The organism is Streptomyces sp. NPDC055632, assembly GCF_053618675.1.
The window spans coordinates 52,673-108,108 of the sequence record NZ_JBSHHY010000012.1; the positions used below are offsets into that span (position 1 = coordinate 52,673).

General features: G+C 73.9%; 53 protein-coding genes and 1 riboswitch (2 of these 54 running past the window's edge). Of the genes, 31 read left to right on the top strand and 22 right to left on the bottom strand.

Annotated elements, in window-relative coordinates; translation table 11 throughout:
• Together ACWGSR_RS17640 and ACWGSR_RS17645 are read right to left on the bottom strand one after the other, a co-directional pair.
• Positions 1 to 425, bottom strand: partial view of a DUF6397 family protein gene (locus tag ACWGSR_RS17640; protein ID WP_453567318.1) — the 5' portion only. Its footprint begins 973 nt before the window's first position; the window shows 425 of its 1,398 coding nt (coding positions 1-425); its start codon is at positions 423 to 425; its stop codon lies off the left edge, out of view.
• 244 nt (positions 426 to 669) lie between these two features.
• Positions 670 to 1,083, bottom strand: a complete 414-nt coding sequence (locus tag ACWGSR_RS17645; RefSeq protein WP_366378759.1) for a roadblock/LC7 domain-containing protein — start codon at positions 1,081 to 1,083, stop codon at positions 670 to 672.
• A 152-nt stretch (positions 1,084 to 1,235) separates the two neighbouring features.
• On the opposite strand from ACWGSR_RS17645, the gene ACWGSR_RS17650 reads away from it, so the two are divergent.
• Complete coding sequence (locus ACWGSR_RS17650) at positions 1,236 to 1,661, top strand: PPOX class F420-dependent oxidoreductase (protein ID WP_376236444.1); 426 nt, start codon at positions 1,236 to 1,238, stop codon at positions 1,659 to 1,661.
• A 92-nt stretch (positions 1,662 to 1,753) separates the two neighbouring features.
• Here the strand turns inward: ACWGSR_RS17650 and ACWGSR_RS17655 are convergent, their stop codons facing one another.
• The 5 genes from ACWGSR_RS17655 to ACWGSR_RS17675 all read right to left on the bottom strand — a co-directional run bounded on the left by ACWGSR_RS17655 (position 1,754) and on the right by ACWGSR_RS17675 (position 7,106).
• A complete protein-coding gene (locus ACWGSR_RS17655; protein ID WP_376236446.1) occupies positions 1,754 to 2,371 on the bottom strand; it encodes a GTP-binding protein in 618 nt (205 codons plus the stop codon).
• Complete coding sequence (locus tag ACWGSR_RS17660; protein ID WP_376236449.1) at positions 2,352 to 2,768, bottom strand: DUF742 domain-containing protein; 417 nt, start codon at positions 2,766 to 2,768, stop codon at positions 2,352 to 2,354. Before ACWGSR_RS17660 ends, ACWGSR_RS17655 begins: the two co-directional genes overlap by 20 nt.
• Before the next feature lie 13 nt (positions 2,769 to 2,781).
• Positions 2,782 to 3,216, bottom strand: coding sequence for a roadblock/LC7 domain-containing protein (locus tag ACWGSR_RS17665; RefSeq protein ID WP_376236451.1), 435 nt, complete (start codon positions 3,214 to 3,216; stop codon positions 2,782 to 2,784).
• Positions 3,213 to 6,191 carry a nitrate- and nitrite sensing domain-containing protein gene (locus ACWGSR_RS17670; RefSeq protein WP_453567321.1) on the bottom strand — a complete coding sequence of 993 codons (2,979 nt, stop codon included), beginning with the start codon at positions 6,189 to 6,191 and terminating at the stop codon, positions 3,213 to 3,215. The genes ACWGSR_RS17665 and ACWGSR_RS17670 overlap by 4 nt, the downstream gene beginning before the upstream one ends.
• A gap of 78 nt (positions 6,192 to 6,269) precedes the next feature.
• On the bottom strand, positions 6,270 to 7,106 hold the full coding sequence (locus ACWGSR_RS17675) for an MHYT domain-containing protein (protein ID WP_453567325.1): 837 nt from the start codon (positions 7,104 to 7,106) through the stop codon (positions 6,270 to 6,272).
• Between the two features lie 196 nt (positions 7,107 to 7,302).
• Between ACWGSR_RS17675 and ACWGSR_RS17680 the strand changes: the two genes are divergently transcribed.
• The 3 genes from ACWGSR_RS17680 (at position 7,303) to ACWGSR_RS17690 (ending at position 9,329) form a co-directional block, all read left to right on the top strand.
• Positions 7,303 to 7,908 carry a class I SAM-dependent methyltransferase gene (locus ACWGSR_RS17680; RefSeq protein WP_453567327.1) on the top strand — a complete coding sequence of 202 codons (606 nt, stop codon included), beginning with the start codon at positions 7,303 to 7,305 and terminating at the stop codon, positions 7,906 to 7,908.
• A 146-nt stretch (positions 7,909 to 8,054) separates the two neighbouring features.
• Positions 8,055 to 8,372: a hypothetical protein gene (locus ACWGSR_RS17685; protein WP_376236462.1), complete on the top strand. Its 318-nt coding sequence runs from the start codon at positions 8,055 to 8,057 to the stop codon at positions 8,370 to 8,372.
• A gap of 96 nt (positions 8,373 to 8,468) precedes the next feature.
• A complete protein-coding gene (locus ACWGSR_RS17690; RefSeq protein ID WP_453567329.1) occupies positions 8,469 to 9,329 on the top strand; it encodes a hypothetical protein in 861 nt (286 codons plus the stop codon).
• 28 nt (positions 9,330 to 9,357) lie between these two features.
• Here ACWGSR_RS17690 and ACWGSR_RS17695 read toward each other — a convergent pair whose 3' ends face one another.
• Entirely contained in the window at positions 9,358 to 9,954 is a 597-nt protein-coding gene (locus ACWGSR_RS17695; protein ID WP_453567331.1) for an HD domain-containing protein, read from the bottom strand.
• 168 nt (positions 9,955 to 10,122) lie between these two features.
• Here ACWGSR_RS17695 and ACWGSR_RS17700 point away from each other — a divergent pair, with 168 nt between their 5' ends.
• A complete protein-coding gene (locus tag ACWGSR_RS17700; RefSeq protein WP_453567333.1) occupies positions 10,123 to 11,499 on the top strand; it encodes a tannase/feruloyl esterase family alpha/beta hydrolase in 1,377 nt (458 codons plus the stop codon).
• 61 nt (positions 11,500 to 11,560) lie between these two features.
• Here ACWGSR_RS17700 and ACWGSR_RS17705 read toward each other — a convergent pair whose 3' ends face one another.
• A complete protein-coding gene (locus tag ACWGSR_RS17705; RefSeq protein ID WP_453567335.1) occupies positions 11,561 to 12,637 on the bottom strand; it encodes an acyl-CoA desaturase in 1,077 nt (358 codons plus the stop codon).
• A 367-nt stretch (positions 12,638 to 13,004) separates the two neighbouring features.
• Between ACWGSR_RS17705 and ACWGSR_RS17710 the strand changes: the two genes are divergently transcribed.
• Positions 13,005 to 16,007, top strand: a complete 3,003-nt coding sequence (locus ACWGSR_RS17710) for an SNF2-related protein (RefSeq protein ID WP_453567467.1) — start codon at positions 13,005 to 13,007, stop codon at positions 16,005 to 16,007.
• Positions 16,004 to 17,326, top strand: a complete 1,323-nt coding sequence (locus tag ACWGSR_RS17715) for an SWIM zinc finger family protein (RefSeq protein ID WP_453567337.1) — start codon at positions 16,004 to 16,006, stop codon at positions 17,324 to 17,326. Before ACWGSR_RS17710 ends, ACWGSR_RS17715 begins: the two co-directional genes overlap by 4 nt.
• A 64-nt stretch (positions 17,327 to 17,390) precedes the next feature.
• Here ACWGSR_RS17715 and ACWGSR_RS17720 read toward each other — a convergent pair whose 3' ends face one another.
• On the bottom strand, positions 17,391 to 18,257 hold the full coding sequence (locus tag ACWGSR_RS17720; protein ID WP_376236479.1) for a hypothetical protein: 867 nt from the start codon (positions 18,255 to 18,257) through the stop codon (positions 17,391 to 17,393).
• A gap of 7 nt (positions 18,258 to 18,264) precedes the next feature.
• Positions 18,265 to 19,119, bottom strand: coding sequence for a bifunctional 5,10-methylenetetrahydrofolate dehydrogenase/5,10-methenyltetrahydrofolate cyclohydrolase (locus ACWGSR_RS17725; RefSeq protein WP_383322367.1), 855 nt, complete (start codon positions 19,117 to 19,119; stop codon positions 18,265 to 18,267).
• Between the two features lie 28 nt (positions 19,120 to 19,147).
• Positions 19,148 to 19,253: riboswitch (ZMP/ZTP riboswitch) on the bottom strand.
• A 255-nt stretch (positions 19,254 to 19,508) separates the two neighbouring features.
• Here ACWGSR_RS17725 and ACWGSR_RS17730 point away from each other — a divergent pair.
• Positions 19,509 to 20,462 (top strand): terpene synthase family protein, encoded by a 954-nt coding sequence (locus tag ACWGSR_RS17730; RefSeq protein ID WP_376236484.1) that lies wholly within the window; start codon positions 19,509 to 19,511, stop codon positions 20,460 to 20,462.
• A gap of 51 nt (positions 20,463 to 20,513) precedes the next feature.
• On the opposite strand, the gene ACWGSR_RS17735 is transcribed toward ACWGSR_RS17730, so the two are convergent.
• The gene (locus ACWGSR_RS17735; RefSeq protein ID WP_383322361.1) at positions 20,514 to 21,344 is read right to left on the bottom strand and encodes a DUF1206 domain-containing protein; all 831 of its coding nucleotides are present in this window, start codon (positions 21,342 to 21,344) and stop codon (positions 20,514 to 20,516) included.
• 185 nt (positions 21,345 to 21,529) lie between these two features.
• On the opposite strand from ACWGSR_RS17735, the gene ACWGSR_RS17740 reads away from it, so the two are divergent.
• Both ACWGSR_RS17740 and ACWGSR_RS17745 read left to right on the top strand, forming a co-directional pair.
• A complete protein-coding gene (locus tag ACWGSR_RS17740) occupies positions 21,530 to 22,339 on the top strand; it encodes an alpha/beta fold hydrolase (protein WP_376236488.1) in 810 nt (269 codons plus the stop codon).
• Between the two features lie 40 nt (positions 22,340 to 22,379).
• Positions 22,380 to 23,372 (top strand): glutathione S-transferase family protein, encoded by a 993-nt coding sequence (locus ACWGSR_RS17745; RefSeq protein ID WP_376236490.1) that lies wholly within the window; start codon positions 22,380 to 22,382, stop codon positions 23,370 to 23,372.
• A gap of 388 nt (positions 23,373 to 23,760) precedes the next feature.
• On the opposite strand, the gene ACWGSR_RS17750 is transcribed toward ACWGSR_RS17745, so the two are convergent.
• Entirely contained in the window at positions 23,761 to 24,993 is a 1,233-nt protein-coding gene (locus ACWGSR_RS17750; RefSeq protein WP_453567341.1) for a PP2C family protein-serine/threonine phosphatase, read from the bottom strand.
• Between the two features lie 249 nt (positions 24,994 to 25,242).
• On the opposite strand from ACWGSR_RS17750, the gene ACWGSR_RS17755 reads away from it, so the two are divergent.
• The 7 genes from ACWGSR_RS17755 (at position 25,243) to ACWGSR_RS17785 (ending at position 31,024) form a co-directional block, all read left to right on the top strand.
• The gene (locus ACWGSR_RS17755) at positions 25,243 to 25,776 is read left to right on the top strand and encodes a DUF6328 family protein (protein ID WP_376236495.1); all 534 of its coding nucleotides are present in this window, start codon (positions 25,243 to 25,245) and stop codon (positions 25,774 to 25,776) included.
• 121 nt (positions 25,777 to 25,897) lie between these two features.
• Complete coding sequence (locus tag ACWGSR_RS17760; protein WP_376236497.1) at positions 25,898 to 26,698, top strand: PepSY domain-containing protein; 801 nt, start codon at positions 25,898 to 25,900, stop codon at positions 26,696 to 26,698.
• Positions 26,699 to 26,981: 283 nt separating this feature from the next.
• Positions 26,982 to 27,518: an EF-hand domain-containing protein gene (locus tag ACWGSR_RS17765; protein ID WP_453567344.1), complete on the top strand. Its 537-nt coding sequence runs from the start codon at positions 26,982 to 26,984 to the stop codon at positions 27,516 to 27,518.
• A gap of 125 nt (positions 27,519 to 27,643) precedes the next feature.
• Complete coding sequence (locus ACWGSR_RS17770) at positions 27,644 to 28,729, top strand: isocitrate/isopropylmalate family dehydrogenase (protein ID WP_453567346.1); 1,086 nt, start codon at positions 27,644 to 27,646, stop codon at positions 28,727 to 28,729.
• A complete protein-coding gene (locus ACWGSR_RS17775; RefSeq protein WP_453567347.1) occupies positions 28,726 to 29,397 on the top strand; it encodes a cysteine hydrolase family protein in 672 nt (223 codons plus the stop codon). The genes ACWGSR_RS17770 and ACWGSR_RS17775 overlap by 4 nt, the downstream gene beginning before the upstream one ends.
• The gene (locus ACWGSR_RS17780; RefSeq protein ID WP_453567349.1) at positions 29,364 to 30,263 is read left to right on the top strand and encodes an SAM-dependent methyltransferase; all 900 of its coding nucleotides are present in this window, start codon (positions 29,364 to 29,366) and stop codon (positions 30,261 to 30,263) included. The genes ACWGSR_RS17775 and ACWGSR_RS17780 overlap by 34 nt, the downstream gene beginning before the upstream one ends.
• A 92-nt stretch (positions 30,264 to 30,355) precedes the next feature.
• A complete protein-coding gene (locus ACWGSR_RS17785) occupies positions 30,356 to 31,024 on the top strand; it encodes a hypothetical protein (protein WP_453567351.1) in 669 nt (222 codons plus the stop codon).
• Between the two features lie 24 nt (positions 31,025 to 31,048).
• On the opposite strand, the gene ACWGSR_RS17790 is transcribed toward ACWGSR_RS17785, so the two are convergent.
• The 8 genes from ACWGSR_RS17790 to ACWGSR_RS17825 form a co-directional block, all read right to left on the bottom strand.
• On the bottom strand, positions 31,049 to 31,483 hold the full coding sequence (locus tag ACWGSR_RS17790; RefSeq protein WP_376246915.1) for a gas vesicle protein K: 435 nt from the start codon (positions 31,481 to 31,483) through the stop codon (positions 31,049 to 31,051).
• Complete coding sequence (locus tag ACWGSR_RS17795) at positions 31,480 to 31,695, bottom strand: gas vesicle protein (protein WP_453567354.1); 216 nt, start codon at positions 31,693 to 31,695, stop codon at positions 31,480 to 31,482. Before ACWGSR_RS17795 ends, ACWGSR_RS17790 begins: the two co-directional genes overlap by 4 nt.
• Positions 31,692 to 32,642 (bottom strand): GvpL/GvpF family gas vesicle protein, encoded by a 951-nt coding sequence (locus ACWGSR_RS17800; RefSeq protein WP_453567356.1) that lies wholly within the window; start codon positions 32,640 to 32,642, stop codon positions 31,692 to 31,694. Before ACWGSR_RS17800 ends, ACWGSR_RS17795 begins: the two co-directional genes overlap by 4 nt.
• Positions 32,639 to 33,106, bottom strand: coding sequence for a gas vesicle protein (locus tag ACWGSR_RS17805; RefSeq protein WP_376246907.1), 468 nt, complete (start codon positions 33,104 to 33,106; stop codon positions 32,639 to 32,641). The genes ACWGSR_RS17800 and ACWGSR_RS17805 overlap by 4 nt, the downstream gene beginning before the upstream one ends.
• 18 nt (positions 33,107 to 33,124) lie before the next feature.
• Positions 33,125 to 33,373: a gas vesicle protein GvpG gene (locus ACWGSR_RS17810; protein ID WP_376246904.1), complete on the bottom strand. Its 249-nt coding sequence runs from the start codon at positions 33,371 to 33,373 to the stop codon at positions 33,125 to 33,127.
• A 112-nt stretch (positions 33,374 to 33,485) separates the two neighbouring features.
• The gene (locus ACWGSR_RS17815; protein WP_453567358.1) at positions 33,486 to 34,202 is read right to left on the bottom strand and encodes a GvpL/GvpF family gas vesicle protein; all 717 of its coding nucleotides are present in this window, start codon (positions 34,200 to 34,202) and stop codon (positions 33,486 to 33,488) included.
• A gap of 3 nt (positions 34,203 to 34,205) precedes the next feature.
• On the bottom strand, positions 34,206 to 34,673 hold the full coding sequence (locus tag ACWGSR_RS17820; RefSeq protein ID WP_366378726.1) for a gas vesicle structural protein GvpA: 468 nt from the start codon (positions 34,671 to 34,673) through the stop codon (positions 34,206 to 34,208).
• A gap of 28 nt (positions 34,674 to 34,701) precedes the next feature.
• Positions 34,702 to 35,070: a gas vesicle protein GvpO gene (locus ACWGSR_RS17825; protein ID WP_376246895.1), complete on the bottom strand. Its 369-nt coding sequence runs from the start codon at positions 35,068 to 35,070 to the stop codon at positions 34,702 to 34,704.
• A gap of 204 nt (positions 35,071 to 35,274) precedes the next feature.
• Between ACWGSR_RS17825 and ACWGSR_RS17830 the strand changes: the two genes are divergently transcribed.
• Entirely contained in the window at positions 35,275 to 36,183 is a 909-nt protein-coding gene (locus ACWGSR_RS17830; RefSeq protein WP_453567360.1) for a histone protein, read from the top strand.
• 3 nt (positions 36,184 to 36,186) lie between these two features.
• Positions 36,187 to 37,296 (top strand): SRPBCC family protein, encoded by a 1,110-nt coding sequence (locus ACWGSR_RS17835; protein ID WP_453567362.1) that lies wholly within the window; start codon positions 36,187 to 36,189, stop codon positions 37,294 to 37,296.
• 75 nt (positions 37,297 to 37,371) lie between these two features.
• Here ACWGSR_RS17835 and ACWGSR_RS17840 read toward each other — a convergent pair whose 3' ends face one another.
• Positions 37,372 to 38,583 carry a S8 family serine peptidase gene (locus ACWGSR_RS17840; protein ID WP_453567364.1) on the bottom strand — a complete coding sequence of 404 codons (1,212 nt, stop codon included), beginning with the start codon at positions 38,581 to 38,583 and terminating at the stop codon, positions 37,372 to 37,374.
• Between the two features lie 1,015 nt (positions 38,584 to 39,598).
• Here ACWGSR_RS17840 and ACWGSR_RS17845 point away from each other — a divergent pair.
• The 12 genes from ACWGSR_RS17845 to ACWGSR_RS17900 form a co-directional block, all read left to right on the top strand.
• The gene (locus ACWGSR_RS17845; protein ID WP_453567366.1) at positions 39,599 to 40,186 is read left to right on the top strand and encodes a TerD family protein; all 588 of its coding nucleotides are present in this window, start codon (positions 39,599 to 39,601) and stop codon (positions 40,184 to 40,186) included.
• Between the two features lie 82 nt (positions 40,187 to 40,268).
• On the top strand, positions 40,269 to 40,529 hold the full coding sequence (locus ACWGSR_RS17850; protein WP_376247315.1) for a twin-arginine translocase TatA/TatE family subunit: 261 nt from the start codon (positions 40,269 to 40,271) through the stop codon (positions 40,527 to 40,529).
• Positions 40,530 to 40,587: 58 nt separating this feature from the next.
• Positions 40,588 to 40,854, top strand: a complete 267-nt coding sequence (locus ACWGSR_RS17855; protein WP_376247318.1) for a GlsB/YeaQ/YmgE family stress response membrane protein — start codon at positions 40,588 to 40,590, stop codon at positions 40,852 to 40,854.
• Positions 40,855 to 41,072: 218 nt separating this feature from the next.
• Complete coding sequence (locus ACWGSR_RS17860; protein WP_453567369.1) at positions 41,073 to 42,323, top strand: hypothetical protein; 1,251 nt, start codon at positions 41,073 to 41,075, stop codon at positions 42,321 to 42,323.
• Positions 42,307 to 43,077: an alpha-ketoglutarate-dependent dioxygenase AlkB gene (locus ACWGSR_RS17865; protein ID WP_453567371.1), complete on the top strand. Its 771-nt coding sequence runs from the start codon at positions 42,307 to 42,309 to the stop codon at positions 43,075 to 43,077. Before ACWGSR_RS17860 ends, ACWGSR_RS17865 begins: the two co-directional genes overlap by 17 nt.
• 273 nt (positions 43,078 to 43,350) lie before the next feature.
• On the top strand, positions 43,351 to 43,521 hold the full coding sequence (locus tag ACWGSR_RS17870) for a thiazolylpeptide-type bacteriocin (protein ID WP_031128743.1): 171 nt from the start codon (positions 43,351 to 43,353) through the stop codon (positions 43,519 to 43,521).
• A 434-nt stretch (positions 43,522 to 43,955) separates the two neighbouring features.
• A complete protein-coding gene (locus tag ACWGSR_RS17875; protein ID WP_453567373.1) occupies positions 43,956 to 45,848 on the top strand; it encodes a BTAD domain-containing putative transcriptional regulator in 1,893 nt (630 codons plus the stop codon).
• A gap of 121 nt (positions 45,849 to 45,969) precedes the next feature.
• Positions 45,970 to 48,297: a TOMM precursor leader peptide-binding protein gene (locus tag ACWGSR_RS17880; RefSeq protein ID WP_453567375.1), complete on the top strand. Its 2,328-nt coding sequence runs from the start codon at positions 45,970 to 45,972 to the stop codon at positions 48,295 to 48,297.
• Complete coding sequence (locus tag ACWGSR_RS17885) at positions 48,287 to 50,239, top strand: TOMM precursor leader peptide-binding protein (RefSeq protein ID WP_453567377.1); 1,953 nt, start codon at positions 48,287 to 48,289, stop codon at positions 50,237 to 50,239. Before ACWGSR_RS17880 ends, ACWGSR_RS17885 begins: the two co-directional genes overlap by 11 nt.
• Before the next feature lie 89 nt (positions 50,240 to 50,328).
• Positions 50,329 to 52,011, top strand: coding sequence for a nitroreductase family protein (locus tag ACWGSR_RS17890; protein ID WP_453567379.1), 1,683 nt, complete (start codon positions 50,329 to 50,331; stop codon positions 52,009 to 52,011).
• Between the two features lie 19 nt (positions 52,012 to 52,030).
• Entirely contained in the window at positions 52,031 to 54,883 is a 2,853-nt protein-coding gene (locus tag ACWGSR_RS17895; RefSeq protein ID WP_453567381.1) for a lantibiotic dehydratase, read from the top strand.
• Positions 54,871 to 55,436: the 5' end (the start) of a lantibiotic dehydratase C-terminal domain-containing protein gene (locus ACWGSR_RS17900; RefSeq protein ID WP_376244105.1), read on the top strand. 568 nt of this gene lie beyond the right edge of the window; 566 of the gene's 1,134 nt are visible here — the first part of the coding sequence; it begins with the start codon at positions 54,871 to 54,873; its stop codon lies beyond the right edge, outside the window. The genes ACWGSR_RS17895 and ACWGSR_RS17900 overlap by 13 nt, the downstream gene beginning before the upstream one ends.

A 55,436-nucleotide genomic window follows, 5' to 3' on the forward strand; every position in this document is an offset into this window, starting at 1 on the left:
AGCCGCCCCGCGAGCAGCGCAGGGCAGGCGCGGCCGAAGTCGGCGACCTCCTCCGCCAAGTACGTCCACACCACCGCCCGGTAGCGGTTCAGCGAGAACCGCACCGGGCTGAGGTGGCCCGTCCGGACCAGCCTGGTGAACCGCTCCGGGGTGATCCCGAGGAGTGCGGCGGCCTCCCCGGTGCCCACCGCGCGCACCCGGTCGCGCAGGCCGGCGGGGAAGTCCGGCGCGGCCTTGAGGCGGTCGAGCTCGCACCGCTCGACCTTCCGCCGCCCGCCTTCCCCGGCCGGCACCGTCCGCACCAGGCCGAGCTGGGCCGCGAGCCGGAACTCGTCGCGCTTCAGATCCAGTTCCCGCGCGGCGTGCGCCGGCGTCACCGTGCGCGCCCCTGCGTCCGCCGTCCTCTCCCGACCGTCCACCGTCATCACGCGGCCCTCCCCCGTACGTCCGTACTCTCCGTGGCGCGGATCCGTCCGACCCGCCGAAGAGAACGTAACGCAGAGTGACGAAACCTGCACCACCTGTGGAAAACCGTCTGTGGACAACCCTTGCCAGCACACCGGCAATCGGCAGCACACCGGCAAGGAGCACGGCGAGGGACAGCGGAAGGGGAGACCGGGCAGAGTGACGGAGGACCGGGGCAGAGCGACGGAAGACCCGGGCAGAGCGTCAGAGCGGGCCGTCACCCGGATGGCCGGGCTGCCGCGCCTCCACTCCGAGGTGCTCGCCGACGCGGTTGACCAGCAGTGTCATCTCGTACGCCACCTGGCCGACGTCAGCCTCGGCCGCGCTCAGGACGCACAGGCAGCTGCCCTCGCCCGCGGCGGTCACGAAGAGCAGCGCCTCGTCGAACTCCACCATCGTCTGCCGCGCCCGGCCCGCCTCGAAGTGCCGGCCCGAGCCCCGGGCGAGGCTGTGCAGCCCGGAGGAGACGGCGGCCAGGTGCTCGGCGTCCTCGCGCGCAAGGCCGTTGCTCGCGCCCGTCACCAGGCCGTCGTTCGACAGCACCAGCGCGTGCCGTATGTGCCCGACCCGCTGTGTCAGGTCGTCCAGGAGCCAGTCCAGTCCCTTGTTCAACGCCATCAGTGGTCCTCCCCCTGTGTGGTGCGTCCCCGTCGACCCGGATTCCCGTGCTCCCCGTGCCACCGTGGTCCGCGTGTCGGCGCAAGCCTTACGCACTGTCGTGGACAGGGCAAGCACTGCACCACGCCCGCGTGTGCCTCAGGATGGGAGGCATGACGAGGATGACCGAGGAGCAGTGGCGGGCCTTCGTGTCCGCGGGCACCCGCACCGGCAAGCTGGCGACCGTCCGGGACGACGGCAGTCCCCACGTCGTGCCGATCTGGTTCGTGCTCGACGGCGACGACTTCGTGTTCAACACCGGCAAGACCACGGTGAAGGGCCGCAACCTCGCCCGCGACGGACGGGTCTCCCTGTGCGTCGACGACGACACCCCGCCGTTCTCCTTCGTCACGCTGTTCGGGCGCGCCGAACTCGGCGAGGAACCCGACGCGTTGCGCCACTGGGCCACCCGCATCGGCGCCCGTTACATGGGTGAGGACCGGGCGGAGGAGTTCGGCGAGCGCAACGCCGTCCCCGGCGAACTCCTCGTCCGGGTGAGGATCGACAAGGTGATCGCCGAAGCCGGCCTCGCGGACTGAGGACCCGCTCGGACCGGACACCCGGCCCGACCGCCCCCGCGGCCGGAGCGGACATCCGGTCCCGCGATCCCGTGGCCCCGCCCGCGGCCCGCTCAGCCGACGGTGTCGAGGAGCCGGGCGGTGTGCATCCGTCCGGCGTACTCGACCAGGCGGATCAGCACCTCCTTCCCGGAGTCCCGGTCGCGCGCGTCGCACAGGACGACGGGCGTGCCCCGGTCCAGGTCGAGCGCGCGGGAGACGTCGTGCGCGCCGTAGGTACGCGCGCCCGTGAAGCAGTTGACGGCGACCACGAAGGGGATCCGCCGGTGCTCGAAGTAGTCGACCGCCGGGAAGCAGTCCTCCAGGCGCCGGGTGTCGGCGAGGACGACCGCCCCGAGCGCGCCCTGGGACAGCTCGTCCCACAGGAACCAGAACCGGTCCTGGCCGGGCGTCCCGAACAGGTAGAGGGAGAGCCCGGAGCGGATCGTGATGCGGCCGAAGTCCATGGCGACGGTCGTGGTGGTCTTCCGGTCCACGCCGCCGGTGTCGTCGACGAACTCCCCGGCCCGGCTGAGTCGTTCCTCGGTGCGCAGGGGCCGGATCTCGCTGACCGCACCGACGAGGGTGGTCTTGCCGACGCCGAAACCCCCGGCGACGAGGATCTTCAGGGCGAGGGCGGTGCTGTCCGCGTCGTCGTCCGCACCGGTTCTCTCAGAGTGCTCGTAGGCCATCGATTACTTCCCTCAGGATTCTTTCGTCGGGGAGCCGCGCGGGCGGCACGGGCCGGCTGACACGTACGAAGCCCGATTCGAGGAGGTCGCCGAGGAGCACCCGGACGACTCCGACGGGCAGGTCGGCGTCGGCGGCGAGTTCGGCCACCGACTGGGTCTCGGCCCGGCACAGGGCGAGCAGGGACCGGTGCTCGGGGCCGAGGAGGGACTCCTCGGCCGGTCCGGGCGGATCGTCGTCCACGACGACGAGGGCGATGAGGTCGAACCGCACGTTGCCGGGCCCCGGTCTCGTCCGGCCGCCGGTCATCGCGTACGGGCGTACGAGCGGCCCGGCGTCGGAGTCGTACCACCGGTCGCCCGGCACGGACGGGCCGCCGCAGGTGCTGTCCTCGTTCACGGGGTTCTCCGGGTCAGCCGGCGGCCGGCGGGGTCACCGCGAGGCGCGGCGGGGTGTGCAGGTGCTCGCCGACGCGTTTGACGAGACGGGCCATCTCGTAGGCGACGAGGCCGATGTCGGCGTTGGCGGAGCTGAGGACGGCGAGGCAGGAGCCGTCCCCCGCGGCCGCCACGAAGAGGAAGCCGTCGTCCATCTCGACCATCGTCTGGCGCACCCCGCCGGTGCGGAACTGGCGGCCCGCGCCCTTGGCGAGGCTGTGGAAGCCGGAGGCGATGGCGGCGAGGTGCTCGGCGTCCTCGCGCCCGAGGCCGCTGGAGGCCCCGACGGCGAGTCCGTCGCCGGAGAGCACCACGGTGTGGCGGACCTCGCGGACCCGCGCCACGAGGTCGTCGAGGAGCCAGTCGAGTTCGCCGGAGCGGTGGTGGGAGGCCCTCTCGTGGTCGATCATGCGTCGTCTCCTTCGGGGTGAGGGGCGTGCAGGGGTGAGGGGCGTCCGCCGTCGTGGCCCGTGCCGAGCGGGCGCCTGTTGCCCGGGGCCGTGCCGCCGCCCCGCCGCCAGCTGTCCTGATAGGCCGTCATCCGTTCCCGGACCCGTTCCGGGGTACGGGCGTCCGTGCCGGGTGCGGCCGGTGCGGGGACCGGCTCCTGGGCCGGGGCCTCGCGCAGCTGCGGGACGAGGCTCGCCTGCCGTACGCGGCGGGGCAGTTCGCCGTCGGGATCGCCGGGAGCACGGGGAGTGCCGGGAGCACGGGGAGTGCCGGGAGCACCGGGGCCGTGGGCCGGTGCTCCGGTCGGCTGCTCCCGCTGTTCCTGCTGCTCCTGCTCTTCTCTCCGCTCCCGCATCGGCGGCGGTACGGAGGTGCCGCGGGGGCGCAGGGCGGTGACCCCGGCGGGCACCTGCCCGGATCCCGACCACGGTTCCGGCCTCGGCTCCGACCCGGATCCCGGCCTCTGTTCCGGCCTGGGTCCCGACCCGGATCCCGGCCTCTGTTCCGGTCCGGCTTCCGGCCGCGCCGTGAGCGCGGGAACTGCGGTCGGGCGCGACAGCGGTCGCGGGCGGGTGGGCGACGGGATCCGGGGCAGCGGCGTCCGGGACCCGTCCGGCTGCTGCGGCGGGCTTCCGTGCCGCCCGCTCCCCTGCGGTCGCGGAGCGGCCCGGTGCGCGTCCCCGGAGTGGGCGGGGCCGTTCCGCTCCTCGGAGGGGCGGGGCGTTCCCGGGGCGTCCACCGGCGTGCCGGGGCCCGGCGGCAGCGCGCCCTGGAGCACGTCGGTGGGGAGCAGCACGACGGCCGTCGTCCCGCCGTAGGGAGAGGGCCGCAGGTGGACCTTGACGTCGTGGCGGGAGGAGAGCCGGCTGACCACGAAGAGGCCGAGCCGGTCGCTGTCGAAGAGGTCGAGGTCCTCGGCACGGGCGATGCGGGCGTTGGCCTCGGCGAGGCTCTCCTTGCCCATGCCGAGACCCCGGTCCTCGACCTCCAGGACGTAGCCGTTGCCGACGTGTTCGCCGCTGACGCGCACCTTGGTGTGGGGCGGGGAGAACTGGGTGGCGTTCTCGACGAGTTCGGCCAGGAGGTGGGTGAGGTCGGCGACGGCGCCGCCGACGACGGCCGTCTCGGGGAGCCGCGGCACCTCCACGCGCGCGTAGTCCTCGATTTCGGAGACGGCGGCGCGGACGACGTCGGTGAGGGGGACGGGCCTGCGCCAGGCGCGGCCGGGGGCGGCGCCGGAGAGGATGATCAGGCTCTCCGCGTGGCGCCGCATGCGGGTGGTGAGGTGGTCGAGCCGGAAGAGGTCGTCGAGTTCGCCGGGGTCGTCCACGCGGCGCTCCATGGCGTCCAGGAGGTCGAGCTGGCGGTGGACGAGGACCTGGCTGCGGCGGGCGAGGTTGACGAAGACGCCGGAGACGCCGTCGGCGAGTTCGGCGCGTTCGACGGCGGCGGAGAGGGCCGCTCGGTGGACGGTGGCGAGGGCCTCGCCGACCTGTCCGATCTCGTCCGGGGAGTCGGGCCCGGCCGGTGCTTCGGCGCGGATGTCGATCTCCTCGCCCGCGCGCAGTCGGCGCATGGCGGCGGGGAGTTCGCGGCGCGCGATGCCGAGGGCGGTGTTGCGGAGGCCGACGAGTTCGACGACGAGGCCGCGCCCGATCCGTACGGAGACGAGGAGGGAGGCCACGACGGCCACGAGGCCGAAGACCACCGCGGCGCCGCCGGTGGTGAGGGCGCCGCCGGTGAAGGGGTCGGCGCGGTCGGCCGCACCGGTGCGCGCGCCGGTCTCGATCGCGGTGAGTCCGTCGCGCACGGCGGCGAGGTGGGCGTCCCAGTCGGTGGAGGTGACCGCCCGGGCGGCGGGGCGGCCGGGACTCGCGGCGCGGATCCGGTCCTCCGCGCGGGTGAGCCGGGTGTGGTCGGTGCCGGTGGCGAGCCGGGTCCACGCGGCGCGTTCGACGGCGGGCAGGTCGGCGGTGGCCGAGGCGACGAGGGCGCGCCGGGTCTCGACGGCTCCGGAGAAGGCGCGCAGCCGGTCGGCGGTGAACAGGCCGGTGAGGTGGGCGGAGCCGAGGAGGGCGTCCTCGCGGGACAGCATCTCGCCCGCCCGGCCGAATTCCAGGAGTACGCGCGCGTCGGCTCCCCGTTCGGCGTCCTGGATGCCCGTGAGGGCGCCGCCGACGGCGAAGGCGGCGGAGATCGCCCCGGTGTACTCCGTGTACACCTGGTCCCAGTCGGCCCGCCCGTCGGCCGCGGCGGTACGGAGCAGGGCGAGGCCCTCGACCGTGCCGACGAACGCGCTCACCCGGTCGGCGACCTCGCCGGGCAGATCCCCGGTGTCGCCGACGGTGTGGGTCTCGTCCAGGCGGAGCCGGTCGACGGCCTCGTCCGTGCGGCGCATCCGGTCCCTGAGCTCGGCGGCGCGGTGGGCGCCGGGGGCCGCGACCTGGCGTACGGCGGCGCGCCGTTCGGCCTGGAGCGCCGTGAGGGCGGCCGACACGGGCTCGCGGACCTCGGCGTCGACGCGCTGGAGCTGGCGGAGCCGGGCGACGTCCTGGGCGGTGGTGACGGTGGCGAAGCCCCAGAGGGCGAGGAGCGAGACGACCGGGACCATCAGGAGCGAGACGATCTTGGCGCGGACCGTACGGGGGCGCGGGCCGGAGCGCGTGGCGGGCCGGACTCGGTCGTCGCCGGAGACGGAACGCTCCCCGGAAGAAGCGGCCCAGGAGGGGGTGGCGGTCCCTGCGGGGGCGGAGGGCCCGGCGGCGTCCGGAGGCGCGGCCGACGCCCCGTCGTCCGCGCGGCCGGCCGCCGGGAAGGACCCGGGGGCGTGCTCCTCCGGCTCGTCGGCGGGCGGCCCCGCGTGTGCGCGCCGCCCGCGCGCGGCTGTCGGCGGTGCCGGTACCCCGGCGTCCTTGGTCCTGCGGGGAGTTCGCATGGCCTCCTCGTTCCGGCTGCGGCTGTCTCTGGTGCGGTGGGACGGACGGGGGGCGGCTCGACCGGGAGAAGTACCGGCTCAGTGCGTACGGGGGCGGACGACTCCGGCGGCTCGGGGGCCGGGAGGCGCGACGGCGTCCTCCGGATGCCCGTCCGGTGCGGCGGGGTGCCCCGCGGAGGCGTACGCGGCACGTTCCCCGGCCGTCGGGGAGAGGGCGACGAAGGCGGCGGTGACGAAGAGGTACGAGCCGAGGCCGACGGCGAGCGGGAAGACGAACTGCATGACCGTGGCGCCGGGAAGGGCGGCACCGGAGGGGGCGACCTCGACGCTCACCGCGAGCATGCCGGTGTAGTGCATGCTGCTGACGGCCGCGCCCATGACGAGCGAGGCGACGGCCACGGCCGCGGGCGCGTGAATGTGCAGGGCCGCCCACAGCGCCGCGGTGGCGGCGACGACGGCGATGAGGACGGAGAGTCCGACCAGCAGGGGGTCGTACCGGACCTGACCGTGGAGCCGGAGGGCGGCCATGCCCAGGTAGTGCATGCTCGCCACGCCGACGCCCGTGGTCAGTCCGCCGATCAGCAGGGAACGGACCCGGTCGCCCCCGTGGCCGACGACGAACACGCCGACGCCGACGACGCCCATCGCGACGACGAGGCCGAGGACAGTGAGGGGAACGTCGTAGCGGATGTCGGTGCCCCTCACGCCGAATCCGAGCATCGCCACGAAGTGCATCGTCCAGATGCCGCTGCCGATCGCGGAGGCGGCGGTGAGCAGCCAGTTCCGACGCGACCGGCCGGTCGCGTCGAGCGCCCGCACGGTGCAGCGCAGTCCGAGGGCGGCGCCGACGCAGGCCATCGCGTACGACAGCACGGGGGTAAGCCAGCCGAAGGCGGCGTGGTCCAGGTGTCCCATGGCTCAGGGACGCTAGTGCGCACCGAGGGGCGCACCGGGGGCGCATTTCGAAAGCTGATGGAATGTGACAGAGAGCTGTCCCCGAACGATCGCGCCGGGTTCGAACGCTCACCCAGAAAGCCCGCGCCGAACGTTCACCCCTCCGGGTGGCCTACGTGCCGGACCCTCACCCCTCCGGGTACGGGATCATGGGCGCATGAGCGATGACCCCACACGCGTCCGAGAGTTCTTCGGTGCCCGCGCCGCCGGCTGGGACAGCCGGTTCCCCGACGACGGCCCCGCGTACGCCGCCGCCGTGGCCGAGCTGGGCCTGCGTCCGGGCGACTCGGTCCTCGACGCGGGCTGCGGGACCGGCCGCGCGCTTCCACCGCTCCGCGCCGCCGTGGGCCCCTCCGGCACCGTCGCCGGGGTGGACCTCACCCCCGAGATGCTCGAACGGGCCGTCCGGGCCGGACGCGACGGTGCGGACGGCGGGGCGCTGCTGCTCGCCGACGTCGGCCGGCTGCCCGTCCGTGACGGCGCGCTCGACGCCGTCTTCGGCGCGGGGCTCGTCTCGCACCTCGCGGACCCCGCCGCCGGTCTGCGGGAGCTCGCCCGTGTCGTACGGCCCGGCGGCCGGCTCGCGCTGTTCCACCCGATCGGGCGGGCCGCCCTGGCGGCCCGGCACGGCCGCGCCCTCACCCCGGACGACCTGCGCGCCGAGCCCCGGCTGCGCCCCCTGCTCGCCGGGGCGGGCTGGCGGCTCGTCGAGTACGTCGACGAGGACGCGCGATACCTGGCCCTGGCCGTCCGCGAGGGCTGAGCCGCCGACGGCTCCTCCCTCGGCCCGGCCCGGGAGGGCGTGCGCCCCGTGACCGGATGCCGGACACCGACGCGCCCTTCTGCGCCGGCGCTTCACTGTCTACGGTGGAACCGCCGGGCAGCCGTGCCCGGGAAAGGCGGCGGGCCGTGACGCAGATACCGGAAAGACTCCGCAGGCTCCTTCCCTTCGCCCGGAGGCCGCCCGGGGCCGCCGCGCCGACGACGGCGCGCCCCGCCCGGCAGGGGCACAACCTCTTCGAGGCGGCGGCGGTGTACGTGGCCGCGTGCACCGAGGACGACCGGGCACGGGCGGAGGAGGCCGCGAACCGCGTCTCCCCCGACGCGCTCTCCTTCGGTGTGAACGAACTGGCCTGCCGGGCCCTCGTCGTCCTCGCCCGGCAGCGGAACGAGTCACCGCTCGCCGTGGCCCGCTCGCTGCTCGGCCTGCGGAACGAACCCGTGTGACGCCGGACGGGCACGGGCCTTCCGTCGCGGGGAAACCCTCGACGCGTGGGTTACTCACTGGTTAAGGTGCGCCGACGACCTGATGGGGAGGCTGCCGTGGCTGGGACGGACCCGATCGCCGAGGGCGACGGCGACGCCGACGCGTTGTTCGTGCTGACCGCGGCGCTGCTGACGCCCGCGCGCTTCCCGAGCGTGCTCGGGGACGACTATCCGGCGGCCTGCGCGGCCCTGGGGCTGGCGCCGCACCCGGAGGGGTACGGACTCGTCTTCGGCCAGGACGGTCTGGGGGCGCGGTGGACGGTGGTCGTCGACGACGTGTCGCTGGTCGCCGTGGCCATCTCCTCCTGGGACTGCGGCATGGCCTACGACCTGTCCCCGGACGAGCGGTCCGTGGTGGCCGGGCTGCCGGGCTGGCCGCTCCCCGTGGCGACCTCCGCCCCGGGGGTGCCGGCCCCGCACGACCCCGAGCCCGAGGAGGGCGACCCCGCTCCGCTGACCCCGCCGTCGGGTGACGAGTGGGGCCCGGCCCAGCGCCGTCTGGGCGCCGATCAGGTGGCCCTCCACTGGACCGCCTGGCGGTCCCGGATGGGCGACGACGGCACGTATGCGGAGAGCGCCGAGGACACGGAGACGGCGAAGGCGGAGGACACGGAGACCGCTCCCGCCGGAGCCGCCGGGAGCGACCCGTACGACGGCGTCAGGAGGGTCCTGGACGAGCTGCACGCCTATCTGGGGGAGCCGCCGCCGTTGGGGCGGGTGCGGTCGGCCCCCGACGCGGAGGCCGGCGCGCGGCTGCTGCGCGCGGACGGTCCCGGCTGGTCGTTCGTGGCGAAGGCCGACGACATGGCCTTCGTCCTGCTCGACGAGGTGCCGCGCGAGGTGCTGCCGGTGGCGCGCGGCGAGAGGCTCCCCGCGCTCCTCGAAGGCCTCGACGCGATGGCCGTGCGCCCGGTCTGAGCCGGCACCTCCTGGAGGCCCGCGGGGCTCAGGTCAGGGCGTGCCCGTACGCGGCGGCCAGGCCGTCGAGCTCCGGGTCGCCGTACGCCGCGCGCAGCGCCCCGAAGGCCACGACCTTGTCCTGCCCGAACCGGCTCACGGACACCGCGTAGGTCTCCGAGGTCAGGAACCTCGGCGGTGTGCTCTTGCTGTGGAACTTGTCCGCGTACATGACCATCCGCTCCTCCGGCGTGACCGCGAGGTAGTCGGCCGGCGGCAGCGGCAGCCCTTGCGCGAGCACGTCCTCCTTGGTCAGTCCGACGCCCGTGTGGCACGAGCAGAACCGGCACACGGCCTCCGGCAGTCCCTCGGCCGCCAGGAGCTCGTGTCCCAGGATCCCGTGCCGGATGTAGTTCCGGCCGTCGAGCCGCCCCTCGGCGTCGTACAGGCGGTACACCCCGATGTCGTGGAGCAGGCACCCCGCGCGCACGAGCTCCGGATCGAGGTTCTCGCCCGAGCGCGGGAGCAGGCGCTCGGCGATCCGCCACACGATCTCGCAGTGGGTGAAGACGCGCTCGAAGGCCTCCTCATGAGGAGCGTGTTTCCTGTGCAGCGCGCGGATCTCGTCCACCGAGGGAATGTCCATCCCCGCAGCCTAATGAGCCGGGTACGCGACGGCTCCGGGCCCCCGGTCCGGGGAGCGCCCCATAGGACGACGGTCCGAGATGTGGTCTCCGACCATGGTCCGGCGGACGGGGCGCGCCGCACGATGTGGCGCCACTTCACTTCTCCGCCGTCCCACCGGAGGCCCATCATGCGCCTGTTCCCGGGCGTCTCCCTGTTCGCCGCGTTCCTGGCGGGGGTCACCGTCCTCGCCCCCGCGTCCCCCGCCGGGGCCGAGTCGGGGGCCTCCGCGCACTGCGCGGGCCGGCACCGGCTCCACGTGCCGGGCGCCGAGCACCAGCGGTCCGCCTGTCTGGACGACCTGACGACCGCGGGGCTCGCGGGCACGCCGTACACCGACATGGCGGACCAGGCCGGTCTCGCCGCGAAGGGGACCCGGAACCCCTCGGGGGTGCCGGGCGTCCAGATCGACGGCTACTTCCCGGACGACTCGCGGCTCAACGCCACGCACGGCTGGGCCCACGACGCCCAGTTCGTCATCCGGCTGCCGGACCGCTGGAACGGCGGCCTCGTCGTCACCGGCGCGCCCGGCACCCGCCGCCAGTACTCCACGGACGCCCTCATCTCCGACCAGGTGCTCGCCCGGGGCTTCGCCTACGCCTCGACCGACAAGGGCAACACCGGCCCGGACTTCTTCACCGACGGGCGGAGGCCCGGCGACGCGGTCGCCGAGTGGAACCGCCGGGTGACCGAGCTGACGCTCGCCGCGAAGAAGGCCGTGCGGCAGCGGTACGGGCGGTCCCCGGAGCACACGTACATGACCGGCATCTCCAACGCCGGCTACCTGACGCGCTGGCAGCTGGAGAACCGGCCCGAGCTGTACGACGGCGGGGTCGACTGGGAGGGCGTGCTGTGGACCGCGCGCGGTCCCAACCTCCTGACGAGCCTGCCCGTCACCGTGGCGCGCTCCCTGGGGCGGGCCACCGACGAGGAGCTGATCGGGGCCGGGTTCGCGCCGGGTTCGCGCTTCCTGTGGCCGTACCACGAGCAGGCGTACTGGGGGCTGACGCAGAAGATCTTCCGGGCCGAGTTCGACCCCTCGTACGACCCGGCCTGCCCCGGCTCCACCGCCGGCCGCACCGTGGAGGAGATCTTCGCGCCCTGCGCCTCGGACGCGTCGTACGACTACGCCTCCCGGCCGGCGTCCGTCCACCGCGCCGTCGCGAAGGTCGCGCTCACGGGGCGGATCGGCAAGCCGCTCATCACGCTCCACGGAGACCTGGACGCCCTGCTGCCCATCGCCACCGACTCCGACGTGTACGCGCGGATGGTCGACGACCGGGGGCGGGGCCGACTGCACCGGTACTACACGGTGCAGGGCGGGACGCACACCGACGGCCTGTACGACACGTATCCGGACCGGTTGCGGCCGATCCTGCCGTGCTACCGCTCGGCGTTCGACGCGCTGACGCGCTGGGTCGAGGAGGGCGCGGCGCCGCCCGCGGACCGCACGATCGCGCGGCCGGCGGGCGGTGACGTGGTGAACTCCTGCACGCTGACGGGGTGAGCGTCCCGGGCGCCAGGGGCGGTACGGCCCCTCCGGCGCCCGGCCCCGGCCCCGGTCCCGTTCAGTCGCGCAGGGACGCGCCCACCTCGCGCAGGTGCCCGAGTGCCTGGCGGTAGGAGTCCACGAAGCCGGTCTCCGTGTACGGGACGCCGAGCGCGGCGCAGTGGGCCCGTACGGCAGGCCGGGCGAGCCGGAGGTTCGGGCGCGGCATGCTGGGGAAGAGGTGGTGCTCGACCTGGTAGTTGAGGCCGCCGAGGAACCAGTCGGTCAGGGCGCCGCCGCGGATGTTGCGCGAGGTGAGCACCTGGCGGCGCAGATGGCCCCAGTCGTCGCCGTCCTCGTGCTCGTCCGGCCGGTCCATGCCCTTGTGGTTGGGGGCGAAGGCCATGCCCAGGTGGACGCCGAGGAGCATCTGGTGGAGCAGGGCGAAGACCAGGGCCTGGGCGGGGGTGAGGAGGGCGAGGAGCAGGGTCGCGTACCCGGCGAAGTGGGCGAGGAGGAGGCCGCCCTCGACGAGCCGCTCGCGCCGGGTGCGGCAGGGGCCGTCCTTCGCGAGCAGGGCCCTGATCCCGTACGCCTTGAGCGCGATGCCCTCCAGGGTCGTCAGCGGGAAGAACAGCCCGGCCTGGTGGCGGGTGAGGAAGCCGCGCAGGCCCGTGCGGCCCGCCGTCTGGTGCTCGGCGAAGACGAGGACGTCGGCCGCGACGTCCGGGTCCTTGTCGAGGTGGTTGGGGTTCGCGTGGTGCCGGTTGTGCTTGTCGTTCCACCACTCCTTGCTCATGCCGAGGAGGAGATTGGCGTGGACGAGCTGGACGGCGCGGCTCACCCTGCGGTCGGCGGTGATCTGGGCGTGCCCGGCGTCGTGGCCGACGAAGGCGGCGCGGGTGGAGAGCAGGGCGAGGGGGACGGCGAGCGGGAGCGCCCACCAGGAGGGGCCGACGAGGGCGAGTCCGGCCACCACGGCGGCGATGCCGAGGAGGTTGAGGGCGATGACGCGGGCGTACCAGCCGGGGCGGTGTTCGAGGAGGCCCTGTTCCCTGACCGTCCGCAGGAGCGGGGTGAACTCGCTGCCGCCCCTGGCGGGGGCGGGCGCCGCGGGGGGTGCGGCGGCCGGGGGCAGGACGGTGGCCTGGGACATGGCGGGCTCCGGTTTCTGTCGGTCGGTGGGGCGGTTCGCGGGGGCCGGCCGGTGAGGGGGCCGGCGGGCGAACGGTGGGTGCTCGGTGGGCAGTCGGCGGGTGCTCGGTGGGTGCTCGGCGAGTGCTCGGTGGGTGCCCACTGAACGTACGGACGCGTGGCCTCGTGGAGCCATGGCGTCACCACCCGGCCCGGTCGGGGGGTGCGCCAGGGGGCCGGGGTGGGGAGAGCCCCACCCCGGAAGGAGCCTCCGGGGAGGGCGTTCGGCCTGTGGCGCGGATCACCCCGGACGGGGGCGCGCCAGGGCGTTCGGTGGGGTACTCTCGGCCGCTCGGTACAAGTAGTCAAATTTGAGGAATGTGTTGTCGCTGTCGCACGGACCCGATGATCCGACCCGCGAACCCGCCAGGAAAATCTCCCGCCACTCCGCCGTCTTCCTCCCCGCCGATCCGCCCCGCGCCGGACGGATCGCCTTCTGGTCACCGGACGGCGAGCCGCTGCCGGACTCCCCCGGCGCTCCCTCGGCCGCCGAACTCACGGTCGTGGACGGCGACTCCCTCCGGCCCGTGACCGTCCCCGCCCGGACCCTCTCCGTACGGGACGCCCTGCCGCTGCTCGTCCGCGCCCGGTTCTCGGACGCCGCGTCCCCCTCGGCCGCCTTCTGGGGCGCCGCCGCGCTGCTCGCCCTCGACCTCGTGGCGCGTGGTCTGCTCCTGCCCGGCCTCACGCCCGGGGACCACGACGCGTGGCGGGCCGGACCGCTCGGCCCCGAGGACCTGGGGAAGCTCCGTACGCTCGCCGCGTCGATGCCGCCCACGGCCCACGCCGTCCCCCTCCCCGCCGCCTCTCCCGACGCTCCGCCCCTGCTGCCCGAACCGGAGGCGCTGCTCCGGGCCTTCGCCGACGCCGTCGCGGACACCCTGCCGCGCACCCCGGCGGCTCCGGCGGCGGCCGGCGGGCCCGCCTTCGCGGCCGAGGCGCCGGGGACGTTTCCCGAGCAACGGGCGTGGGCGGCCGACGTGGCCGCCGTGCACGACGCGGGCGTCCGCCTTTCGCTCCGCCTCGAACTGCCCGGTTTCACCGCCGCGTCGCGGGAGGCCCCCGGGTTCCGGGCGGTGCTCCAGCTGCACGGCGTCGCCGATCCGGCCCTGGTCGCGGACGCGGCCGAGGTGTGGTCGGGCTCCGGGCCGGTCGGGGCGGCGTTCGGCCCCCGCGCCCGCATGGACGCCCTGCTCGCCCTCCGGCGCGCCGCCCGCGCCTGGCCCCCGCTCTCCCCGCTCCTGTCGGCGGCCGTGCCCGACACGGTCGAACTGGCCGACGAGGAGGTCGCGGAACTCCTGGGCCCGGCGGCCGACGCCCTCGCGGCCCTGGGCGTCCGGGTCCACTGGCCGCGCGAACTCTCCGACCGGCTGACGGCCCGGGTGGAGATCGGCCCGCACACGTCCGGAGCCGGTACCGACACAGATACCGGCGCTACCCATACCGACGTCCACGCCAACGCCGACTTCCACGCCGACGCAGGCACCGACTTCCACGCCGACGCCGGCACCGGCACCGATGCCGGCGCCGACACCCGTACCGGCGCGGGTGCCTCCTCCCTGCCCTCGCTCCTCGGAGCCGACTCCCTCCTCGCCTTCAACTGGCGCTTCGCCGTCGGCGACCACGAGCTGACCCGCGCCGAGCTGGACCGGCTCGCCGAGACCGGGCGGCCCCTCGTGCGGCTGCGCGACAAGTGGGTCCTCGTCGATCCGGCCGAGGTGCGCCGCGCCAGGACCCATCAGGACCGCAAGGTCACTCCGGTGGACGCGCTCTCGGCCGTCCTCACCGGGACGACCGAGGTCGACGGGCGGACCGTCGAGGTGGCCGCGACCGGCCCGCTGGAGCGGCTGCGGGAGCGGCTCGCGAACCCCGAGGGCGACCGGCCCGAGGTGGCCCAGCCCGCCGCGCTCGCCGCGACCCTGCGCGACTACCAGCTGCGCGGGCTCGACTGGCTGCACCGGATGACCTCGCTCGGTCTCGGCGGCTGCCTCGCCGACGACATGGGCCTCGGCAAGACGATCACCCTCATCGCCCTGCACCTGCACCGGCAGACCGATCCGGCGTCGGCGGGCCCCACCCTCGTCGTCTGTCCGACCTCCCTCATGGGCAACTGGCAGCGGGAGGTCGAGAAGTTCGCGCCCGGCACGCCGGTGCGCCGTTTCCACGGCGCCGCCCGCGACCTGGAGGGGCTCCCCGACGGCGGCTTCGTCCTCACCACGTACGGCACCATGCGGCTCGACGCCGAGCGGCTCGCCGAGCGGGACTGGGGGCTCGTCGTCGCGGACGAGGCCCAGCACGTCAAGAACCCGTACTCGGCGACGGCCCGCCGGCTGCGGACCATCGGGGCACGCGCACGCGTGGCGCTGTCCGGCACGCCGGTGGAGAACAACCTCTCCGAGCTGTGGGCGATCCTCGACTGGACCACGCCGGGGCTGCTCGGCGGCCTGGGGGCCTTCCGCGCCCGGTTCGCCACCGCCGTCGAGGGCGGCCGCGACCCGGCCGCCGCCGCGCGCCTGGCCGCGCTCGTCCGGCCGTTCCTGCTGCGCCGCCGCAAGTCGGACCCCGGCATCGCGCCCGAGCTCCCGCCGAAGACGGAGACCGACCGGAGCGTGTCGCTGACGCCGGAACAGGCCGGTCTGTACGAGGCGGTGGTGCGGGAGACACTGGCGGCGATCTCCGAGGCCGACGGCATGGCGCGCCGCGGTCTCGTCGTGAAGCTCCTGACGGGGCTCAAGCAGATCTGCAACCACCCGGCCCAGTACCTCAAGGAGGAGCGGCCGGAGATCGAGGGGCGGTCGGGCAAGCTGGAGCTGCTCGACGAACTCCTCGACACGATCCTCGCCGAGGGCGCGTGCACCCTGGTCTTCACCCAGTACGTGGGGATGGCCCGGCTCCTGGAGGCGCACCTCGCGGCGCGGGGCGTGCGGACGCAGTTCCTGCACGGCGGCACGCCGGTCGCGGAGCGGGAGGCGATGGTCGCCCGCTTCCAGAACGGGGAGGTGCCGGTCTTCCTGCTCTCCCTGAAGGCCGCGGGGACGGGGCTCAACCTCACCCGCGCCGAGCACGTCGTGCACTACGACCGCTGGTGGAACCCGGCGGTGGAGGCGCAGGCCACCGACCGCGCGTACCGGATCGGGCAGGACCGGCCGGTGCAGGTCCACCGGCTGATCGCCGAGGGGACGATCGAGGACCGGATCGCCGCGATGCTCGACCGCAAGCGGGAGCTCGCGGACAGCGTCCTCGGCACCGCCGGGGACCTGCCGCCGGAGCTGACCGAACTGACCGATGACGAACTGGCGGAGCTGGTGCGACTGCGAGGGGACGGACGATGAGCGGGTACGGACACGGGGACGGCGAGCGGACGTTCGCGGCGCTGCCGCCGGCCCGGGGCGGGGCGTTCACCCGGACCTGGTGGGGCCAGGTGTGGCTCAAGGCCCTGGAGGACACCGCGCTCGACGGGCAGCAGCTCAAGGCGGGACGGCGCCACGCGCGCGCGGGGGCGGTGGGCGCCGTGTCGGTGCGGCCCGGCCGGATCACCGCGGTGGTCAAGGACCGGGACGGCACGGCGCACCGGAGCGACGTGCTGGTGCGGGAGTTCTCCGAGGAGGAGTGGGAGCGGCTGCTCGACCTGACGGTGGACAGCGCGGGCCACATCGCGGCGCTCCTCGACCGCGAGATGCCGCCGCACCTGGTGGAGGACGCGGCGGCGGCCGGGCTCGACCTGCTGCCGGGCATCGGCGACCTCGATCCGGAGTGCGGCTGCGAGGCCTGGGACCACTGCCCGCACACGGCGGCGCTCTGCTACCAGGTGGCGCGCCTCCTGGACGAGGACCCCTTCGTCCTGCTCCTGATGCGCGGGCGCGGCGAGCGCACCCTCCTCGACCAGCTCCAGGAGCGCAGCGCCTCGCGCGCCGCCGCTCCCCCGGCGCGCGACGGGGACGACGGGGACGACGGCGACGGCTCTCCCGGGGACGTCGGCGGGATGCCTGGCGTGTCGGCCGAGGAGGCGTACGCGTCGGCGTTCCTGCTGCCGCCGCTGCCCGGCCCTCCGGTCGCCCCGGCCGCGCCGGGCCGGGCCCCGTCCCTGGACACGGACACCGAGCCGGAGCCGGGGGTGGACCCGGCGGCCCTCGAATTCCTGGCGGCGGACGCGGTGGGCCGCGCGCACCGGCTGCTGGTCGAGGCGCTGGGGTCGGACGGGGAGGCGCCGGGGTTCGCGGAGGCGGGACTGACGGGCGCTCAGGACGCCGTGCGGCTCGCCGCGGGTTCCCCCGCTCCGTGGATCGCGGCGCGGCTCACCGCCGGTTCGGGCCGGTCGCGGGCGGAGATGGACCTGGCCACGCGCGCGTGGCGGTTCGGGGGCGCCGCCGCCCTCGCCGTACTGGAGGAGGAGTGGGCGCCGGACGCCGAGGCGCTGGCACGCGCCGGAGTGCGGCTCGCGGAGGCCTGGGAGGACGACGAGCGGCCGGTCCTGCGGCGGGCGGGCGGCGCGCGGTGGACGGCCGTGGGCGCGGAGGCGCAGCTGCGACTCGGCGAGGACGGCCGCTGGTGGCCGTACCTCAAGTCGGTGGGCCGCTGGGTTCCGGCGGGTCCGCCGGACCGGGACCCGGCGGCGGCCCTGGCGACGGCCTCGGCAGCGGGCGCGGTCTGAGGCGGGCACCGTTTCAGGCGGGCGCGGTCTGAGGCGGTGGGCGGGCGGCATCCGCGCCGGCGCGCTACCTGAGCCGGTGGCTGATCGTGCCGCCGGCGGCGGAGGAGGAGGCGACCAGGCTGCAGGCGGCGGTGTCCGAGCCGAGGAGGTGGCTCGTCCGGTACGGGTACTGGACGAAGGTCGTCCAGCGCGTGCCGAGCGGCTGTCGGGCGGCCTTGCGGCGCAGCGGCTCGCGGCAGAGTTCCGTGGCCGCCTCGCGCACCGCCCGGTCCGTGGCGTAGCGGCCGGTCAGCCGGGGGCGGGAGACGAGTTCGGCGGAGTGCGGCGTGTCGCAGGGGCGCCGGACGACGGTGCCCGGAGCGTCGCGGTCGATGTCGAAGCAGTCGCCCACGCGCAGTGCCTCGAAGGAGACGGGCCGCCCGGAGCGCCGTTCGCCCTTCGGGGTGCGGGAGGGGGTCGGGGCGGTGCTCGCGGAGGGGGTGCTCCCGGTCCGGGACGGCACGGGTGACGCGTCCGTGCGCGGGGTCCGGTCTCCGGGCTCCGTACGGGTCGGCGTGCCGCCCCGCGTGGCCGCGGTCGTCGGCGCGCCGTCCCGTGTCGTGCCGGGTTCCGGCGTGTCGGTGCTCCCGGCGCCGGACGCGCCCGGCGACGGGCTGCCGGTCGCGGGAGGGGCGGTGTCCGTGCCGGTGTCCTCGGTGACGACGGGGGACGGCGCGCTCATCGGGTTCCCGTCGTCCTCCCCGCCCCGGACGGACAGGAAGGCGGTCGCCACCACGGCGGCCGCGAGCAGCGGCACGAGCGGTGTGCCGAACCAGCGGGCGCGGCGCGCCGCCGGCCGGTGGTCGCGGCCCCGGCGTTCCCCGTCGGCCGGGCGTCGTCCGTACAGCATCGTGACGACCGCCGAACGCGCGCCCTGCCGCCTTCCCGTCATGGCCGTCCTACAGTCCCAGCTGGCGCTCGGCGCCCTCGACCGTCTGGGCGAGGAGCACGGCGATGGTCATGGGGCCGACACCGCCGGGGACCGGGGTGATGAGGGAGGCGCGCTCGGCGGCCGACGCGAAGTCGACGTCGCCGATGTTGCCCGGGTTGTAGCCGGCGTCGACGACGACGGCGCCGGGCTTGATGTCCTCGCCCTTGATGAAGTTCGGCCTGCCGACGGCGGCGACGAGGACGTCGGCCTCGCGGACGACCGAGGAGAGCTCCCGGGTGCGGGAGTGGCAGTAGGTGACGGTGGCGTCGCGGCCGAGGAGGAGCAGGCCGGCCGGCTTGCCGAGGATGGCGCTGCGGCCCACCACGACGGCCCGCTTGCCGCTCAGTTCGACGTCGTACGCGTCGAGGAGGCGCATGATGCCGCCGGGGGTGCAGGAGACGAAGCCGGGGAGGCCGAAGCCCATGGCGGCGAAGGAGGCCGTGGTCACGCCGTCGACGTCCTTCTCCGGGGCGATGGCCTCGAAGGCGGCGCGCTCGTCGATGTGGGGGCCGACCGGGTGCTGGAGGAGGATGCCGTGGACCTCGGGGTCCAGGGAGAGGGCGGTGATCGCGGCGACGAGTTCCTCGGTCGTCGTGGTGGCGGGCAGCTCGACGTGCCTGGAGCGGATCCCGGCCTTCGCGCAACGGTTCTGCTTCATCTTCACGTACGTCACGGAGGCGGGGTCCTCGCCGACCAGGACGGTCGCGAGACAGGGGGTGACGCCGGTGCGGCGGGTGACCTCGGCGGCGCGGGCGGCGGTCTCCTCGACCGTGCGGCGGGCGAGGGCCGTACCGTCCATGAGGGCGGCGGTGCTGGTGGACATGGCAACTCCTGGGCGTCGTCTCTGACCGGTGGTTCGCCCAGGCGCACGGCATTCGGCACGGCCGCGCCGGTGGGCGCTCCGCCGGGCCGCTCCACGGTGGTGATCCACCTCAAGCGCCAGTCACGGCCCGGGCCCCACTCTACGTGAGGGGCCGGGGGCGAGTCTCGGACAGGTCCGGGTCGGGCTCCGGGGGCGGTGGCCGCTCGCGCGGGACGAATCGTCCCTGACCGTCCCGGGCCCCACCGCGACCGGCCGCCGGTCGGGTCCCGGCCGTTCGGATCCGGATTCGATCCCCTTGTTATTCCTGGCAGTTAGTGATCAATTCAAGTACTCTTCGATCGCGCCGGGGGGCGTCGGTGGCACCCGGGCCCAATGCCCAGGGGGTGCACGTGTTCCACGCCGCAGTGCTCGACCTTCCGTTCCCGCCGCACAGCCATCCGGACCGGGAGCCCGCCGCCCGGCTCCACCGGGAGTGGCTGCGGCGTCACGAAGGGCTCGCCGGGGCCGTCGACCGGGCGGTGTACGAACGGTGGGAGGTGCCCCGGCTCGCGGCGTTCACCAGTCCCGACTGCGCCACCGGCGACCTCGCCCTCGCCGCGGACCTGCTCGGTTTCTACTTCCTCTTCGACGACGGTTTCGACACCGGTCTCGGCCGGGCCCCCGCGCGGGTGGCGGAGGTCTGCACCCGATTGACGGCCCTCCTGCACGGGGACGGCCCCGAGCCCGGCGCCCGCACCCCCGTCGAGCGGGCCTTCGCCGACCTCTGGGAGCGCAGTGCGCGCGGCATGTCCGCCCGGTGGCGGGCCAGGAGCGCCTACAACTGGGAGTGGTACTTCGCCTGCCATCCGGCGGAGGCCGCCGGCCGGCTCTCCGGGCGGCTCCCGGACCGGGAGGGCTATCTGGCGCTCCGCCGGGGCACGGCCGCCATGGAGACGCTCTTCGACATGGTCGAGCGGCTCAACCGGTTCGAGGTGCCGCAGGAGGTGCTGCACCATCCGACCTTCCGCCTGATGCGCCAACTGGCGGCCGACATACCGTCGTTCACCAATGACGTGCACTCGTACGCGCAGGAGCTCGCCCGGGGTGACGTCGCCAACATGGTGATGATCGTCCGCGAGGAGATCGGCGGCACTCCCGAGGAGGCGGCCGCCCAGGTGATGCGAGAGGCCCAGGCGATGGTCGACCGCTTCGTGGAGCTGTCCGCCCGGGTCCCCGGGATCTGCGATCTCCTCGGTCTCTCCCCGGCCGGGAACGAGGCCGCCCGCCGGTACGTCGACGGCCTCTCCTCCTGGATCGCCGGCTATCACCGCTGGGAGGTCGACACCGGCCGCTACGGCAACTGAGAACGCCCCGCACGCGTATGCGTGCGGGGCGTCCGGATCACGGCCGGCGGATCAGACGTCGCGCCACTTCGCCTGGCCGAAGGAGAAGATCCCGAAGAGGACGAGTCCGACGGCCACGGCGACCAGCAGCCACGGTCCGGCGGGGGTCTGCGCGAACGAGCGGATCGCGTCGTCCATGCCCTTGGCCTCGTTCGGGTCGAACTCGATCGCCGCCTTCAGGCCGAAGAAACCGATGGCCGCGAAGACGAGCCCGCGTCCGACGCCTCCGACGATGCCGGTCACGTCCATGAAGCGCCGCTCCTTCTCGGACATCGTGGCCCACTTCAGGCGCTTGCGGTACTTCCGCATCACGGCCCGGCCGCCCATCCACAGCCCCGCGCCCAGGAAGCCCACCGCCGCCGCGCCGACCAGCCACTGTCCCGCCGGCAGGTCGAGGAGACGTCCGGTGATGTCGTGGCTCTGCCGGTCGGTCGAGCCGGCGCCACTGTCCCGGTTGCCCGTCGCGAAGGACAGGACGAAGAAGGCCGAGACGGCGTAGAAGACGAACCGGGCGGCGGACACGGCCCGCTTGGCCGGCTTGTCGCCCTTCGGACCGGCGCTGCCGAACAGGGCCTCCGAGAGCCGCCACAGCGCCATCCCGACGAGTCCGATGCCGAGGGCCCAGAGCATCACCGCTCCGAACGGCGTCTCGGCGACCTGCGCGAGGGCTCCTCCCTTGTCGGCCTGTTCGCCCGTGCCCGTCAGCCCGATGCGTACGGCCAGGACTCCTATGAGCAGATACAGAACTCCACGGGCGACGAAGCCCGCCCGGGCACCCGCCCTTACCACGTCCCCACGGGCCGCTCTTCTCGCGACGGCCGTGGTCGACCCCCCTGCGCTCATGCCCCTTCACCCCTTCCCGGATCGGAATGACCGGGTGCCCCGTCTTCTCCGTTCGAACCCTCGCGGGACGTTCGAACACCGACCGGCGCGCCGCGCGGGCCGGCGCGGACCACCGTTTGCGCCGCTCCGGCGCCCGGCGGAGACTGGGCGGGATCAGGGGGCGATCCGGAGAGGGCCTGGACGACATGGGCGCATACGCTGACCTTCCCGGGGTCAGGACCTGGTACGAGACCGAGGGCGAGGGCGACCCGCTGGTCCTGCTGCACGGCGGCTTCTGCACCAACGAGACGTGGGGCGCCCAGCGTCCCGACCTCGCCGGCGCGTACCGGCTCTTCCTGCCCGAGCGGCGCTCGCACGGGCACACCCCCGACGTGGCCGGGCCGCTGTCGTACCGGGACATGGCGGACGACACGGTGGCGTTCCTGGAGCGGGTGGTCGGCGGTCCGGCACATCTGGTCGGATGGAGCGACGGCGCCGTCGTCGCGCTGCTCGTCGCCGCCGCCCGGCCCGACCTGGTCCGCAAGGTCGTCGCGATCGGGGCGAACTTCCGCCCCGGCCCCGAGTGCTTCGTCGAACCGGCGATGCTCGACGCGATGACGCCCGACAGTCCGGACATGGAGTTCTTCCGCGAGATGTACGCGGCCGTCACGCCGGACGGCGCGGACCACTGGCCGGTGGTGGCGACGAAGGTGGTCGACATGTGGCGGACCCAGCCGACGCTCTCCCCCGAGGACCTGGGGCGCGTGCGGGCGCCCACCCTGGTCGTGGTCGGCGACGACGACCTGATGACGCTCGAACACACCGCCGCCCTCTACCGCGCGATCCCGGGGGCACGGCTGGCCGTGGTGCCCGGGGCGTCCCACCTGGTGCCGCTGGAACAGCCGGACCGGGTCAACCGGATGATCCTCGACCACCTGGCACAGGACGCGCCCGCCGAGACGATGATGCCGGTCCTGCGCGCCGCGCCCGCGGCCCCGGACGGCGCCCCCGGCTGATCGCGGGCGGAGCCGTACCGGGCGGGCTACGCTCGTGGCCATGGCTGGCGACGGTGAGTACGAACGCGACCGGAACTACATCACGACACGGATCACGGCCGACGGCCGGGACGGCTTTCCCGTGGAGCCGGGGCGCTACCGGCTGATCATCGCCCGCGCGTGCCCGTGGGCGAACCGCGCCTCGATCGTCCGGCGCCTCATGGGTCTGGAGGACGTCCTGTCGATGGGCATCGCCGGGCCCGTGCACGACGAGCGCAGCTGGTCCTTCCACCTGGACCCGGACGGCAGGGACCCGGTCCTCGGCATCGAACGGCTCCAGGAGGCGTTCTTCCGGCGGGACCCCGACTACGCGCGCGGGATCACCGTGCCCGCGATCGTCGACGTCCCCACCGGCGCGGTGGTGACCAACGACTTCGCGCGGATCACGCTCGATCTGGGCAGCCAGTGGACGGCCCATCAGAGGGAGGGCGCACCGGAGCTCTACCCGGAGAAGTGGCGCGACGAGATCGACGACGTGGCCGAGAAGGTGTACCGGGACGTCAACAACGGTGTCTACAAGTGCGGTTTCGCGAGCGGCCAGGAGGCCTACGACAAGGCGTACCGGAGGCTGTGGGACCGGCTGGAATGGCTGGAGGAGCGGCTTGGGAACCGGCGCTATCTGGTCGGGGACACCCTCACGGAGGCCGACGTCCGCCTCTTCACGACCCTCGTGCGGTTCGACGCCGTCTACCACGGCCACTTCAAGTGCAACCGGCGGAAGCTGACCGAACTCCCGGCGCTGTGGGGCTATGCGCGGGACCTGTTCCAGACGCCCGGTTTCGGCGACACCATCGACTTCGAGCAGATCAAGACGCACTACTACGTCGTCCACCGCGACATCAACCCGACCGGGATCGTCCCGCTGGGACCGGACACCCGGAACTGGCTCTCGGCGCACGGCCGGGAGGAGCTGGGCGGGCGTCCGTTCGGCGACGGCACGCCGCCCGGGCCACCGCCCGCGGCCGAGCGGGTGCCGCCGCTCGGCGCGGGCTGAGCTCCTCCCCGTCGGGCGCGGCCCCGTCTCGTACACGCGTCGGCCCCCACCCTGCGACAGGGTGGGGGCCGACGCACGCGACCGCTCAGGTCACCGGTTCGGGACCGGGGCCCGGCGCGGGCAGCGGGCCGGGCTGGGGGAAGGGGTCCGGGGGCGGCGTCGGGGCCGGCGGGTCCGGTTCCGGCTGGGGCGGGGCGGGCGGAACGGGGTCCGGGCCGCCGGGCCCGGGAGCCGGCCCCGGGAGCGGTCCCGGTCCGGGAGCGGGGCCCGGCCCGGGCGGGGGCGTGGGGCTCGGAGGGACGGGATCGTTCGGGGGCGTGCTCATGAACCCTCCTGACGGTTCTCCGTGGTCTCGCTGTCGACCCGCGCCTACCCGCGTCCGGAGCGATCACTCGCCCCCCGGGGTCCGGTCGTGTCCTCCCGCCGCGTCCGGCCGTGCTCCCCCGCCGCGCCCGCGCGGGTGCCACTCGGTGAGCAGGATGGTGGCGTCGTCGCGCAGTTTGTGGCTCTGGTGTTGCCGCAGGCCCTGGATCAGGCGGCGGAGGGCCTCGGGGGCGGGGGCGCCGGCCGCCGTGGCGCGGATGACGGTGTCGGCCAGCCGTTCTTCGCCGTAGAAGTCCCCTCCGGGCGAGCGCGCCTCGGTGACGCCGTCGCTGTAGAGGAGGATCCGGTCGCCCGGCTGGAGGCGCTCGGTGTGCTCGGTGGGCGGCGCGTCCCTGAGGAACCCCCAGCCGAGGGGCAGGTCGGGCTCCCGTTCGAGGACCTGCGGGAGCACCCTGCCGTGGCGGATCAGCAGGGGTGGCGGATGCCCGCAGTTGATCCAGGTCAGCCGTCCGTCGGAGGTGTCCAGATGGGCGACGACGGCGGTCATGAGGCGGTCGGTGAACCAGGTGTCCAGGATCTCGTCGATCGAGGTGACGATGTCGGTCAGCGAACCCCCGGAGCGGCGGGCGGCCCGGCAGGCGGCGAGTCCGGCAGCGCTGGCCCCGCCGGAGGCGAGGTCGTGCCCCATGGAGTCGATGACGGTCAGGTGCAGGCCGCGGTCGTCCAGGGTGTGGTCGAAGGTGTCGCCACCGATGTCGTACGCGGGTTCGAGGACCGCCGAGGAGGTGACCTCCGCCGTGCCGATGGTCCGCGGCGGCAGGAAGGCCCACAGCAGTTCGGCCTGCACCGTCATCGCCCGCGCGCGTTCGGTCTCGACCAGCAGGTCGCTGTGGGAGGACTTCGACACCACGAGCAGGGCGGCGATCCCGGCGAGCGTCTCCCCGCGCCCGAGCAGGGCGTCGTCCAGGACGGGCGCCGTCACCATCAGGACGCCGACGCGCTCGACCCCGTCGATCATCGGCAGCCAGGCGGTGGCGCCGTCCCTCGACCGCTGCGCCTGCTGCGTACGGTAGGCCAGGCCCGCCAGTGAGCTGTCGACGTCGAGCGCCGGCGGGCCGGTGACGTCCGGCTGGGGCAGGGCGATCAGGCGGATCTGCTGGAGGTCGGTGACGTACATGGCCGTCCCCCCGAACCCCATGCGGCGGCCCGCGTCCTGGACGAGGCCCGCGAGTTCCCGTCCGGACCGCAGGTGGGAACGGGCCAGCAGACCGCCCAGGACATCCTCGTACGTCGACACACGACCTCCGCGGCTCTTCTCCGGCGTCTTGCGGCGGCGTGGAGCGGCCCGTCCTCCCCCGGGCGCCCCGGAAGTGGCTCCCAGGCGCTCCGGTGATCGCACTCCTCACGCGCGCGTACGGACGCGTCCTCGCGGGCCCGGCTTGCCGCGAGGATCTTCCCGCCGGGCCTGAACGGGGGGGTGGCACGCACGCCGGGAAAAGGGAAACTCCAGGCGGATGGGATGCCGACCTGCGGGAAAGAGGACGCCATGGCTGAGGATGCGATACCCGACAATGACCGGCGGACCAGAAGACACGAGACGTCCGAAGAGCGTGCGGACCGGCGCTGGACCGAACTCATCCAGGAGATCAGGGTCGCCCAGACCGGCGTCCAGATCCTCCTGGGCTTCCTGCTCACCGTGGTGTTCACACCACATTTCCAGGGCCTGGAGCAGACCGACAAGACGATCTACATCGTCACCGTCGTGCTCGGCTCGCTGGCGACCGGCGCCCTCATCGGGCCCGTGGCCTTCCACCGCATCGTGTCGGGGCGCCGCATCAAGCCCCAGGCGGTCGTCTGGGCGTCCCGGCTCACGTTCCTCGGCCTCATCCTGCTCCTCGCGACGCTGATCTCGGCGCTCTTCCTGATCCTGCGCGTGGCCACGCACGACGGCTACGTGCCGTGGCTGGTGTCCGGGGTCTTCGCCTGGTACCTGGTCTGCTGGTTCCTCCTGCCGTTGTGGGCACGGTTCCGCTACACGAACGGGAACGAGAACGGGGACGACTCGTCGTCCGACCGGTGAGGCTGCGTCCGGACGGGGCACCGGGAAGGTTTCCCCCGTCCGGACCGGAGGAGGACCGCGATCGGGTGGTTGGGCGGCCCGCCGCGTCACGGAGCGGAGGGCACGGGTCAGGAATGGGTGCATGAGTACTTCTCTGCGACATCGACTGCGTGGCCCGGCCGTCGCCTGCCTCGCCGCGTCCTGCGCCCTTCTGCTCGCCGCCTGCGGCTCCGAGCAGAAGGAGACCACCACGACCTCCGCCCGCATCGCGCCGGCCCAGACCACGGGCACGGCCGAGCCGTCGGCGCCGACCTCCGCGCCCGCCTCCCCCTCGGGGTCCGCCTCGCCCCGGCTCACCGACGACCAGGCCGAGCGCCAGCGCCTCGTCCCGGCCACGAAGGTCACCTGGGACAAGGCCACGCAGACCGCCGTGGCCGCCGTTCCCCAGGGCAAGCTGGTCGAGAACGAGCTCACCTGGGCACCGCCGAACGCCACGGCGAGCGGCAGCCCCCAGCCCAGCGGCAGCGCCACCGCGTACGCCTCCCCGTCCGTCAGCGCCGGCGCGTCCGCCTCCGCGAGCCCGTCGGAGGGCGCGGGTGCGCGGACCCCGGCGTGGCACGCGAGCGTCGCCACCTCGGACGGCACCCTCCACGACGTCTGGGTCGACGGCGTCAGCGGCAAGGTCATCAGCGACAAGCCGGACGCGGACCAGGACGCCGAGGACAAGCAGGAGCTGGCCGACCGGCTGAAGCGGACCACCGTCACGCCGGAGCAGGCGGTCCAGACGGCCACCAAGGACGACAAGGGCACCGTCACGGCCGTGGAACTGGACGACGACGCCTGGTCGGTGGACGTCGTCAACACCGGCAACTGGGACAAGACGACGTACGACGTCTCCACGACCGAGCAGCGGGTCCTCCGCAAGGAAGTCGACCGCGACTGACCGTTCCTGTCGGACCGTTCCCCTCCTCCCGCCCGTTCCGGCCCGGCCGGAACGGGCGGCTCGCTGTCGACCGCCGGCGAGGGCGAGAGGCGGCAGACCGCCGGAAGAGAATCCGCCCCTGATTTCCAACTTCCCGGCCCGTCATGCACCGCCCGGCGAATTGCCTTCGATCGTGTACAACAGCCCGGTTTTGTCCACCGAAAGTGCCCCCGCGCCCCGATAGTGGATCAGCGGCCGGGCGCGTGTCCCGGCGTCATCCTCACCGAAAGCCGGGTGCATCCTCATGCCCACCACCGAGGCCACCGACCGTGTGCAGCTCGTGTTCTCGCTCTTCGACGCCGACGGGAACGGCTTCCTGGAGCCCGCCGACTTCGAACTGATGGGGAAGCGGACCGTCGCGGCACTGCCGGCGGCCGACGAGAAGGCCGGGGCGCGGCTCCTCGGCGCCTTCCGCCGGTACGGGGACACGCTCCTGTCCGAGCTGGACGCCGACGGTGACGGACGGATCAGCCCCGAGGAGTTCACCGCCGTCGTACTCGACCCGCAGCGGTTCGACGCCGCCGTCGACGAGTTCGCCGAGGCGCTGGCCGCGATGGGCGACGTGAACGGCGACGGCTTCGTCGCCCGCCCCGACTTTCTCGCCCTCATGACCGCCATCGGCTTCGACCGGCCCAACATCGAGGCGCTGTTCGAGGCCTTCGGCCCGGTGGACGGCGACCGCGTCCCGGTGGCCGTCTGGGCGGCCGGGATCCGGGACTACTACCGTCCGGAGAAGGCCGGCATCGCCGGTGACCACCTCGTCCCCGGCGCCGCCCGATGACCGGGGAGGCCGGGCAGGGGGGCGCGGGAACCACCCCGTTAACAGGAGCCGCGCCGGCGGCGGGAGCCGTTCCGTCGGCGCGGGTCTCTCCGTCGGCGACGGGCCCGTCGGACGGCGGCGGGCCCGTGATCGGCCTGGCCGTGGGCCACGGCACGGGCCCGGAGCTGGCGGACGTCTTCGAGCGCGTACTGGGCGCCTTGGCCGCCGGCCGTCCGGGCGGCGCGGACGTGGACGTCGTCCGCTCGCCGCGCATGTACCACTCCTACGTCTCGCTCCGCCGGGACCATGACGTCGCCGCCGTGCAGCGGCTGACGGCCGAGGACGCCGACCACTACGAGGCGTGGTGCCGGGGCCTGGCCGAGCGCGGCACCACGGCGGTCTTCCGCACCGCGATCAACGCCCAGTCGCTGTACCTCGTCCGGCGCCGGCTGCGGGCCGTGAAGGTCGACCTGCTGGCGGCCGACGGGCGGTCGCTGCTGCTGGTCAGGGACCAGGCCCAGGGCTTCTACACCGGCGAGAACACGCACACCGAGGGCGAGGTCACCCGCACCCTCACCTTCAGCCGCGAGATCACCGGCGCGGTCGTCGAGCACGCCCTGGAGCGGGCCCGGCGCACCTGGCCGGACGGGCGGATCGGCCGGATCCTCATGGCGTACAAGTTCCATCTGCTCGACGGCGCGTTCGACGCGTGGGTGGCCGACCTGTCCGAGCGGCTCGGGGTGCCGATCGAGGTGTTCCAGCCGGACACGGTCAACCGCAACCTGCTCGCCCACGGACTGCCCGACCGCACCCTGCTGATCGCCGGGAACGAGTGGGCCGACATCATGCACGTCGTGCTCCTCGACCGGTACGGCTCCGACCGGCAGGAGAACCGCTGCACGGAGAACGTCTGTCTCGATCCGGCACTGCGGGGCCTGGTGGAGTACCAGACCGTGCACGGCTCGGCCGACGACCTGGCGGGGCGGGACCTGGTCAACCCGGTGGCCACGGTCCGGGCCGCCGCGCTCGTCGCCGAGCACCACGCCGGGTGCCACGGTGCCGTGGCGGCCGTGGAGGACGCCCTCGCGGTCCTCGACGAGCGGGGCACGCACACCCCCGACCTCGGCGGCCGGCACTCCACGAGCGACGTGGTCGACGCCCTGCTCGACGCGCTCGACGTCTCCGGACCGGACGGCGTCCGGCGCGACGCGGCCCTGGTGGGCGGCCCGTGACGGCACCGGCGCGCACGGCCCTGGTCGTGGTGGACCTGCAGAACGACTTCTGCGCGAGTCCCCTGGCCAGGGCCCGGTTCCGCGGCGACCCGGCGGTCCTGGACGCCGTCGTCTCCGCGACCGCCGGAGCGGTCGCGGAGGCCCGGCGCAGGGGCGTGGAGGTGGTCTTCGTCCGGTTCACGGGCGACCCCGTCCACCAGGGGGCGAGCTGGCGGCTGCGGGACCGGGGCCGGGGCAGGCCGCCGAAGTGCCTGGAGGGCACCTGGGGCGCGGACTTCCACCGCGTCCTGCCCGCTGCCGACGAGGCCGTCTTCACCAAGCGGGCCCGCTTCGACGCCTTCCTCGCGGCGGGCTTCGAGGAGCACCTGCGCGCCCGGGGCGTCGAACACCTGGTGTTCGCGGGCCTGTTCGCGGACGTGTGCGTGGACTCCACCGCCCGTACCGCGTTCCAGAAGGGCTTCCACGTCACCGTGCCGGCGGACTGCACCACGTCCCTGCACCTGCCGTACGAGGAGGTCCTCGCCTTCATGCGCGTCCTCTACGGCGCCCGTACCCCCGCCTCGGACGACCCGTCCGTGTGGGACGTCCCCGCGGCGGAGCCGCGGCACCGCGAAGAGGAGGAGGGGGAGGAGAAGTGCGCACCGCAGCCGGTCCGGCCCCGGGGGTGACGGCGGGCGTGGGCCGCACCGCCCTGCTGGTGGCCGCCGCCCGTGCCGTCGAGACCCACCGTCCCGACGCGCTCGCCCGCGATCCGTTCGCCGCCGCCTTCGTCCGGGCGGCGCCGGACACCGCCGACTGGCCGCTCCACCCCGACGAGGTCCCCGGCGGTGCCTCGGATCCGCTGTGGGGCAGGCTCGGCCGGTACTTCGGGCTGAGGACGCGGGTCCTGGACGATCACCTGCTGGCGTCCGCCAGGTCGGGCGTGCGCCAGGTGGTCCTGCTGGGCGCGGGGCTCGACTCCCGGGCCTTCCGGCTCGACTGGCCCGCCGGGACCGTGGTCCACGAGATCGACTCGGCCGACGTGCTGGCCTTCAAGCAGTCGGTGCTCGACAGCGTCGGGGCGGAGTCCGTCGCCGAGCGCCGCCCGTGCGCCGCCGACCTCCGGCACGACTGGACGGCGGCCCTGCTCGGCTCCGGTTTCGACCCGTCCTCCCCGACCGCCTGGCTCGCCGAGGGCCTGCTGCTCTACCTCCCCGCCGAGGCCGAGCGGCGGCTGATCGACGACGTGGACCGGCTCAGCGCCGCCGGCGGCACGCTGGCGTACGAGATCAAGGAGGTGACGGCCGAGTCGTCGCGCGTGCGCGGTGGCCCGGTGTACACGACGGCGCGCGAGCGGATCGGCATCGACCTGCCGGGCCTCTTCGCCGCCGGGCCGCGTCCCGAATCGGCCGGGTTCCTCGCCGCCCGCGGATGGCGGGTGGCCGTGCACCGCCCGTACGACTTCACCGTGCTCCACGGCCGGGGTCCGCTCCCGGAACCGGAGGACGCCCTGGCGGCCAACCGCTGGATCTTCGCCGAGGCCGACCGTTCCTGATCCGCCCGACGGGCGGGGCCCCGCGGCCGGTCTCCGAGAGGATCGTACTGTGGGTGTGATCATCATCGGGGCGAGGATTCACGGGGGCGCGCATGACCATCCACCGGCCGGGACTACCGGAGGACCTTCCGCCGGGCGAGGCGCTGTGGGGCCGGTGGGCGCTGCTCGCGGCGATCGGGGCGACCAGCGCCGAAGAGCAGCGCGCGAGCGGCTACCGCACCGGCCTCCGGGTAGACGCCGAGGGGCTCCACCACGACGACTCCGGCTGCACCTGGTGGACCATGTCCCGAGGGGGCGAGGGCCGCTTCGTGCTCTACGGCGAGGACGAGTCGAGCGGTGTGAAGTGGCACAGGACGCCGATCGACATGCTGGCCGGCGGGCCGGACTGGCTCCCGTACGACGAGCTGCGCGACCGGATCGAGGGGTACGAGCTGGGCTGCGTCTACTGGTACGAGGGCGGGGTCTGGGCCCGCGCGCCGTACCCCGACGACCTCCGGGACGACGGTCTGGACTGCGGCATGAGCGGCCTCGTCGACCGGGAGCGGGTGCTGGGAGAGCTGTCGGACCACGTCCACGACCCGAACGGTGGCGGGGCGGTCGCGGCGGGTCTCCTGGCGGACGCCGAGGCGCACCGGCTGCGGCCGGAGCTCCTCCTCGAACGGTTGCGGCCCGCCCGCCACGACGACGCGCCGCTCGACCTGCCCGCCGTGGCCAGGGCCCTCGACCTGGCGGGCCTCACCGTCTCCTCCCGCTCCTCCTGACGGCGCGGGCCGGAGCCGTGCTGCTCAGTCCGACCGTGGCAGCAGGGGGCCGAGCGGGCCGAGGTCGAGGTTGAGGTCCTGGAGCGTGTAGCCGTGCTCGGCGCAGAGGTCGGACAGGGCGTCGTGCAGGGCCATCAGGGTGGCGCCCAGTTCCTCCTCCTGGTCGTCGGTGAGGTCGCCCGAGTCGACGCGCCGCAGTGCCTGCCGCTCGATGAGTTGGCGCAGCAGTTCCACGACGGTGAGGACGAGTTTGAGCAGGTCCTCCTCCACCGATTCATGGTCGGTCCGGAGCCTTCGGGCGGGGCGCGGGGGTTCGTCGGCCGGGGCGGGCGGGGCCTGGAGGAGGCGGAAGGCGTCGTTCAGGGCGGTGCCCGCCCGGTCCAGGGGCGGAGACGTCTTCGGGGGCCGCTCGGGAGGAGGCCTCCGCGCCCCCGGTGCCGGTGCCGCCTCGTCGTTCACGCCGGCCCCCGGTCCAGCGGTGTCAGGGGGTCCGCCGCCGAGTCGACGGACACGATCAGGGCGCGGAGGGAGATGCGGACGAGGTCGATGTCCGCGATCGACAGGACGATGTCGCCGGAGAGGACCACTCCCCCGCTGAGCAGCCTGTCGAGCAGGTCGACCAGGGCGACCTGCCGGTTGGGCAGCGACTCGGTGGGCCGGGAGACCGTCATGGCGCCGTTCCCTCCCCGGAGGCTTCGGGGGCGGACGGCGGCGACGGTGTGGCGAAGGAGTACGGGGCCCACGGGCCGGTCACCTCGACGCGTACGCCGTCGAGACCCTCCACCGCGGCGGTGAGCGCCGTCCGGAACTCTTCGGCGCGGTCGTGCGGGACGAGGTAGGCGTCGTTGAGGACGTTCTCCTCCGGGCCCGCCAGGGCGCCGCGCTGGGCGGGATGGCGCACGCGGTGCGTGCTGAAGCGGGAGGCCAGGGCCTCGACGCGGTCGGCGGCCTCCTGGGCGTGCCGGTAGCGGACCTCCTGGGCGCTGTGCTGGGCCCGGCGGCTTCGCAGATAGGCCTTGCCGGGGCCGAGGGAGGCGTCGGCGGTGTCCTCTCGGGGCTCCGAGGGGCCGGTGGGGCTGATGTACAGCTTGACGCCGAACTCGCTCCGGTCGCGGAGGAGGGCGATCCGTTCGGCGAAGACGTGGTGCTGGGCGGCGAGGGCGCCGAGGGCACGGTCGTCGTTCTGGTAGACGGTCGCCAGGCGCAACGGGAGGACGGTGTCGTGGCGGGCAACGGTCTGCACGACCTCGTGGTGGGCGCGGGCGACGCCCTCCAGCCACTCCAGGTCCTCGAAGCGGGCCTTCAGCGTCCGCTCGTCGAACTCGTCCGGCGCGACCCGGCTGACGACGAAGGCGACGGGGGCCGGGGCGGTCGTCCGGATCGGGTCCGTCGGCGGGGAATCCGCCCGGAAAGAGCCTGTCGGGAGGGAACCCGTCGCGGGGGAGTCCGGTGAGAGGGAACCCGTCGAGGGGAAGTCCGTCGGCGGGGAGGCCGTCGGGAGTGGCAGGAGGGACACGGGAGCGTCCGACACTCCCCGGACGCCCGCGAGGGACGCACGTACCTCCGGCGTGTCCGGAGCCGCGGCGTACACGTAGGTGAGGTCTTCGCGGCCGTTCATTTCCTGCGCTTCCGCGGCGTCCTCGCCCCCGCTCCACGGCCGGGGGCCGTCCCGTCGTCCGGCTCCGCCTCGTCGTAGACCTCAGCCTCCTCGACGGCCTCCGCGTCCAGCGGCTCCCCCGGTTCCAGCCTCTCGCGCCGCAGCTCCTCCAGCTCCGCGCGGAGCCTGCGGTTCTCCTCCGCGAGGGGGCCGCCGGTGTGCTTCGAGGAGAGCGAGGGGTCGTGCTCCCACCAGTCGATCCCCATCTCCTTCGCCTTGTCCACGGAGGCGACCACGATCCGCAGTTTGATCGTCAGCAGTTCGATGTCGAGCAGGTTGATGCGGATGTCCCCGGCGATGACGATGCCCTTGTCGAGGACCCGCTCCAGGATGTCCGCGAGGTTGGCGGAGGAACTCGGTCCGTACGGCGACGGCGCCGCCCGGGAGGGGGCGGATCCGAACCGGTCGGGCAGGGGGTCAGACACGGCGGCCTCGCTTCCGGATCATCGCGGCCCCCGCCGGTAGGCGTCGATCTCGTCCAGCCGGTCGAGCAGCTCGTCCTCGCGGTGGTCGAAGGTCTCCTGGTCGATCTCTCCCCGTACGAGCCGGCCCTCCAGTTCCTTGAGCTCCTGCCAGACGGGGGCCGGGTCGTAGTACTCCTCCTCGGCCTCCTCCACGACCCGCCGGGCGATCCAGACGGCGCCGCGCACCGGGGCGACGGGGAGCGTGAGCAGCTGCGTCAGCAGTCCCATCCTCCGTGTCCTCCTTCCTTGTCCGTCTCCTGCGGTCCCTGCTCCTTGTCCGTCTCCTGCGGTCTCTGCTCCTTGTCCGTCTCCTGCCGTCCCCGCCGTCCGCCCCGCCCCGCTACCGGACGAAGCTGTACGGCGGCAGGGGGCCGCTCAGCCGGAAGTCCACCCCGTCCCCGAGCTGCCGGACGAGACCCGACTGCGCCGAGAGGAACTCATCCTTCCGGTCGTCGGAGATCAGCAGCGAGAGATTGAGGAAGTCGTCGCCGGACGCCTGCCGGACGTTGTGCTCCCTGGCGTACGGGACGAGCGCGTCGGTCAGTCCGGCCGCGAGCGCGTCCTGCCGTTCCTCCACCTGCGCGGCGACCATCCTGCCGAGGGTGAGCGGGAGCTGGGGGTCCGGGTCCCCGGCGCGGATCCGCTCGTTGAGCTCCCGGGTCTCGGGGGTCTCCCGCAGGATCTGCCGCAGGAGATCCTCCTCGTTCTGCGAGGCCCTCACGTGGTATTCGGCGCAGCCGTCGAGACGTTCCAGGTTGGCGAGGTAGCCGTCGGCGTCCTTGCGGAGGGCCTGCTCGACCGTCGCCTCATCGGCGGCGGTGTAACCGAACTGGAGGGGCAGGACGGGGCCGCCCTCCATGAGGCGCTCCTGCACCTCCTGGTGGATCAGCAGGTCGCGCCGCTTGGGCCGGATCTCCTCGGAGACGTCGCTGACCACGGCGTACAGCGGCCCGCACGCGAGGGCGCGCACCGGGGACGGTTCCGCGCCGACTCCGGTCATGTCCGCGACGGCGAGGGGGTGGTCCTGCCCCGTGATCGCGTAGACGTAGAGGGCCATCGGTCACTCCTTCTCCCGGCGTGCCGCGCGTCGAGCGGGAGGCCGTCGGCGCCGGGGAGCGGGCTCCTCCTCCGCCTCTTCCTCCTCGTCCGGCTCCTCGTCGTCGCGGGACTTCCCGGTCAGGGACTCGGTGACGGCGTCGACCGCCCCGCTGAGCGCTCCCTTGGACTTGCCGTGGGCCCCGCCCTCCATCATGCCCCCGACGACCTCGGGGAGCTGCGCCGGAGCCTTGCGGCCGGATTCGAGGTCGAGCCTGTTGCAGGCCTCGGCGAAGCGCAGGTAGGTGTCCACGCTGGCCACCACGATCCGGGCGTCGATCTTGAGGATCTCGATCCCCACCAGCGAGACGCGGATGAAGACGTCGATCACGAGGCCCCGGTCCAGTATGAGCTCCAGGACGTCGTAGAGAGTGCCCGAGGAGCCTCCGCCCCTGCCGACGGCGCTGCCGCCGCCCTGCGGCACCATTGTCATGGTGCCTCCCTTCACGGCCGAACCGTTCTCAGAACGGCCGATCGATCATCCCGCGGCTGTAGCGGCGGGTGCGTTCGAAGGAGATCAACGCGCCTTCCTCGTCGAGTGAGACCTTGTAACTGGCCAGCACGCTGGTCGTGTCGGGGATGCGCTCCAGCTCCAGCACCTCCACCTGCGCCTCCCACCCCGAATCGGTGGGTTTGAGCGAGGAGACGGACTCGGGCGGTCTGCCGAGCAGCTTCGCCAGTTGCTCGGCGGCCGAACTCATGGCCGAGCCCGCGTCGACGGCTTTCGCCTTGCGCGGCGCGGGTCTGCGCCGGGCGGGAGGGCGCTCCCGCCGCTCGTCGTCGGCGCGTGGGGCGGACCGCCGGGGGCGATCCGAATCTGCTGAGGCCATGTGGCACTTCCAGAAGACGTACAGCCAGTTAGGGCTAGAATTTCATGATATAGGGACAAATGCCATGTCCGGGAGAGCAGGCTCGTTCCCCACCGCCCGAACGGGGCGTCCTCCACAGGCATATGAGCGGAGGTACGGCTCGGTATGGAGGCCCCGTGCGAGGCGACGGCGAGACCGCAGGCGCCCGGTGAAGGGACAGAGGCCATGGATGACACGTCCAAGATCGCCCTGGCGGCCGCGGTGGCCGGGGGCTACGTACTGGGGCGGACGAAGAAGGGGCGTCTCGCGTTCACCGCGGCGACCTACCTGGCGGGGCGACGTTTCGGCCTCGAACCTCGGCAGCTCATGACGGAGGGCCTGAGCAAGCTCAAGGAGATACCCCAGGTGGCGGAGATGGGTGACCAGCTGAAGGGGGAGGCCCTGAACGCCGGCCGCCAGGCACTCAAGGCCGCGGCCAACCGCAAGCTCACCGACCTCGCGGACTCGCTCCACGAACGGACGCTGGCGATCGGCAGCGGCGGCGGCGAGGACGAGGACGAAGAGGAGGACGAGGAAGGGCGTTACGAGGACGAGGAGGACCAGGAGGGCTACGAGGACGACGAGTCGGAGCCCGAGGACGACGACGAAGAGGACACCTGGGAGGAAGAAGAGGAAGAGGAGCCCCGAGAGGACGGGGAACCGGAGGAGGACGAGGAGGAGACCGAACCGGAGGAGGAGGACGAGGAAGAGAGCGAGCCGGAAGAAGAGGACGAGGAGGAGACCGAACCGGAGAAGCCACGGCCGCGCCGGTCCTCACGTTCGCCGTCCCGGACGCGCGGCACGGACGCGTCCGCCGGGAGGAGCGCGCCCGCCAAGAAGACGGCCGCGAAGAAGACGGCCTCGAAGCCGGCGGCGAAGAAGAGCACTCCCGCGAAGAAGACCGCCCCCGCCAGGAAGAGCGCCTCCGCGAAGAAGACCGCTCCCGCGAAGAAGAGTGCCCCGGCGAAGAAGACGGCGGCACGCAAGACGACGGCCGGGAAGGCCTCGGCCAAGAAGACCTCGGCACGCAAGCCGGCGGCGAAGAAGACCGCCTCGAAGAAGACGGCCGCACGCAAGCCGTCGGCGCGGAGGTAGGTCATGGCATCCGAGAACCGCACCTCCGCAAAGGAATCGGGGTCCGGACTGGACCGGCTGTTCGGCGAGCTCGGCGGCTTCCTCTCCGCCCAGACCGGTCAACTGGCAGAGAAGGCCACGGACAAGCTCGGGGACGTCACCGGACAGCTCCAGGACGTGGCCGACAACGGCGGCAGCATCGCGGACATCGGCGGGCGCATGCTCCAGGGGGACTCCCCCGTCAAGGCGATGGTGGGCCACGGCATCGGCGGCCTGAAGGACAAGGTCACCGACGCCGCGTCGAACCTGTTCGGCGGCAAGGGGAAGGGCAAGCGCAAGAGCGGGACCCAGAAGATCACCAGCATCATCGAGACGGTCGACGTGGGCGCTCCGCTCCGGAGGGTGTACGACCACTGGGCCCAGTACGAGGACTTCAGCGGTTTCGCGAAGGGCGTGCGCAACGTCTCGCAGGGTGACGAGACCACCAGTGACTGGAAGGTCAAGGTGGGCCCCTCCACACGCAGTTGGAAGGCCACCGTCCAGGAGCAGGTGCCGGACGACCACATCATCTGGACCTCGGAGGGCGCCAAGGGGTCGACCCGGGGCTGCGTCAGTTTCCACGAACTGGGCCCGTCGCTCACCCGGGTCCTGGTCACCGTCGAGTACTACCCCTCCGGTTTCTTCGAGAAGACGGGCAACGTCTGGCGCGCCCAGGGGCGTCGGCTCCGCCTCGACCTGAAGCACTTCCGCCGCCACGTGACCCTCACCGACGACGAGCCGGAGGGCTGGCGCGGCGAGATCCGCGACGGCGAGGTGGTCCGCACGCACGAGGAGGCCATGGAAGAGGAGCAGGAGCAGGAGCAGGAAGAGGAAGAGGAGCAGGGAGAGGACCAGGAAGCGGACGGGCCCGACGAGGAGGAAGAAGAAGGAGAGGGAGAGCCCCAGGACGAGTACGAGGAGGACGGGGAGTACGGCCCCGGGGAAGAGGACGAGGAGGACGAGGAGGACGAGTACGAGGACGAGGACGGCGAGCCCGGCGAGGAGGACGACGAGGACTACGAGGACGAGGACGGTGAAGGGGGCGAGGACGAGGAAGAGGACGAGACCGCCGGTCGGGGGCGGCGCGGGCGCTGAAGCCCCGCTGTGACCGAACGGGCCCGCCGCGCCCCGGTGTGAGGGGCGCGGCGGGCCGTCGTCGGGCGGGTGCGGTTACTCCACGATCTTCAGGAGCTTGTTGGCGGTGCCGGGAGAGGCGTTGCCGATCTTGTCGGCGGTCGCGCCGCCGACGAGCGCCTCGGCGACCTGGGCCGGGGTGGCGTCGGGGTGGCCGCCGAGGTAGACGGCGGCGGCACCGACGACGTGCGGGGTGGCCATGGACGTACCGGAGATGGTCTTGGTGCCGGTGTCGCTGTCGTTCCAGGCGGAGGTGATGTCCGAGCCGGGGGCGTAGATGTCCACGACCGCACCGAAGTTGGAGAAGCTGGACTGCTGGTCGTCCTTGGTGGAGGAGGCGACGGTGATCGCCTCGGGCACGCGGGACGGGGAGCCCTGGCCGGCGTCGGAGGACTCGTTGCCGGCGGCGACGCCGAAGGTGACGCCGGAGGCTATGGCCTTCTTGACCGCTTCGTCGAGGGCCGGGTCGGCGCTGCCGCCGAGGCTCATGTTGGCGACGGACGGGCCCTGGTGGTTCTTGGTGACCCAGTCGATGCCCGCGATGACCTGCTCGGTGGTGCCGGAGCCGTTGTCGTCGAGGACGCGGACGGCCACGATCTTCGCCTTCTTGGCGACGCCGTGGGCGGTTCCGGCGATGGTGCCGGCGACGTGGGTGCCGTGGCCGTTGCCGTCCTGGGCGGTGTCGTCGTTGTCGATGGCGTCGAAGCCGTCGGTGGCGCGACCGCCGAAGTCGCTGTGGCCGACGCGGACGCCGGTGTCGATGACGTACGCGGTGACGCCCTCGCCCGCGGCGTCGGGGTAGGTGTACTTCTGGTCGCCCGCGGTGTCCGCCTGGTCGACCCGGTCCAGCCCCCAGGAGGGCGGGTTGGCCTGGGTCTCGTTGATGGTGAAGGTGCGGTTCTGGACCACCTTCGCGACGGCCGGGTCGGCGGCGAGGCGCTTGGCCTCCGTCTCGGTGAGGTCGTTGACGGAGAATCCGTTGACGCGGGAGTCGTAGCTGCGGCGCAGCGTGCCGCCGTACTCCTTCGCCAGATCGGTCTTGCCGGCCTTGTCGGTCGTCTCGTCGAGCAGCACGACGTAGCTGCCCGCCACGGCGTTCTCCGCGCCGAGGCCGTAGACGGTTCCTTCGGCGGGAGTGGGGGCCGCACCGGCGAACGGGCCGGTGGCGACGGTCACTCCGGCCGCCGCGGCGATCGCGGTCGCGACGGCGACGATCCTGAACTTGCGGACGCGCTTGTGAGTTGCCATGAAAGAAGGCTCTCCTCGTCAGGATTTGTGGGGGGTTGGGCCACCGGAAGGAAACTCTCCGGCGGCTCGCTCGAAACCCTGACCGATTGACGAGTGCAAATCAACGGGCCTTCACAGAGCTATGACTTTCTCAACAAGGTTTCTTAAAAAGTGAAGGGACAAGTCACCCCAACTCGCCCTCACGGCTCGCCACTCCCTCTCCGGTGCGACGACAACGGGCTTCTTCGGAAAGGTCGTTGACCGGACGACACCGGAGAGGGGGACGGCATGAGCCACGACGACAGCGCCCCCGGGGGCGGCCACGAGGGAACGCACCTCGGCCTCGGAGCAGCTCCTCTTCGGCGGCGAGCTCACCTACGACTACGGGTGGGGCGCCCACAACGGCGCCTGGCTCAAGCTCGGCCTCCGCTCCATGGCCGCCTCGCTCCCCCCGTCGGGTCGCGGTCGCCGTCCGGCTGGCCCGCCGGGCGGACCCCAGGGCGCTCACCACCGTCGCCGTCGGCGACCGCGCGTTTCGCCCGTGAGGCGTGCGAGGAGGCCGGGCTCGTGATCGACCCGGCCGACCTCGACCTCGTACACGCTGTACACCTGCTGTACCGGCCCTGCGTCCCGCCGCGCGTCCAGCCGTTCTTCCGGGCCCGCCGCCGGGAGGGCGTCCCGGAGCCGCGCGAGCCCGACAAGTGCGCGGCGTGGCGGTGGTGGGACCCGAGGACCTTCCGGACGCCCTCGTCCCCTACGCCCGCGCGGCGATCGAGGGCGGCGACGAGGACGAGAGCGACGAGAGGTAGCCCGCTGCCGCAGGGGAACGAGGGGCAGCCCCTCTACCGCTGCCGCAAGGGCCCGCAACCGTGCGCCTTCGCAGACCCCTTCCCCCAAGGCCGGTCAGCGGCATCGGTCCGCAGGGTCCGACAGGCGGGCGCATGCCGTAATTTTCTACACTGCTGTAGATTTCTTGGTACTGGTACTCGATGGTCCGGGGCCGGGCCCGGCCCGGTCCCGTACGAAGGGATGCGGCATGGGTGTGAGTCCGGCCGAGGGCGGCAACGTCTCGCTGAGCAAGGAGGCCCCGGGGCTGACCGCGGTCGTGGTCGGTCTGGGCTGGGACGTGCGGACGACCACCGGCGCCGACTACGACCTGGACGCCAGCGCGCTGCTCCTGAACGAGGCGGGCAAGGCCCTATCCGACCGGCACTTCATCTTCTACAACGATCTGACCAGCCCCGACGGTTCGGTCGAGCACACCGGCGACAACCTCACTGGCGAGGGTGACGGTGACGGTGACGGTGACGACGAGAGCATCAAGGTCGGCCTGTCCGCCGTCCCCGCCGACGTCCAGCGGATCGTCTTCCCGGTCTCCGTCCACGACGCCGCGAACCGGGGCCAGAGCTTCGGCCAGGTCCGCAACGCCTTCATCCGGGTCGTGAACCAGGCCGACGGCGCCGAACTCGCCCGCTACGACCCCTCCGAGGACGCCATCACCGAGACGGCCATGGTCTTCGGCGAGCCCTACCGGCACGGTGCCGAGTGGAAGTTCCGCGCGGTGGGGCAGGGCCACGCCTCCGGTCCGGCCGGCATCGCGGCCGGCTTCGGCGTGAACGTCTGACCCCCGGTCACCCTTCCCACCACCGCCTTCGCCTCCCTCGCCCCCCGCTCACCCCCGTCCCACCGAAGAGGACACGGACACCATGTTCGGCATCAGCGAAACAGCCATCCTGCTCATCGTCGTCATCCTGCTCCTCGGCGCCAAGAAGCTCCCCGACCTCGCCCGCTCCCTGGGCAAGTCGGCCCGGGTCCTCAAGAGCGAGGCCGCCGCGATGAAGGCCGAGTCGACACCGCCGCCCACGGTCGAGGGGCCGACCGTGATCACGGGGATCGTCCACCCCGCCCCGGGTGACACCACCCGTCCCCCAGCGGGCCCCGCCGGTCCCGAAGCGCCCCGCGCCTGAGCCGACGCCCCCGCAGGACACCACCCCTCGACGCCGCACGGAAGGCAGCCTCCACCCCATGGGCATCATCAGCTGGATCGTCCTCGGGCTCCTGGCCGGAGCCATCGCCAAGATCCTCCTGCCCGGCCGTGACCCGGGCGGCCTCATCGGCACCACCCTCATCGGCATCGCCGGCGCCTTCCTCGGCGGCTGGCTCTCCGCCCGGTTCCTCGACCGGCCGATAGAGAACCAGTTCTTCGACCTCGCCACCTGGGGCGCCGCCATCGCCGGGTCGTTCGTCCTCCTGGTCGCGTACCGCCTGCTGTTCGGCAACTCCCGCGACTGACCCGGCGGGGCACGCACCCGCGGACCGGCTCGTCCGCGCCCCGTCCGCCCGTACGGCAGAACCTCGTTGCCCGCCGTCGGGCCGCGTGAGAGCATCGGGGCTCAACGGTCCGTCTGCTTTTGTCCGCACCGCGCGGTGCGGACAAAAGCAGACGGACCGCTGCCATGCCCACGGCGGTGAGGAACCCGTCAAGATCCGCGAACGGCAGGTGCCTTCTGATGCGCCCGACAGAACCGACGAAGGAACGGGCAGAAGCCCGCATCGAGGACGCGGACAACATCCTGGTCGCGCCTTCGGCGTTGCGGGGCGACGAGCTGATCCGGGACTTCTTCGGGTCCGTCGTCACACCGGAGGAGTTCGCCTCCGGTTCGCTCGACCTCGCGCGGAAGACCGTCTACCTGTGCGGCGACACGTCCGGAATCAGCGGCGGCCGGCTGAAAGCCGCGGAGCGGGTTTTCGTCGTCCGGGAGCTGTCGCACGGTCACCGCGAAGGTGACGACGAAGCGTGGATCCCCGTCGGCCTCGGCCGGGTTCCCCGCCGCGTGCACGGCGTCGGCGTGTACTACCCCCGCTTCTTCGCACTCGACGCCGATCACTTCGGACGGATCCGTGCGGAGCACGCGTTCCAGTCCCTGACGGAGTCCACCAAGCCCGGAACGGCCCACCGCAGCGGAATCTATCTGACGCCCGTCACGCAGGACGGTGACGCACTGCGTTTCAGCCTGCTCCGGTGCTCCACGAACCTCTCGGGGCCGACCGAGAACTTCCGTCCGACCGACACGCACATCGTCGGGGCGCTGAACCGCGAGGCCGCCGCCGTCTTCCGGGACCAGGCGCCGCTCAACCACGTCCTCGCCCAGACCTACCACAACACCCGTGCCACGGAAGAGCGCAAGCAGTCCAAGGCCAAGATCTCGTCCCACGCCGACAAGACCAAGGACATGCCCGTCAACGGCATCATGGCCTTCTGCACCTTCTACGACCGGCTCGACGACCTGCGGCCCCTGGCCGAGGACGGCGGAGACGGTTTCGACTACGGCGTGAAGGGCGTCAGTGCGCTGACCAGGCTTCGCTTGCGCCTCAAGGAGTCGGCCGAGGAGTTCGACGGGGGCACGCTTCCCCGGCAGTTCACCCTGACCCTCCATCCCGGGTCCGTGTTCCTCATGCCGCTGTCCACCAACCGCCTGTACACGCACGAGATCCGGCCCTCGACGCTGGACGCCGCACTGCTCCCGACCCGTCTGGGATACGTGGTGCGCTGTTCGAGCACGGAAGCCGTTCACAAGGACGGTCGCACGTTCCTCGAAACGGCCGGTGGTCCGGTGGAGCTGGAGCCGCCCACGGAGGCCGGCATGAACGAGCTGCGCAGGCTGTACGCCGAGGAGAACAAGTCGTCGTCCTTCGTCGATTACGGCGACGAATTCCTCTTCAGCATGAACACGGGAGACTATCTTGCCCCCCGAGTCTAGGATCCCCGACGAGATCATCTCGTGCGTCCTGCCGCCCGAGGTCGACCTCTTCGCGGAGCTGTCCGCGTCGGCCCGCCTGGAAGACCTGGGAAAGGGCCGGCGCGGCACCGTGCTCACCAGGGTCGACGAGGCGGGCGGGGTGCCTCTCGTACGCACCACCACGCGGTACGGCGGTCCGGCGCAGCGTTTCCGGGCGGTGCACGAACGGCTGGCGCGGCGGGTTCAGGAAAGCGCGGCGCTTTCGGTCGGCTTCAACAACGCCCTGGTCGAGATCTACACCAACGCCTACACGACCATGGGCAGCCATTCCGACCAGGCCCTCGACCTGGCCGACGAGTCGTTCATCGCCGTCTTCTCCTGCTACCGGAATCCCGGGGCGGGCCCGCCGAGAAAGCTGGTGTTCGGGTCCAAGGAGCCCGGGGACGGGAAGTTCGAGATACCCCTCGTCCACAACGGAATCGTCGCGTTCTCCGTCGAGACGAACCGGCGGCTCAGGCACAAGATCGTGCTGGACGCGCCCGGACGGGCGGCGGACAACGAATGGCTGGGCGTGACGTTGAGAACGTCGAAGACCTCCGTCCGGTTCCACGACGGACACGCGCGCCTCCCGCAGGGCGCGCGCCTCACGGCGGCCGACGACGAGCAGAGGCAGGAGTTCTACGGCCTGCGGCGCCGCGAGAACAGGGAGACGGACTTCGCCTATCCCCCGCTGACGTACACCATCAGCGAGAGCGATCTGCTGCCGCCCGTGTGACCTCGCCCTTGTGAACTCACCCGTGTGACCTCACCTGTGTGACCTCACCCTTGTGAACTCGGCGGATCCGCCGCGGTTGACACGGAGATCGCCCTCCGGAGAGGGGTGACGGCGGCGGCTCCGCGCCGGGTGCCGGTGAAGTGCCAGCGATGTGCCAGCGGACCGCCAGCGGAAAGTGCGCCGGTGGTGAGCGGAGGGCGGTGGAATGGTTCCGTACCGGTACCCACGAGGTCACCGGCCGCGGCGATCCGCCCTGACTCATCGGGAGGCACCATGAACAAGGACCTGAGCACCCTCGCGGACGAGATCCTCGAGCTCGAGGCCGAGACGTTCGAGATCTCGGACTACTCGGACGCCAGCGAGGTCGTGCTGGCCGGCTGCACCAGCACCAGCTCCACCTCGACCTCCAGCTCCACCTGCAGCACCACCTCCTGCTCCGCCTGACCTCCGTCGGGGCCCCGGCGCCCGGTCCGCGCACGTCTCCGTGAGGAGGCGCGCGCGGACCGGGCGTTCCGCATGCCGCCGCGCCCCTCCCCGGCCCGCGTGAATACCGCGGCAACGCCCGGGAAACACCACGCGGATGTCAAGTCGCTTACAGGCCGAGCGAGTTCGACCGCCCACGGGTGAAGGCGTCTCCACCAGTGACGCTGCCGACCCGCGCTCCGCGCCCTCCTCCCTCCGTGCTCCTCCGGCATTTCACGGCCCCCCTTGACCGTGCGATCTACGCAGGTAGACACTCACCACTGCCACACGGCCGAACCACGCGTGAAGACGGCTTCACAGGCGCTCCGCCCTGCCCGCGGCCGTGGGACACGTCTCCCGGGAGCGCCGTGGCACGCAGGCCCGGCAGGGGTTCAACCGTCAACGGAGGGAACTCGGTGCGTTTCCAGTTGCTCGGTCCGCTCAGCATCACCGACGGGCGTGACGTGGTGGTCCTTCCACCGGCCAAACCGACGTCGCTCCTCGCGGCGCTCCTGGTCCGCCCCGGCGAGGTGGTCCCGGTCTCACGCCTCCGGCAGGCCGTCTGGGGCGAGGAGCAGCCGGCGACGGCGAAGGCGGCCCTGCAGAGCTGCGTCCTGCGGCTGCGCCGCCTCTTCGCCAAGTACGACATCGAGGACCGGGCGGTGGTCGCGGTGGCCGGCGGCTACCTCCTCCCCGCCGACGACGAGAGCCTGGACCTGCTGCACTTCCGCCGTCTGACCGCCGAGGCCGAGGGGGCGGGAGAGGCCGAACTCCCCCTGCTGCGCCAGGCCCTCGACCTGTGGCGGGGCCCCCTCCTCACCAACGTCCCCTCCGAGCTCCTGCACCGCGACGAGGTGCCCCGGCTGGTCGAGGAGCGGTTACGCGTCCTGGAGCGGGTCTGCGAGATCCAGCTCGCCCGGGGGCGATGTCGCGACGTCCTGGTCGACCTGTGGGAGGCCACCCGGGCCCGCCCCCAGCACGAGGGGCTCGCCGCCCAGCTCATGCGGGCGCTCTACCGGGTGGGACGGCAGAACGAGGCCCTGGCCGAGTACCGGAGGATCAGGGCGCACCTCCGGGACGAACTCGGCGTCGACCCGGGCACGGAACTGCAAGAACTGGAACTGGCCATCCTGCGCGGCGACGAACCCCGGGGGCACGTTCCGGCCACCGCGCCGCTCGTGTCGGCGCCGCTCGCACCCGCATCACCCGCGCCCCCACCCGCACTCCCCGCACCCGCGTCGCCCGCGTCCGCGTCGGCCTCCTCCCCCTCCTCTCCTCCCGCCCCCTCCGACGGCCCGGAGACCGCGGGACCGCGCCTGCCCCACGTCCCCGGCTTCACCGGCCGCACCCACGAGACCGCCGCCCTGGTCAACCACCTCGGCGAGGGCGCGCGGGGCGGCTCCGCCCCGGTGCTCGCGGTGGTCTCGGGCGGGCCGGGCATGGGCAAGACCGCGCTGGCCCTGCACGCCGCGCACCTGGTGGCCGACCGCTATCCGGCGGGTGCCGCGCTGCTGCCGATGAGCGGGTCCGACGGCTCGCCCCGGCCGGCCGGCGAGGCCGCCGCGGAGCTGCGGGCGCTCCTCCCCTCCGGCGCCTCCCCCGGCTCGTCCCTGGTGGTGCTCGACGACGTCGTGCACCCGGACCAGGTACGGCGCTTCCTGGACGCGACCGGCTGCGGCGCCGTCGTCGTCACCAGCCGCATGGGCCTGGCCGCCCTGGTCGCCACGCACGGACCCGCGGTGGTCCAGCTCGGCGCCCTGTCGCCGCAGGAGTCCCGCGCGCTCCTGACCGCCGTCCTGGGGCAGGAGCGGGTGGCGGCCGAGACCGCCGCCGCACACGCCCTCACGGAGGCCTGCGGGCACGTGCCGCTGGCCCTGCGGATCGTCGCGGCCCGGCTGCTCACCCGGCCGAGGATGCGCCTGGCCGACCACTCCGCGTGGCTGCTGCGCGACCTGCCCGCCCGGCTCGCGCTGCCCGACGACCCGAGGATGTCCGTGCCGCTCGCCCTCGACGGGGCCCTGCGCCGGCTGCCCGCCCCGCTCGCCGACGCGCACCTGCGGCTGGCGCGCCTCGACGGGCGGATCACCGCGCCGGACGCGGCCGGGGCCCTCTCCGTCCCCGAGACGGACGCCGAGGAGGTGCTCGAACGGCTCCTCGACACCGGGCTCATCGAGGAGGACCAGCCCGGCGCCCTCCGCATGAACCCGCTGTTCCGCGCCCACGCGCTGCACCGGTCCCGCCGTCCCGGCGGCGCGCCGCAGTCCCTCGTCGCCACGGCCCGGCACGCGCTGCCGTCGGGAGCCACCTGACCCGCTCAGGCCGCACAGCCCTCGGAGAACGGCCACCCGCCCCGTCCTCCGCGACCCCGTACGTCCCGCCTTTCAGTCCCGCGCGGCCCACAAGGCCCCGACCCGGAGGTGCGTTCCCCGCATGCCCACGACGCCGTACGAGGAGACCGCCGGCACCCGCCCCAGGGTGCGCCGCGACGTGCTGTTCACCGAGACGCCCAAGGGCGTGATCTTCCACAACGCCGACGGCGGCTTCCAGGTCGGCTCCCCGTCCGCCTACCGCTTCGCCACCCTCCTCGTCCCCCACCTGGACGGCAGCCGGACCGTGGCGGAGATCTGCGAGGGCTTCAAGGAGCCGCAGAAGGCGATGGTGGGCAGTCTGGTCAAGGCGCTGTACGCCCGCGGCTTCGCCCGGCCCGTGCCGGACCCGGCCGAGGGGGACGCGTCCGTGGAGCCGGCGGTCGCGGCCCGTTTCGCGCGGCAGATCGCGTACGTCGACCACTACGTCGACGGCGCCGAGAGCCGGTTCGCCGCCTTCCGGAACACCCGCGTCGCCGTGCTCGGCGACGGTCCGGTCGCCCGCTGGTGCGCGCTCTCCCTGATCCGCAACGGCTGCGCCTCCGTCGGCGTCGAGGCCGCCCCGGCCGAAGGGCCCGCCACGGCGGCGGAGTTCGGCGCGCTCCGGGCGGAGGCGGCGGAGCTCACCGCCGGCGGCAGCCCGGCGGAGGTGACGGTGCTGCCGGGCACGGAGTCCGGCGGGGCCGGCGGCTGGGACGCGTACGCGGGGTACGACGTGGTGGTGGCCGCCGCCGGGCGCGACGCGTTCGGGACCTCGGTCGCCCTGCTGCGGCGGGGCGTCCCGGAGGGCCGGCTCCTGCTCCCCGCCTGGACGTTCGGCGGACGGGTCGTGGTCGGGCCGGCCGGGACGCCGGACTCCGAGGGCTGTGTGGCCTGCGCGGCCCTGCGGCTCGGCGCGACGGGGGACGCGGCGGTGGCGGCCGATCTGTGGAGCGACCTCGCCCTGAACGGACCGGCGTCGCGGGGGAGTTCCGCGTCCGCACCGCGCGGCCCGCTCGCCGCGATGCTCGGGAACCTGCTCGGGTACGAGGTGTTCCGGCTGGTCACGGAGGCGCTGCCGGCCGAGACGCGGGGGCAGGTGCTGCTCCAGGACACGGCCTCCTTCGACGTACTGGCGGAGCGGCTGCTGCCCCATCCGCGCTGCCCGCTCTGCCGGACTCCGGCCGCCCCCGCCGGGCCCGTCGACCTCGCGGAGGCGGCCGGGCGGCCCGCCTTCCGGCCGGTGGTCGCCGCCGCCCCCGAGGACGGCGCGACCGAGGGGCCGCTCGCGGACCTCGACCGGCGTTCGCTCGCGGTCCGGCCGTCCGTCGGGGTCTTCACCCGGTACGCGGACGAGCCGGTGACCCAGACCCCGCTGAAGGTCGGCGCCGTGGAGGTCGGCCTCGGCGCGGCCGGGACGCGGACCGTCGTCGCCTTCGACGTCCAGCACACGGCGGGTGCCCGGCTGCGCGCGCTCGACGCCGCCGCCGAGGTGTACGCCGAGCACGTCGTGCCCACCGTCCCCGCCGCCTCCGTGGGGACCGGCTCCCCGTCGGGCCACGGGGAGGCGTCCCCCCGGGTGGATCCGGACGCGCTGACCACGGCCGCCGGTGCCGGTGGCGATCCGGTCGCCTCCTGGGTCCTGGCCACGTCGCTGCTGACCAAGGAGCCGGTCCGGGTGCCGGCCGGCGCCGTCCGCCCCTTCGGGCCGGACAACCCGGACCGCCGCTTCGAGCCGTCCCGCGCCGGGGCGGGCGCGGGCGCCGGTCTGCCGGAGGCCTCGGCGGCCGGTCTGCTGTCCGCGCTCGCCCACGACGCGCTGCGGCGGTCCGTACGGGGAGCGGGGCGTACGGCGGTGATCCCCCCGGCCGTGTTCGACGAGGTCCCCGAGACCCGCTTCCTGCTGCGTTCCGCCGGGCACCTGGGCCTGGACGTCGAACTCCTCGACCTCGGGGAGGAGGAGCGCACCGGGGTGTCCGTCGTCCTCGCCAGGACCCGGCCCACGGAACAGGACGGGAAGGGCGGGAAGAACGGGCACACGGGGGCGGACGGGCCGGGCCGGTGGGCCGTCGGCGCCGCCCTGGACCGGTCCGACGCGGCCACCGACGCCCTGCGCGACCTGCTCGGCGCGGCCCAGCTCGCCGCGGAGGGGGTCCTCGGCGCGGAGGGGGCCCACGGCGCGCCCGACACCGGCGACCCGCTCCTCGCGGACCTCGACGCGGCCCTGATCCCGGTGACGGCCGACGGCCCCGCGCCCGCGCTCTCCGCCGTGACCTGGACGGACGTGCTGGAACGCCTCGCCGCCGCCGGCCGGGACGCCCTCGTCGTGCCCACGCACGCCGCCGACCTGCCCGCCGCCGGCATCCACACCGTCCGGGTCCTGCTCACCAGGGCGGCCGGCGATGACCGCTGACCTCGTCGAGGCCCCGGTCGACGGGGCCGGGGAAACGCGGCGCGAGGCGTGCCGCCTCTTCGCCGAGGAGCTCCGCGGCGCCCTGGCGGACCTGCCGCCCGCGCCCGGCCGCCCGGTCCCGGACCTCGCGGTCTCGGCGCTGGGCGTACGGGACGCCTTCCGGGTGCGGCGGGAGGGGGCCGCCGCGCGGTCCTCGCTCCCCGTCCACCTGTACGGCGGGCACGTCCTGGTCGGGCCCTGGCCCGTGGCGGACCGGCCCGGCTGCGGCGTCTGTCTGGAGCGCCGCTGGCAGGGCGTGCGCTCGGTGGGGCTGCGGGAAGGGCTCGAACTGCGCGGCGGCACCCGGGAGGCGGGGCCCTGGCCCCACCGGACGCCGTTCGCGGCGCGGACCGTCGCCGCCCTGGTCGCCGGGCTCACCGCCGCTCCCCCGGACGGCCGGGGCCCCTTCCCGGACGTGTGGCTCGTGGACCTGGAGCGGCTGACCGTGCGGCACCACCCGCTGGTGCCGGAGCCGGACTGCCCCGGCTGCGGCGTCCCGGAGCCGGTGACGGCGGAGGCGGCGGCCCTCGTCCTGCGGCCCGCGCCCCCGTACCGCCCGGGCGCCGGGCGGGTGCGGCCGGTGGAGGCGTACGGCCTGCCGGTGGACGCGTTCGCCAACCCGCACTGGGGCGCGGTGGGTTCGTCGGTGGTGTGCGACGTCACCTCGCCGACCACCTCGGCCACCGTCGGCTGCTTCTCCAGCCGGTCCGGGGAGTACCTGCGGGAGACGTTCTGGGGCGGTCACGCCGACACGTACCGCGCCAGCACCCTGATCGGCGTCCTGGAAGGCCTGGAGCGCTTCGCGGGGATGCGGGCGCGGGGCCGCGCCGTCACCCTGACGGCGTCCCTGGACGAGCTGGGGCCGACCGCCGTCGACCCCCGGGAGACCGGTCTCTACACGGAGGAGTTCCACCGGGCCAACCCGTGGGTGCCGCCGTTCGCCCCGGACCGTCCCGTCCCGTGGGTGTGGGGCTGGTCGCTGCGGGACGGGATCCCCCGTGCCGTGCCCGAGGTGCTCGCGTACTACCACAAACCGGGGATCGAGCACCGGTTCGTCCAGGAGAGCTCCAACGGCTGCTCCTCCGGGGGCAGCCTGGAGGAGGCCGTGCTCGGCGGTCTGATGGAGGTCCTGGAGCGGGACGCCTTCCTGCTCGCCTGGCACGGACGGCAGCCGCTCCCCGAGATCGACCCGGCGACCAGCACCGACCCGCGCACCCGGATCATGGTGGACCGGATGGCCTTGTACGGCTACCGGGCGAGGTTCTTCGACACCCGGATCACCTTCCCCGTGCCCGTGGTGACGGGGGTCGCCGAGCGGTTCGACGGGGGTCCGGCCCGGATGTGCTTCGGGGCCGGGGCGTCCCTGGACCCGGAGGCGGCGCTCGCCGCGGCCCTGTGCGAGATCGCCACCGACTCGGTGCAGCTGCTCCAGCGGTTCGAGCGGAACGAGGCCGGATACCGGGCCATGGCCGAGGACTTCGGGAAGATCACCAGCCTGCACGACCATCCGCTGGTCTACGCGGTGCCGGAGATGGGCCGCCATGCCGACTTCCTGCTCCGCAGGCCCGCGCCGCCCGAGCCCGTGTCCGTGGCCGCTCTGCGTCCGCCCGGCTCCGAGCGGATCGGGGCGGACGTGCGGGACGACCTGCTCGTGGCGGTGGAGGCCGTGACCGCCGCCGGGTTCGACGTGGTCGTCGTCGACCAGACCGCGCCCGAGCAGCGGGCCCTGGGACTGCACACCGTGAAGGTGCTCGTGCCGGGCCTGCTGCCGCTCGACTTCGGCTGGACGCGGCAGCGCGCCCGGCACATGCCCCGGACGCGCACCGCGCTGCGCGAGGCGGGCCTGCGGCCGGACGACCTGACCGGGGCCGACCTCAACCCCGGCCCGCATCCCTTCCCGTGACGCCCCGTCACCCAAGGCCATCGGCCAGGGCCATCCGACCGGGCGAGTGCGCCCGACGCCCGGGGAAACCCGGAGAAAGGGGGGAACCCATGGGGTACGCGCATGAGTACGCGCACGCCGTCCTGCACCGCGGCCGCGTTCCGATGGAGCCCACCGACCACGTCGTGAACTGGGCCGACGGCCCGCGCCGGGGCAAGTACTACCCGGACGTCGAGGCGTTCGCGCTGCCGGACACCGAGGACCTCGCGGACGTCCCGATCGCGCCCGGCCTGCTGCCCGGCGACGGGGGCCCCGAGCCCGGGGACCACCCCGGGTTCGGCCTCCCACTGCTGTCCGCGATGCTGAAGGACTCGTACGGCCTGACCGGGCGCCGTCTCGGGATCCAGGCCAACACCGATCTGGCCGGGCTGCCGTACTACCACCACGCCAACTGGTCGCGCGGCACGGCGGGCGGCGGCGGGCTCTACCCGGTGAGCGTCCACTGGGCGGCCGGCCCCTCCGGCCCCCTCACCCCGGGCCTCCACTACTACGACGTCCAGCGGCACGCCCTGCAACGGCTGCTGACCGGCGACGTCACGGACCGGGTCCGCGAGGCGCTGGGCCCGGACGCGCCCGACGGGGCCCTCGACACCGACCAGTACCTGATCCTCGGCGTCAAGTACTGGCAGAACTCCTTCAAGTACAACAGCTTCTGCTTCCACGTGGTCTGCACCGACCTCGGCACCCTGGCCCAGACCTGGCGGATCTGGGCCGCCGCCCGGGGGCTGCGGCTCGCGCCCGCCCTGTGGTTCGACGAGCCCGCCCTGAACGGGCTGCTCGGGGTGGAGGGCGAGGAGGAGGCGGTGTTCGCGGTCGTGCCGCTGCGCTGGGACGGAGGCCGGGCGGCGGTCGCGGAGGCCGCGCGCCCGGAGACCGTACGCCCCGGAGCCGCCCTCCCGGAGGCCTTGCGCACGGACCCGCGCCACCGGCCCGCCGTCCGGCACCGGGACGTCGAGCGCTCCCGTACCCTCCTCGGCTTCCCGCAGGTGCGCGCGATGCACCGGGCGACCCTGGAGGGCGCCACCGCCCGGCCCGCCCCGGACGCGCTGGCCGCCGCCGCGGCCCTCACGGACACGGCTCCCACGGACACGGCCGACGGGGGCGTGCGGGTCCCCCTGCCCGCACCGGCCTTCCCGGACACCGGGGTGCGCCGGGCCCTGCGGGAGCGGCGTTCCAGCTTCGGCCGGTTCGACGCGCGCCGGAAGGTGTCCGCCGAGCACCTGTCGGCGGTCCTGGCGGCCTGCGCCGGGACCCGGCTGGCCGGCGACACCGACCCGGCCGGGGAGCACCGGCTCGCCCGGCTCTACGCCTTCGTCAACCACGTGGAGGGGACCGGGCAGGGCGCGTACGCGTACGACCCCGACCGCGGCGACCTGCGGCCGGTCGTCACCGGGCCGCAGGGCCCCTTCCTCCAGGAGAACTACTTCCTGGCCAACTACAACCTGGAGCAGGCCGGGGCGGTCCTGGTGCCCACCGTGCGGACCACGGCCGTCCTGGACGCCGTCGGCGACCGGGGCTACCGGCTCGCCGTCGCCACCGCCGGGGCCGTCGCCCAGGGCTTCTACCTGGCGGCCTCGGCCCTGGGCCTGGGCGCGGGCGTGGCGCTGGGCTTCGACAACGTCTCGTACGCCGAGCGGCTCGGGCTCACGGGCGGCGACGAGGCCCCGCTGCTCGTCATGGCCCTCGGTCACGAACGGCCCGGGCCCGCCGACTTCCGCCACGAGATCGCCTGACGGCCCCGGAGGATTCCCCATGACACGCACAGAGTCCGGCGCCACGGACGCCCGGGACGGGACCGAGGCCCACTGGGAGCCCGGCAGGCGCTTCGTGCTCCGCGCGGCCGGCCTCCCGGTCGAGACGGTCCACGGGCTGCGCTGCCCCGGCACGCGCCGCTGGGCCGACGCCGTACTGGACGAGGAGGAGCGCCTCGCCGCCGAGGGGGCGCGGCTCAGCGACCTCCTGCACGCCCTGGTCGGGTCGACCGCCGCACCCGGGGACGGGGACGCCGGAGTGCGTCGCGCGCTGCTCGGCCTGCGGCGGCGGATCTTCAACAACCGGCTGCCGGCCGATCCGGACTCCGCCGCGCGCCTGGTGGCGGAGCTCGACCCGGAGGCCGGCGAGCGGACCGCGCGGTGGCTGCGGGACCGGGCGCGGCTCGCGGAGCTGACGGCCGGCGGAGCGGAGCTGCTCGACGGCGAACTCCGCCAGAGCCGGGGCGCGTTGCGGCGCGCGCTGTCCGAGGAGCGGCTGCGCCGCGGTCTGCTGCTCGCCTCGCCCGCCCTCGACGCGCGCCTCGACTCCTATCTGCGCGACACGAGCCCGCGGCCGGGCAACCGGTTGCGCAAGATCGAGCGTTCCGCGCTCGCCTACCTCTACCGCACGGCCTGCAAGACCAGTCCCTTCAGCACCTTCACCGGCGTCGGCCTGGCCTCCTTCTCGGGCGATCCGGCGGACGACCGCGCCGATCTGCGGGTGGGCGAGGAGTGGGCGGGCCGCGTGCGGCTCAACGTGGTCGTGCTGACCCGGCTGACCGAGCTGATCACCGGCGATCCGGAGCGCCGCCGGGACCTGCCGGTGGTCCTCTCGCAGGGCTGGGAACGGGACGCCGACCGCATCCGGTACGTGCGCCACGAGACGACGGCGGGCGACGACGGGGCCGCCGTCACCTTCGACGCGGTCCGGGACCGGCTGTTCTTCCTGCGCGGCAGCGGCACCCTGGACCGGCTCCTGGAGTGGCTCGGCGGCCGGGACGGGAAGGTGCGCCACCGGGACCTGGTGGACTGGCTGGAGGCCGAGCACGGGGCCGGCCGCGAGGAGTGCGAGCGGTACGCGTCGGCCCTCCTGAACGTCGGCATGGTGCAGGTCCCGGTGCTCCGCACGGACGTGCACGGCGGCGATCCGCTGCGCTCCTACCAGGACGCCCTGCGTTCCCTCGGCGTGCCGTGGGCCGACCGGCTCGCGGGTCTCCTGGACGGCCCGGCCGACTGCCTCGCCCGCTGTCCGGGGGCGGACGCCGACGAGCGGCGCGCCCTGCTGGGCACCCTGCGGAGCCTGCTCCAGGACGTGCAGCGGGAGCTGGGGGCCGCCGAGCCGTCCCTGCCGCAGACGCTGGTGTACGAGGACGTCGACGCGGGCGGCGATCCGGTCTGCGGGTCCGGCGTGCTGGGCGGGGAGACCGGCCGGGCGCTGCGGGCCGTCGAGGGCGTGCTGCCGCTCTTCGACCTGACGCTCCCGCAGCGGATCACCCTGCTCGGCTTCTTCGTCGCCCGCCACGGGCGCGGCGGCCGCTGCGCCGACCTGCTCGGCCTGGTCCACGACTTCCACGAGGACTTCTTCGACCAGTACGTGTCCTTCACCTCCCGGCGGGTCGCCTTCGACGAGGACGGCGCGTACCGGCCCGAGGAGAACTGGCTCGGGCAGGAGGAGATGCGGACCCTCGACCGGGCCCGCCGCCGCTTCCACGACGGCGTGCGCGCCCTGTGGGAGCGGGAGGTGGACCGGGACACGGAGGAGGTCGAGCTGCCGGGCGGACTGCTGGCGGAGACGGCCGGGGAACTCGCGCCGCTCACCGGGCACTTCGTCCCGCAGAGCCACCACCTCCAGCTCTCCCGTCCCGCCGGGGGCCGGCCCCTCGTCGTGCTCAACAAGTCGTACGGCGGCCTCTCCTTCCCCTTCAGCCGGTTCACCCACCTGTACGACGGGGCCGGGACGTCCGGCCCGGGACTCTCCGACGCCCTGCGCGCGGAGACGGCGGCGCGGCGGCCGGAGGGGGCGGTGTTCGCGGAGGTCACCGGAGGGCCGGTCAGCAGCAACCTGAACCTGCACGGGCGGCTGACCGACCACCAGATCGTCTGTCCGGGCGAGACCAGCACCGTGCCCGAGGAGGCCCGGATCCACCTGGACGACCTGTACGTCGAGCACGACGAGGCGGCCGGGCGGCTGGTGCTCCGTTCCTGGCGCCTCAACCGCGAGGTCGTGCCGGTCTACCTCGGCTACCTCGTGCCGATCGCGCTGCCCGACATCCCCCGCACCCTGCTGCTGCTCTCCCCCAGCACCATGGCCCCCTTCGACGTGTGGGCGGGGGTGCCGGAGGGCACGGCCGTGGACGGGGTCACCCGCAGGCCCCGGATCCGGCACGGGGACGTGGTGGTGGGCCGGCGGAGCTGGACCGCGCTCGCGGAGGTCCTGCCGGTCCGGCGCCCGGGGTCGGGCGAGGAGGAGCACTATCTGGACTGGCAGCGGTGGCGGCGGGCCCACGGGCTGCCCGACCGCTGCTTCGCCACGGTCTCCCGGGCGGACCGGGGGCCGGTCGGGGCCAAGCCCGCGCACGTCGACTTCGACAGCCCGCTCTCCCTGGCCGCGCTCGACGCCCTGGTGGAGCGGAAGCCCGGTGTCCGGGTGGTGTTCCAGGAGATGCTGCCCGCCGAGGACGGGCTCCACGTCACCTCGGAGCGCGGCCGGCACGTGGCCGAGCTCGCCGTGGAGACCTTCACCACCCGCCCGGCCCCGCGGCACCGGCCCGCCGACCGGTCCCGTACCGCTTCCCCGTCCCGTCCCGTTCCTTCGTCGTCCGGCCCGGAGGTCGCCCCGTCATGCCCGAACTGACCGAGCCCGCGGCCTTCCGTCCGGCCCCGGAGGGCGGCGGCCCCTCCCCCTGGCTGGCGCTGCACGTCTTCTACGCCGCCAACCCCCGCCCCCTCCTGGTCGACTGCGTCCGCCCGCTGGTCGACGGGCTCACCGGGGACGGCCTGCTGGCCGGGCACTTCTTCATCACCTACTGGCTGGAGGGGCCGCACGTGCGGCTGCGGCTCCGCCCGAGCGGCCCCGGCGCCGAGGCGGAGGTGCGCCGGCGGGCCGAGGAGGCGATCCAGGACTTCCTGAGGTCCCGCCCCGCCCTCTACGAGGTCGACTCGGGCTTCCTGAAGGACTTCTACAACTCGCTCTTCGACATCGAGTTCCCGGGCGGGGACCGGGCCCGGTACATGGGCCCGGACGGGCGGATGAACCTGCGGCCGAACAACTCCTTCTCGTACGAGGTGTACGCCCCCGAGTACGCCAAGTACGGCGGCCCCGCCGGGGTGGAGCTCGCCGAGTGGCACTTCCGGCACTCCAGCGACCTGGTCCTGGAGGCGTACCGGAGCATGAACCTGCACCTGCG

Excerpts from the sequence above, each read along its gene's own strand:
- ACWGSR_RS17645 (WP_366378759.1), bottom strand. The coding sequence starts at position 1,083 with ATGGCGTTGAACAAGGGACTGGACTGGCTCCTGGACGACCTGACACAG.
- ACWGSR_RS17650 (WP_376236444.1), top strand. The coding sequence starts at position 1,236 with ATGACGAGGATGACCGAGGAGCAGTGGCGGGCCTTCGTGTCCGCGGGC.
- ACWGSR_RS17655 (WP_376236446.1), bottom strand. The coding sequence starts at position 2,371 with ATGGCCTACGAGCACTCTGAGAGAACCGGTGCGGACGACGACGCGGAC.
- ACWGSR_RS17665 (WP_376236451.1), bottom strand. The coding sequence starts at position 3,216 with ATGATCGACCACGAGAGGGCCTCCCACCACCGCTCCGGCGAACTCGAC.
- ACWGSR_RS17670 (WP_453567321.1), bottom strand. The coding sequence starts at position 6,191 with ATGCGAACTCCCCGCAGGACCAAGGACGCCGGGGTACCGGCACCGCCG.
- ACWGSR_RS17675 (WP_453567325.1), bottom strand. The coding sequence starts at position 7,106 with ATGGGACACCTGGACCACGCCGCCTTCGGCTGGCTTACCCCCGTGCTG.
- ACWGSR_RS17680 (WP_453567327.1), top strand. The coding sequence starts at position 7,303 with ATGAGCGATGACCCCACACGCGTCCGAGAGTTCTTCGGTGCCCGCGCC.
- ACWGSR_RS17695 (WP_453567331.1), bottom strand. The coding sequence starts at position 9,954 with ATGGACATTCCCTCGGTGGACGAGATCCGCGCGCTGCACAGGAAACAC.
- ACWGSR_RS17700 (WP_453567333.1), top strand. The coding sequence starts at position 10,123 with ATGCGCCTGTTCCCGGGCGTCTCCCTGTTCGCCGCGTTCCTGGCGGGG.
- ACWGSR_RS17705 (WP_453567335.1), bottom strand. The coding sequence starts at position 12,637 with ATGTCCCAGGCCACCGTCCTGCCCCCGGCCGCCGCACCCCCCGCGGCG.
- ACWGSR_RS17715 (WP_453567337.1), top strand. The coding sequence starts at position 16,004 with ATGAGCGGGTACGGACACGGGGACGGCGAGCGGACGTTCGCGGCGCTG.
- ACWGSR_RS17720 (WP_376236479.1), bottom strand. The coding sequence starts at position 18,257 with ATGACGGGAAGGCGGCAGGGCGCGCGTTCGGCGGTCGTCACGATGCTG.
- ACWGSR_RS17725 (WP_383322367.1), bottom strand. The coding sequence starts at position 19,119 with ATGTCCACCAGCACCGCCGCCCTCATGGACGGTACGGCCCTCGCCCGC.
- ACWGSR_RS17735 (WP_383322361.1), bottom strand. The coding sequence starts at position 21,344 with ATGAGCGCAGGGGGGTCGACCACGGCCGTCGCGAGAAGAGCGGCCCGT.
- ACWGSR_RS17740 (WP_376236488.1), top strand. The coding sequence starts at position 21,530 with ATGGGCGCATACGCTGACCTTCCCGGGGTCAGGACCTGGTACGAGACC.
- ACWGSR_RS17745 (WP_376236490.1), top strand. The coding sequence starts at position 22,380 with ATGGCTGGCGACGGTGAGTACGAACGCGACCGGAACTACATCACGACA.
- ACWGSR_RS17755 (WP_376236495.1), top strand. The coding sequence starts at position 25,243 with ATGGCTGAGGATGCGATACCCGACAATGACCGGCGGACCAGAAGACAC.
- ACWGSR_RS17760 (WP_376236497.1), top strand. The coding sequence starts at position 25,898 with ATGAGTACTTCTCTGCGACATCGACTGCGTGGCCCGGCCGTCGCCTGC.
- ACWGSR_RS17765 (WP_453567344.1), top strand. The coding sequence starts at position 26,982 with ATGCCCACCACCGAGGCCACCGACCGTGTGCAGCTCGTGTTCTCGCTC.
- ACWGSR_RS17785 (WP_453567351.1), top strand. The coding sequence starts at position 30,356 with ATGACCATCCACCGGCCGGGACTACCGGAGGACCTTCCGCCGGGCGAG.
- ACWGSR_RS17795 (WP_453567354.1), bottom strand. The coding sequence starts at position 31,695 with ATGACGGTCTCCCGGCCCACCGAGTCGCTGCCCAACCGGCAGGTCGCC.
- ACWGSR_RS17800 (WP_453567356.1), bottom strand. The coding sequence starts at position 32,642 with ATGAACGGCCGCGAAGACCTCACCTACGTGTACGCCGCGGCTCCGGAC.
- ACWGSR_RS17810 (WP_376246904.1), bottom strand. The coding sequence starts at position 33,373 with ATGGGACTGCTGACGCAGCTGCTCACGCTCCCCGTCGCCCCGGTGCGC.
- ACWGSR_RS17815 (WP_453567358.1), bottom strand. The coding sequence starts at position 34,202 with ATGGCCCTCTACGTCTACGCGATCACGGGGCAGGACCACCCCCTCGCC.
- ACWGSR_RS17820 (WP_366378726.1), bottom strand. The coding sequence starts at position 34,673 with ATGACAATGGTGCCGCAGGGCGGCGGCAGCGCCGTCGGCAGGGGCGGA.
- ACWGSR_RS17825 (WP_376246895.1), bottom strand. The coding sequence starts at position 35,070 with ATGGCCTCAGCAGATTCGGATCGCCCCCGGCGGTCCGCCCCACGCGCC.
- ACWGSR_RS17830 (WP_453567360.1), top strand. The coding sequence starts at position 35,275 with ATGGATGACACGTCCAAGATCGCCCTGGCGGCCGCGGTGGCCGGGGGC.
- ACWGSR_RS17835 (WP_453567362.1), top strand. The coding sequence starts at position 36,187 with ATGGCATCCGAGAACCGCACCTCCGCAAAGGAATCGGGGTCCGGACTG.
- ACWGSR_RS17840 (WP_453567364.1), bottom strand. The coding sequence starts at position 38,583 with ATGGCAACTCACAAGCGCGTCCGCAAGTTCAGGATCGTCGCCGTCGCG.
- ACWGSR_RS17845 (WP_453567366.1), top strand. The coding sequence starts at position 39,599 with ATGGGTGTGAGTCCGGCCGAGGGCGGCAACGTCTCGCTGAGCAAGGAG.
- ACWGSR_RS17850 (WP_376247315.1), top strand. The coding sequence starts at position 40,269 with ATGTTCGGCATCAGCGAAACAGCCATCCTGCTCATCGTCGTCATCCTG.
- ACWGSR_RS17855 (WP_376247318.1), top strand. The coding sequence starts at position 40,588 with ATGGGCATCATCAGCTGGATCGTCCTCGGGCTCCTGGCCGGAGCCATC.
- ACWGSR_RS17860 (WP_453567369.1), top strand. The coding sequence starts at position 41,073 with ATGCGCCCGACAGAACCGACGAAGGAACGGGCAGAAGCCCGCATCGAG.
- ACWGSR_RS17870 (WP_031128743.1), top strand. The coding sequence starts at position 43,351 with ATGAACAAGGACCTGAGCACCCTCGCGGACGAGATCCTCGAGCTCGAG.
- ACWGSR_RS17880 (WP_453567375.1), top strand. The coding sequence starts at position 45,970 with ATGCCCACGACGCCGTACGAGGAGACCGCCGGCACCCGCCCCAGGGTG.
- ACWGSR_RS17885 (WP_453567377.1), top strand. The coding sequence starts at position 48,287 with ATGACCGCTGACCTCGTCGAGGCCCCGGTCGACGGGGCCGGGGAAACG.
- ACWGSR_RS17890 (WP_453567379.1), top strand. The coding sequence starts at position 50,329 with ATGGGGTACGCGCATGAGTACGCGCACGCCGTCCTGCACCGCGGCCGC.
- ACWGSR_RS17895 (WP_453567381.1), top strand. The coding sequence starts at position 52,031 with ATGACACGCACAGAGTCCGGCGCCACGGACGCCCGGGACGGGACCGAG.